This window comes from Amycolatopsis sp. NPDC049868 (assembly GCF_044461365.1).
In the GTDB taxonomy this organism is placed as follows: Bacteria; Actinomycetota; Actinomycetes; order Mycobacteriales; family Pseudonocardiaceae; genus Amycolatopsis.
Genome location: NZ_JBITKV010000007.1, coordinates 340,811 through 396,307, shown reverse-complemented (window position 1 = coordinate 396,307; position 55,497 = coordinate 340,811). Strand labels below are relative to the sequence as shown.

The window sequence follows — 55,497 nt, the reverse complement described above, 5'->3', positions numbered from 1 at the left end:
GTGCCGAACTCGGCACGGCTGGTGATCAGCTTGCCCAGCAGCATGACGAGGATGCGCTGTTCGGTCTCGGTCAACGCGTTGGTCCAGCCGAATTCGCGCTCGTTGTGCTCGCGGAAGACCGCGACCATCTCCTCGTGTCCCGCCTCGGTCAGCGACAACCGCACCGAACGACCGTCGCGCTCGTCCGGGGCACGGTCGAGCATCCCCTCGGCGACCAGCGTCTTGACCAGATTCGACACCGCGGCCCGGCTCATCCCGGTCAGCCGCGCCGCACTGGTCGGTTCGAGCGGTCCGGCGAGCCAGACCACGAACAGCAGCCGGAACGCCGACCAAGACCGCCCTCGCGGCCGGTGCACCGCGGCTTCGAGGTCGTAGGTCACCAGGTCGGAGGCACGATTGAGGGTCAGCAGGACCTCGGTCGCCAGCTGGTGACGGAAGCCGTACTCCTGAGCCAGCCGCCGGTTCGCCAGCGCCACGAACGACCAGAAGTCCAGTCCGGCCGCCTCTACGTCTTCCATCGGCGAACACTAACCCGGCGTCGCGAAAGTGGTCAAAGTCGAAACTACTTTTACCTGGAACCCGCCTGCTTGGAGGTTTATCCAACTGTCACGCTTGATCATGGAGGTTTCTCCATGGCGAGCCAGCGGTCCGTCCCTGTTTGCTGGGGGCATGAGCAGAACGGAAGTGCCCCCAGGCACCGCCAAGGCCGTCCGCGTGGCCGCCGGAGACCTGATCCGGGTGATCGACGTCGACGGCGGCCAGGTAGGTGACGTGTTCGCCTTCCGCGACAGCGGCGGGACCGAACTGACCGAGCACCACAGCGCGGCGCACACCCGCGCCGGCGTCGACAGGCTGTTCCCCGCCGTCGGCGAGGCCTTCCTGACCGACCTGCGCCGCCCGATCCTGACGCTGGTCGAAGACACCTCGCCCGGCGAGCACGACATGCTCATCCCGGCCTGCGACCCGGCCCGGTACACCGCGCTGGGGGCTCCGGGACACCGCTCCTGCGCCGCGAATCTGCGTGAGGCGCTGGGAGAAGCCGGGCTGAGCTTCACCGGCCCCACCCCGCAGCCGATCAACGTCTTCATGCGCGTCCCGGTCGGCGAGGGCGGACGCCTGAACTGGCTCACCGCGACCTCGCGGCCCGGCGACGCGGTGACCCTGCGGGCCGGCATGGACTGCGTCGTCGTGGTCTCCGCGTGCCCGCAGGACCTCGTCCGGATCAGCGACGCCGGACTTTCCCCGCTCGCCATCGAAATCGTCCACAATGGAGGAACCCGGTCATGACGACCACCGTCGAACACCCCGCGCTCGCCCCGATCGCCCTCGGCGGTCTCGCGTTGCGCAACCGCTACGCCGTCGCCCCGATGTCCCGTGTCTCCGCGCGGCCCGACGGTACCCCGACCGGCGAGATGGCCGACTACTACGCCGAATTCGCCCGCGGCGGCTTCGGGCTGGTGTTCAGCGAGGGCACCTACCCCGACAGCGCGGCCAGCCAGGGGTATCTCAACCAGCCCGGCCTCGCGCGGGACGAACACGTCGCGGGCTGGCGGGTGGTCACCGCCGGAGTCCGCGCGGCGGGCGGCCGGATGATCGCGCAGCTCATGCACGCCGGGGCGATCGCGCAGGGCAACCCGCACCAGGATCACACCGTCGCCCCTTCGGCCGTCCAGCCGCGTGGGGAGATGATGCGCGCGTACGGCGGTTCCGGGCCGTGGCCGGTCCCCCGTGCACTGACCACCGCCGAGATCGACGGCATCATCGACGGCTTCGCGGCCGCGGCCGTGCGTGCCCGTCAGGCCGGGTTCGACGGCGTCGAGGTGCACGCGGCCAACGGGTACCTGCTCGACCAGTTCCTCACCGGCTACACCAATCACCGCACCGATTCCTACGGCGGACCGGTCGCGAACCGGATCCGGCTGACCTCCCATGTCGTGACCGCCGTCGCCGAGGCCGTGCCGGAACTGGTCACCGGCGTGCGGTTGTCGCAGACGAAGGTCAACGACTTCACCTATCGCTGGCCCGGCGGCCGTGACGACGCCGAGGTGATCTTCGCCGCGGTCGCCGAGGCCGGCGCGCGGTACCTCCACATCGCCAGCGAGGGCCGGAACTGGCTGGAGACGGCGAAACTGCCCGACGGCGGCACGATCACCGCGCTCGCCCGGCAGGTCACCGGGCTGCCGGTGATCGCCAACGGCGGGATGCACGACCTCGCGCAGGCGCACGAGGTACTCACCGGCGGGCACGCCGACCTGCTGTCGCTCGGGCACGGCGCGCTGGCCAACCCCGATCTGCCCGCCCGGGTCGCCGCGGCGGAACCACTGGCCGAGTTCGACCGGGCGATGGTCTCCCCGACGGTCACGGTGGCGAACGCGCGCCGTTGGCGGGAGAGTCGGCAGGCGTGACGGAAGCAAGCTGGCACGGCGGCGCGGCCGCGATCGCGACCCTGACCTTCGACGTGGACGCGGAATCCCCGATCCTCGCCCGAGGCCGGGGCTACGCGGACCACCTGTCGACGATGTCCCATCAGGCGTACGGGCCACGGGTCGGGGTGCCGCGCATCCTCGACCTGCTCGACGAACTGGCCGTGCCCGCGACGTTCTTCGTGCCGGGCTGGGTCGCCGAACAGCGGCCCGGCCTCGCCGCCGCGATCGCGGAACGGGGGCACGAGGTCGCCCACCATTCCTACAGCCACCGGCCGCCGACCACGATGACCGCGGCCGAGCAGCGGGCCGATTTCGACCGGGGCATGGCGGTGTTCGCGAGCCAGGGCATCGAGATCAGCGGGCATCGTGCGGCGGGCTGGGAGTCCACTTGGGACACTCCGGCGCTGGTGGCCGAACACGGGCTGAGCTACGACTCGTCGCTGATGGCCGACGACCGGCCGTACCTGATCGAGACCGGGGCGGGCCGGATCGCCGAGCTGCCGGTGCACTGGTCGCTCGACGACTGGGAGCAGTACGCGTTCCTTCCCTCGCCGCAGATCGGTTCGGTGATCACCTCGCCGGTACAGGTGCTGGAGATGTGGCGCGCCGAGCTGGCCGCGATGCGCCGCTATCGGTGCCTGTTCAACCTGTGCCTGCACCCGTTCCTTTCGGGCAGGCCGGGCCGCTTGGAGGCCGTGCGCTCGCTCATCGAGTTCGGGCTCGGCCTCGGCGACGTCCGCTTCGCCCGGTGCCGCGACGTGGCGGCCGCGGCGCTGGCCGACCCCGCCTTGCCCGTGGAACCGTTGCGGCGCCTCGAAGTCGACCCCGCGGTCTATCCGGACTGAGCCGCCTCCAAGGCCAGGAACAAGTCGACCCGGTCCGCGGTCCGCCCGACGTCGCGGCCGGTCAGCTCGGTGACCTTGGCCAGCCGGTTGCGCAAGGTGTTGACGTGCACGTACAGCGCCGCTGCGGTGGCCGCCCACTGCCCGTCGTGGTCGAGGAACGCCCGCAGGGTCGTCTCCAGCTCGCCGTCGCGGACGCGGTCGTGCTCGCGCAGCGGACCGAGCAGGGCGTCGGCGAAGGTGTGCCGCCACTGCTCGTCGTGCGACTCCAGCAGCAGCCGGTAGCTGCCCAGCTCGGCGAAACTCGCCGCGACCGGCCCGCCGCGCCTGCCCCGCAGCACACGGCAGGCCTCGCGGCTGCGCGACAACGGCGTCCGCAGTTCGGCCGCGCCCGGCACCGGGTCGGCGAGCCCGACGACCACGCGCCCACCGGAGAGCCGGTGCGACACCGCCGCCGCCAGCCGCGGCGCGAAGGCGGCAGGCGACTGCCGTCCCGAACGGAACGGCAGCACCGCGACGACGTCCTGGCTGCCCGCCGCCACGACCGCGGGCAGCCCGTCCGCCAGCAGGAAGTCGGTCACGGCCTCCGCCATCCCCGGCGGGGTCGCGGCTTCGTCACCCGCGAACGCCAGCGCGATCACCGCCAGCGGCCCGTCCGGATCCACCCCGAAGGCACGCAGCCTGCCGGGCACCTCCGCGGCCCGCTGCGCGCCGGAGAGCACCATGTCCAGCAGCTCGACGGCGAACCGCATCTCGATCGCCTGCACCGCCTGGTGCCGGGCCACTTCCAGGCTGAGGTAGCGGGCGGTCTGCTCCAGCGCGTCCCGTTCCCCGCTCGTCAGCTCGGCCACGGGACGCAGGCACAGCAGCGCGGCGTCCGCGTCGCCGATCGCGCCCACCGGGAACAACGCCGCCCGCGTGCCCGCGCCGAGATCCGCTTCCAGCGGAGGCGGATGCCCGGCCAGCGCCTCCGCCGCGGCGCGCGTCTGCCCCGCGTCCAGTGCGGCACCGTCGGACGCCAGCTCCCGGCCCATCCGGTCCACGACCGCCAGCGGGAGTTCGTGTTCACGGCGGAGGACCGCGAGTACCCCGGACGCGCCCGCGCCCCTCGACAGCGCCGAAGTCAGCTCGTCGCCCCGCCGCACCAACGACATCAGCGCGTTCTGCCGGTCGGTGGCCTGGATCGCCGCGGCGGCGCGGGTGACCGCCGTGAACGGCACCGCCACCGAGATCTCCAGCAGCGGCAACCCGGCGTCCCGGCAGGCGTCGGCGAGCGCGGGAGGGGTGTCGCGTTGTTCCACGCGCAGGCCGAAGATGATCCCCGCCGCTCCGGCGCCGGCCACCCTCGCGACGAAGTCCGCCGGATCGACCCGGTCCAGCCACAGGCCGTTGGTCAGCACGACCTCGTGCTCGCGCACGTACGGCCCCGGGTCGGGGAGCTCGGTGTTGTGCACCCACAACACCTGCCCGGCCAGCGCTCCGTCACGGCCGGGGACGACCACCCGCAGTTCCAGAGCCGGGTCCTCGACCAGCGCCGCCAAGGTCAGCATGACTGTGAATATATCCAGCCGCGCCGGTCCTTTATGGATGAACGGCCATTTCATCGTTTTGTCATGAACCCTGGTTAGCGTGCCTCGAAGACCCTTCAGGATTCGAGGAGCCCCACTGTGACGGCAGTTTCAAGCACGATCGCCGAGCGCTACACCCTGCTCGAAAAGCTGGGTGGAGACGGGACGGCCGTGCTCTGGCGTGGCGAGGACGGGCCGGACGGGCCTCGGGTCGCGATCAAGGAACTGCCGCTTCCCACGCACGAGCCCGCCCGCGTGGAGCGGCTCCAGGTCGAAGCCCGCGTCGCGGTGGATCACCCGGCGGTGGTGCCCGTCCACGATGTCGTGGTCGCGGACGGAAGCGCGTTCATCGTGATGGACCCGGTGGAGGGACGGACCCTGGAGGACCTCGCGTCCGCCGGTCCGCTGCCGCCTCGGTTCGTGGCCGACATCGGCGGACAGGTGCTCGGCGCGCTCGCCGCCGCGCACACCGCGGGCGTCGTGCACGGCGACGTGCGGCCCGCGAACATCCTGGTGGGTCCCGACGGCGCCGTGAAGCTGACCGGCTTCGGGATCGCCAAGGCCCTGGACCCGGCGGGCACGCCGGCCTTCCTCGCCCCCGAAACGATCGCGGGGCACGACGGCACGCCCCATTCCGATCTCTGGTCGCTCGGCGTGACACTGCTCAGCGCGAGCGAGGGCGGGAACTTCTTCCAGCGGGCGAACGTCGCGGCCACGCTGTACGCCGTCGTCAACGAGCAGCCCGCCATCGACCGGACACCCGGCCCGCTCGCGGACGTCCTCCGCGGTCTGCTGGCGAAAGCGCCGCACGCGCGCATGCTGCCGGACCACGCGCTCCCGCTGCTGGCCCAGGCCGCGAGCGGGATCGAAACGCCGGTGCCGATCCTTCCCGCGCCGCCGCGTCCCGGCCTGACGCCGCCCTCCGTCTTCGCGGTACTGGCCGGGGTGGCGAGCATGCTCTTCGGTTTCTATGTGCTGGTGGACGCGATGATGTTCCACGACGCGTATCTGTTGGATCTCCACTGGCCGCCGATGCTGTTCGCCCGCGTCGGCATCGTGCTGGCGGGTGCGCTGTGGGTGGCCGGTGGCGGTCTCCTGTTCGCCAACGTCCGCCGTGGGCAGGTCATGACCACTGTCGGCGGCGGGCTGACGCTGCTCAGCCTGCTTCTGATGAAGACGCTGGGTGAACAGGAATACCTGGGCGTTCCCCTGCAACCGGGTCTCACCCTCGACATCGTCGCCCTCGTCTTCGCCGTGCTCTTGGCCATCACCGTGTGGTTCGTCCCGGCGAAACGCCCTGCTGTGGGCTGATCCGCTCACAGCAGAGAAACCGGCGGGCGGCCGGGCCCCGGCGGCATGGTCGGGGCATGACCGACTACGAGAAGCAGCCACTGTTCGACCAACGGCAACGGGAACGGTTCTTCAGCCAGCGTGTGCTGGTCCTCGACGGCGCGCTCGACGACGACAACGGGACGGTCCTCGCCACCCAGCTGCTGTCACTGGCGAGCGAGGATCCGCGCAAGGACATCGCGTTGTGGATCCACTCGCCGGGCGGTTCGGTCCCGTCGATGCTGGCGATCCGGGACGTGATGCGCCTCGTGCCGTGCGACGTCGCCACCCTCGCGCTGGGGCTGGCGTGCAGTGCCGGGCAGTTCCTGCTCTCCGCGGGCACCCCGGGCAAACGGTTCGCCCTGCCGCACGCACGGATCCTGATGCACCAGGGCTCGGCGGGTATCGGCGGCTCGGCCGTCGAGGTGGAGGTGCAGGCGGACGATCTGCGCTACACGCGGGACACGGTGCTCGGGCTCATCGCCGACGACACCGGGCAGCCCATCGACCGGATCTTCGCCGATTCCCTCCACGACCGCTGGTTCACCACCGAGCAGGCCCGCGAATACGGCTTCATCGACCACATCGTCGAAAGCCTCGACCAGGTCGTCCCCGTCCGCACCCACAAACTCGGCCTCGGCACGGAAAGGGGTGCGAACGCGTGAGCACCTACACCATCCCCAACGTCATTTCCCGCAGCCCCGGTGGCGAGCGGATCATGGACGTCTACTCGCATCTGTTGTCGGAGCGGATCATCTACCTCGGGACCGCGATCGACTCCGGGGTCGCGAACGCCCTGATCACGCAGCTGCTGTACCTGGAGGCGGACAACCCCGAGCAGGAGATCAACCTCTACATCAACACCGAGGGCGGCGACCCGTCGGCGATGCTCGCGCTGTACGACACCATGCGCTTCATCAAGGCGCCGGTGGCGACGACCTGTGTCGGCCAGGCCGTCGCGGCGGGCGCGATCCTGCTGGCCGCCGGCGAGGCGGGGCACCGGTTCGTACTGCCGCACACCCGGGTGGTGCTGCATCAGCCCGCGGCGCAGGGCCGCGGCACCATCCCGGACCTCATCCTGCAGGCCGACGAGGTCGTGCGGGTGCGGACGCAGCTGGAAGAGATCCTCTCGGCACACACCGGCCGCGCCGTCTCGGATCTTCGCCACGACACCGACCGGGACCGCGTGTTCGACGCGGCGGGCGCCGTCGCCTACGGGCTGGCGGACCGCGTCCTGGACGAGCGCGCTTAAGCTGTGTCTCCTAAAGCGCGCTTTCGGATATCCGTAGCCGGGCCGCGGCATCAGCTGGTCACTCACTCAGCCATGACAGCGGCCCGCCTCCGCAAATCCGAGGCCTCCGGCCGAAAAGAAACGCGCGCGCGTGCCCTCACCAACCAGCCGAACCTCGGTTTGAGAGACACCCTCTAGGCGGCCATCAGCACTGGCCCTCGCGGACGGCGGCCGACCGCGAGGCCCGTGCTGCCGCCCCGGCTGATCGTGCCCGCGATCCCGAAGAGCAGGTCCGCCAGATCGAGCCCGAGCGCGCCGGTGACCGCGGCGATCATCTCGCTCGACGGCTCCTTGCGGCCGCGCTCGATCTCGGAGAGGTACTGCGGCGAGATCCCGGCGCGTTCCGCGACGTCGACGAGGCGGCCGCCCTGTTCCTCCCTCGCGGCGCGCAGGCTCCGGCCCAGCACGTCACGCCACAGCGGCTCCGGCTCGGGACGCTTCTGCTGAAAAGGGAGGATGTCCGCCATACGGTCATCGTGACATCGGGCCAGGGTCCCGCGTGCGCCGTTCCGCTCAAGGCGAAACCGGGCCCCGGAACGCCCGCCGGTACGCGCCCGGCGTCGTGCCGACCTGATCGCGGAAGCGACGGCGGAGGTTCACGGCCGACGTCAGCCCGACGCGGGCCGCGATCACCTCCACCGGCAGGCCGGTCTCCTCCAGCAGGGTGCGCGCCTCGGTCACCCGGCGCGTCAGCAGCCATGCCCCGGGCGTGGTGCCGAGCTGATCGGCGAAGCGCCGGGCCAGCGTGCGCGGCGAGACGTTGAGGTGCGCGGCCAGATCGCCCACCGACAACGGCGTCCCGAGGCGAGTGCCCGCCCACGCGAGGAGACCGTCCAGCTCGTCGCCGGGCGGCGGAGCCGGGACGAACTGCGCCTGCCCGCCGTCGCGATGCGGCGGCATCACCATGTGCCGGGCGACGAGGGCGGCATGCGCGGCACCGTGGTCACGCCGGACGAGGTGCAGGCAGAGGTCGATCCCCGCGCCCGCCCCGGCGCTCGTGGCGACGTCGCCGTGGTCCACGTACAGCACGTCCGGCTCCACCCGCACCAGCGGGAATTCCTCCTGGAGCTGAGCGGCGCGCGCCCAGTGCGTGGTCGCCGACCTGCCGTCCAGCAACCCGGTGCGGGCCAGCGCGAAGACACCGGAACAGATCGTGACGAGGCGTGCTCCCCTGGCGTGCGCGCGCAAGAGCGCCCGGCGTACCGGGGCCGACAGCGGCGCCTCGACCGGGGACCAGCCGGGGATGAGCACGGTGTCGGCGTCCGCCAGCGCGGCAAGGCCCCGTGTCACGGACATCGCGTACCCGGCCGTGGTCGGCACCGGGCCGGGTTTCTCCGTGCAGACGTCGAATTCGTAGTACCGCGGCACCCCGGCGCGCTCCGTGCCGAAGACCTCGGCGGCGATCCCGAGCTCGAACGTCGACTGCACCGGCCGAACCAGTGCCCTCACGCGATGCATGGCAGGAAAGTACCCCATGGTGTCTTCCCTGACACTGTCCGGCGGCCCGGCGGGCGCGGCAGCATGGGGTCATGCACTCAGAGATCCTCGCCCAAGAGGGCTACACTTCCGTCTCAGCCAAGGAATCCCCCGCGCGCGAGCTCTTCCCCGGAATCCGCCTTCGTCCACTGTGGACAGGAGCGGACGGCGCGCACGCGAACCTGCTGGAGATGGATCCCGGCACCTCGTGGCCGCACCGCGACGTCCACGAACCCGGCCCCGAAGAGGTGTTCGTCGTCTCCGGCACCTTCAACGACGGAGCTCGCGACTATCCGGCGGGAACCTTCCTGCACGCTCCGGCCGGCTCATGGCACGTGCCCGCGTCGGCGACCGGGTGCACGCTCTTCGTCTTCTACCCCGAAGGCTGAACCGACAAGCCGCTCTCGGTCGCGAGGATCCCCGCGACCGAGACGGCCTGCTCGCCGGTGATCTTCGCGCCGCGCAGGGTCAGCAGACCGCGGACGCCGGACAGCCGCGAGCCGCGGAGGTCGCAGCCCGCCGCGGCGGTCGCCGCGAATTCGGTTTCGGTGAAATCGCAGTCCACGAAGATCAGCCGGGACAGGTCGCCGGAGAACACCGTCTCCCGGAACGAACATCCGGAGAACACGACGGCGCCCTTCACCCGCTCGACCGTCACCGAGGCGTAGTCGAACCGCGCGTTCTCGACGTACAGATCGGTGGCGGAGGTGACCGCCACGCCGAGCCCGATCGCCCGGCAGCGCAGGATTTCGACCCGGCGGGCCGACAGTTCGCGGATCGCCGCGTTGGACAGGTCGACGCCTTCGAGGACCACGTCCGAGAGCGTCAACCTGTCGAGCCGGGCGTTCGCCAAGCTCACGTTCGAGACGAGGGAATGCGCGATCTCGCCGCCTCCGCGGACTCCGTCCTGCTCACCACCATCGAGATGGACGGTGTCGAAATCGAAATCGCCGCGGAACACGGCGGGTTCGCTTTCGAGGCCGTCTTGCTCGACCGAAGGCCGCCGCACCTTGATGCCGTCGAACTCCCGGAACTCCATGCCCGGACCGTACCCGCCGCCCCAAGGTCCCCCGATCGTGGCTCTCCGTGTCCCTGAATGGCCGATGTTCCTTCACCGCGTCCGGTTCTATCGTTCGGACGCATGGCAAGCGACTTGCAACGGCGCAAGGTGTCGGGGGTCTTCGCCGCGATGGACGCCGACGGCGACGGTTTCCTGGAGGAGCAGGACTTCCAGGCCTTGGCCGAACGCTGGGCCCGGCGGCGCGGCCCGGGCGACGAACGGCGCCTGACCGGCATCATGCTGAGCTGGTGGACGACGTTGCTGGCCGCCTCGGATCTGAACCGCGACAACAAGGTCTCCCTCGACGAGGTGCTGCTGGTGGTCGACAAGCTCCCGGACACGCCCGAAGCCGTGACCGCCACGGCCGACGCGATGTTCGAAGCGGTCGACGAGAACCACGACGGCCTGATCTCCGCGGCGGAGTACCACCAGTTGATCGAGGCGTGGAACGGGTGCCCCACCGACACCGACACCACCTTCCCGCTGCTGGACTCCGACGGCGACGGAATGCTGTCCCGTGACGAGTTCGCCGCGCTGTGGCTGGAGTTCTGGGCGGGCGACGACGCGGAGGCGCCGGGCACCCTCGTCTTCGGCCCGCTGGCGGTTTGACGGCTTTCGGGCGGACCCCACGTCCATACGGGCCAGGCCCGGCCGCCCGGCGCGTCGCCACCGTGCTGGCCGCTCAGGATGGCACGCGTGGACGCCGCGCTGGAAGCCGACTCGATGGTCACGAGCGCGATCGCGCTGTGCCTGCGGGACCGCTGGACGGAAGCGGCCGAACTGTTGGCGCGGAACGATTCCTGGCGCTCCGAGTCGGCGGCTTCCGCCATGCTGGGCGAGCTCTTCGGCGGCCTGGCCGAGCTCTGGGACGGCCGTTCGGCGCGGTTCGGCGCGAATCTGACCGAACGCGAGCGATGGCCGTTGAGGACGGTACCGCGGCACCTGACCGACCAGATCGCCTCGTACGTCTCCGCGTTGCTGGTACTGGGCGAACGAGCACGTGCGGAAAAGCTGCTCTCCGACGAGGCCTTCCCCGAATCCGGCCTGCGGTACAGCGAACGTTCGATGCTCGCGGCCATGCGCGGCCGATCCGCCCGGGCGATCGGCTTCGCGCATCGAAGCCTGACCGACGGTTCCGGGCCAGGGCATGACATCGGCTCGTCCGCGATGCACCTGTCGACCGTGTCGGTCCTGCTGTCACAGGGACGGTCCACCGAGGCGCGGCAGCTGCTGACCGCCGCCCGGGCCGCGGCACCGACGCTGGCGCATCTGCTCGACATCGCGGAGGCCCGAGTCGACATCGCGGTGGGCGAAACCGACCGCGCCACCCGGCGCCTCCACGCGGCCACCCGCGGACTCGCCGTCGGCACGGACATCGCCTGGGCCGACCTCGCCGACCTCGCGTTGCGGAGGAACGACCGGGCAGGGGCGCGGCAGGCACTCGACGCGCTGGAGGGCCTCGCCTCCGCGATGCCGACGGGTCGGGTGCTGCTGCATCGCCATCTGGTGCGGGCCTGTCTCGGCGAAGAGCCCGCCGGCGAATGCCTCTGGCTCGCCCGCGAACGCGACCAGCCGCTCGAACTGGCCACCGTGGCCGAACGCCTCTCCCGGAACGGCGGCTAGATCACCCCGGCCCGTACGGCGTAGGCGACGGCGTGCGGCCGGTTCTTCAGCTTCAGCCGTCCGGTGATGCCCTGGATGATGTGCTTCACGCTGCGTTCCGAGTAGCTGAGCTCACCGGCGATCTCGACGGTGTCCTTGCCTTCGGCCATCAGCCGCAGCACGTCGATCTCCCGGGTGGTGAGCCCGGCGGTGTTGACGCCCATCGGGTCGAGCACCTCGCGTTGCAGCCGTTCGACGTGTTTGAGCAGTTCGCCGAGCAGGCTCGGCGGGAGCACTCCGCCGCCGGTGGCCGCCGCGCGGACCGCGTGCGCCAGCCGTTCGCCGGTCGTGGCCGACCGCGGCAGGACCGCCACCACCCGGCATTCGATGGCGGGCACGAGCTCCGCCTCGCTGATCTGGCTCACCACGAGCACCACCGGCTTGCCGTCCTCGGCGGCGAGCCGTCGCAGCCAGAGCACGATCTCCGGAGTCAGCCATTCGGCGGCGAACACCAGTACGTCGGTCTCGGCGCGCTGCTCCCAGTCCCGGATGTCGATCCCCTGCTGCGTGCCCAGCTGGCTGGCCAGGCCGGCCGTGGTGATCGGATCGGGCGCGTGCACCGCCACGGTGATCTGTCGGGTTTCCGTGTCCACTTCGTCCCCTCCGCTTGTACGCGGCCCCAGTCGGATGGATGGGACACAGTCTGCGAAGGAGCTCTTCACGAAGTCTCCACGAGTTCTCAACGAGGCGTGAAGGACTTCGTGGCCTGCTGAAACGCCTCGACGTACTTGGGCAGCTCGTCCAGAAGCTCGCGGAGCCTGCCCTCGGGGCCGGTGTAGTCCGGGTCGGCGAGGAGGGCGTAGCCGTAGGCCAGTGTCCGGCGAAGCTCCGCGACGCGGGCTTCGGCCTCATCGGCGTCGAGGACCAGCCTGCCGTTCTGGGCGAGACTGAGCAGGACATCACCGTCGAACAGCTCCTGATCCTGGCTCACCGGCACAGCATGCACAGCCCCGCATGCCCGCCACCAGGGCAGGACGGCACTTTGCCCCTGCGAACGCCAGGGTTTGCCCACTCGCCCGTCACCCGTCCGGGCCGGGGAAAACCACATGAACGGACATCCGATAGTCCATGGATCGGCAAAATCCGGATACAACGACCCAAACCCACACGGTGGGTGTCCGATTGATTGCGAAACCCACATCGGCGCCACTAGGATTTTCGCCGAGCGGGACACACTTTTCGGCGGTCGGACGCACAGGCGGCAGGTCATGGACGAGGTTTCCTCGCTGACGGTGCGGCTGCTGGGCGGTTCCCCCGCCCGCCACGACGACGGCGAGATCGCGCTGGGGCCTGCCCAGCGGCAGGCGGTGTTCGCCACGCTCGCGCTGCACGCCGGTCAGTTCGTCTCGCGCCGGGAGATCATCGACGCCGTCTGGGGCGAACGACCCCCGGACAGCGCCACCGGCATCGTGTACACCTACGTCTCGGCGTTGCGCCGCGCGCTGGAGCCGGTCGGCGAACCGCTCGTCGCCAGCCGCGCCGGCTATCGCCTCGACCTGCCGAAGCAGCAGGTCGACGTCCACGTCTTCGAAGCCGAGCTGGACCGTGCCCGCGCCTATCGGCTCGACGGCGCGCATCAGCGGGAGCTGGAGTCGCTGCGGTCCGCGCTCGGGCAGTGGCGGGGTTCCGCGCTCGACGGGATCCCCGGCCCGTTCGCCGAGACCGAGCGTGCGCGGCTGAACGAGCTGCGCCTGAGCGCGCTCGAACGGCAGGCCGAGGTCGCGCTGCGGCTCGGCGGCCACCACGATCTCGTGGACGAGCTCGCCGTGCTGGTCGAGCGCCATCCGCTGCGCGAAGGCCTGCACCGCACGCTGATCACCGCCCTGTTCCGGTCCGGGAGGCGGGCCGAGGCCCTGGCCGCGTTCGACCGCGCCCGCGAGACGATCATCGAGCGGTCCGGTCTCGAACCCGGCGCCGACCTGCTGGACCTGCGCCAACGGATCCTCGACGACGACCCGTCACTGCACCACCGAGACCTGCAGGAACGTTCCCACCGGACACAGGCCGTGCCCGGACGACCGCCGGTTTTCGTCGGCCGGGAGTTCGAGCTCGGCCGGCTGCGACGGTGCCTGTCCGCGCTGCTGGACGAAGGTCGCGGCGGGACGGTCTGGCTCGACGGCGAAGCGGGCAGCGGCAAGAGCGCGTTCCTGGCCGAGGCGCTGGCCACGGCGAGGAGCCGGACACGCTGGGTCGAGGCCGACGAGCTGAGCGGCGCGGTCCCGCTGAGCCTCATCGCCGACTGCCTCGGGGGTGAGGCGCTCGACGATCTCGGCAAAACGGTCACCGAACTGTGCGAAGACGGACCACAGGTGCTCGTCTTCGAAGATCTGCACTGGGCCGACGAGGAAAGCCTTCTCGCCTGGGAGCGGCTTCACCGGTTCACCGAGCACCTGCCGCTGCTGCTGGTCGGCTCGGCGCGCCCGCTCCCCCGGCGCCGCACGCTCGACGTCCTCCGCTCGCGGCTCGACGGCGAGATCATCCCGCTGCCGCCGTTCGACGGACTGGCCGTCGCCGCGCTCGCCGAAGAGACTCTGGCCAGGGATCCAGGTGAGGACTTCCTTCGGTTCGCCGCCGAGTACACCGCCGGGAACGCCGGCTATCTGCGCGAGCTGTTCGCCGAGTTCGCCGACGGCCACGAGCCGGACACCACGCCGCACAGCAGGCTCGCCGCCGTGGTGGAGGATCATCTCGCCACGCTTTCCGTGCCGGGCAAGCGAACGCTGAATTCCGCCGCGTTGCTCGGCTCGTCGTTCACCGTCGCGGACCTGACGGGGGTCACCGGCCGCGAACCGCGATCGCTCACCGAAGCGATCGAGGAGGCGCTCGCCGCGCACGTGCTGGAAGCCGACGGGGAACGTCTGCGGTTCCGCGTCCCGCTCGTTCGAGCGGTGTTCGCCGCGAACACCCCGCCCGCCATCCGTGCCGTGCTGCACCAGGAGATCGCCACAACCATGGCGGACTCCGGCGCGCCCGCGGATCGTGTCGCCGAGCAGCTGCTCCAGGCAGGCGACGAGCTGACCGCGTCCTGGATCCCCCGCTGGGTGCTCGACAACGTCCGCGCGCTGTCCGCCGGGCAGGCCGTCGAACTGCTCCATTTGCTTTCCCGCCAACGGAATCTCACCGAGGAGCAGCACCAGGAGCTGACCGGCGAGCTCGCCGCGCTGCTGCTTCCCGAAGCCGACGCCGTGCCCTCCTGGCCCACCCAGCCCTGGTGCACGCCGCTGCACGCCCTCGCCCGGGTGCGCAACCCGACCGCGCCGAGGACGTCCTAAACTGCGGGGACACACACCAGTGATCCGGCCACTTTCGATGTATGACGAGAAATGGAGCCGGCGTGACGAACGGGCTGCGCGTCGAGCTGCTCGGGCCGCCTCGTGCCTGGCTCGGCGACGTCGAGCTGAAGCTCGGGCCCGCCCGCCAGCGCGCGGTCTTCGCCACCCTGGCGACGCGGCGCGGCCAGGCGATCTCCCTCGGCGAACTGATCTCGGACGTCTGGGGCGGGTCGGCGCCCGCCAGCGCCACCGGCAGTGTCCACACCTATGTCTCCGGGCTGCGCGGGGCGATCCGCAAGGCGGGCGGCGACGCGCACGAGATCCTGCGTTCGTCCGGATCGAGTTACGCGCTGCGGCTGGACGGTGAAGCGCTCGACGTCCACCGGTTCGAAAAGGACTTCGCGGCCGCCAGAGCAGCACATTCCGATCAGCGGGGCGCGGCCGCGCTGCTCACCTCCGCGCTCGGACTCTGGCGCGGCGAGGCCTACTCCGGCGTGCCCGGCCCGTTCGCCGAAGCGGAACGCGTCCGGCTCGCCGAACTCCAGCTGACCGCCACCGAACTGCGCGCCACGGCCCTGCTCGGCACCGGCGACCACCGTGAAGTGGTGGCCGAGCTGACCGCGCTGGTGCAGCGGCACCCGTTGCGTGAGTCGCTGCACGAGACGCTGATGCGCGCCCTGCACGCCAGCGGGCGCCAGATCGAAGCGCTCGGCGCGTACCGCGAAGCCAGGCGGATCCTCCGCGACGAACTCGGCGTCGAACCCGGTGCCCCGCTGCGGGATCTGCACCAGCGCATCCTCGACGGCAGTGAAAAACCCGTCACCGCGCCGAAACCGGTTCCGGTCCGCGTCGTGCCGCCGCCGGTGGCCAAGGCGATCGACCGGGGCGGCCACGGCCGCCTGCCCGGTCGCGCCCGGCAGGTCGAGCGGCTCGACGGCTTCGTCACCGACGTCCTCGCCGGCCGCGGCCGCCCGGTCTGGCTCGAAGGCGAACCGGGCATCGGCAAATCCGAGCTGCTGATCGCCGGGCTGGCTGGTGCCGCGGCGCGCGGCTGCCAGCTCGCCTGGACCGCGGCCGACGAGCTGCAGCAACGGTTCCCGCTCCAGGTGATCATGGAATGCCTCGGCGTGCACCACGGCGCGGCGGATCCGGCCAAGGCCAAGCTGGCCGGCGAGCTGCACGCCGAGCCCGCGCACGGGAACTGGGGACCCGCCGACCCGATCCTGTCCACTGTGGACAAACTGCTCACGCTGGTCGACGAGACCTGCGCGGCGGGCCCGCTGGTGCTGGTGATCGACGACCTCCACTGGGCCGACGAGGCCAGTGTGCTGCTGTGGCAGCGGCTGGCCGCCGCCACCCGCCAGCTGCCGTTGCTGCTGGTCGCCGCCACGCGCACCGGGCACGGCCGCCGGGATCTGGCCCAGCTGCGTCGCGGGATCGAAGCGAGGGACGGCGAGATCATGCCAGTCGAGGTGCTGACCGACGACGACATCGCCGCCGTGTTCGAGGTGATCCTCGCGGCGAAGCTGGGGCCGAGCCTGCGCCCGCTGGTCCGGCGCGCGGCCGGGAATCCGCTCTACGCCAGGGAAGTCGCGCACGACCTGGTCCGGACGGGCTCGGTGCGGATCACGGCGGGCGTGGCCGAGGTGACGCTGGACGGCACCGAGAACGCGCCGCGGTCGCTGCTGGCGGCGGTGGCCAGGACGCTGGAGACCCTCGACCCGGCCACGACCGAGATCCTGCGCACCGCCTCCCTGCTGGGGGCGGAGTTCGCCGTCGAGGACATCGCCACGCTGGCCGGGAAGAGCCCGCTCGAAGTACTGCAGGAGCTGGAGCCCGCCACCACCGCGGGCGTCATCGAATACGCCGGCGACAAACTCGCCTTCCACCATCCGTTCCAGCGGCAGGCGCTCTACGGCGCCATCGCCGAACCGGTCCGTGCCGCGCTGCACCGGCGCGCCGCCGAATCGCTCGCGCGGGCGGGCGCGCCGGTCAAACGGGTCGCCGAGCAGCTGGCGGCCGGGCCGGTGCCGTTCGACCCGTGGCTGGCGGGCTGGCTCACCGCCAACCACGTCGCGGTGTCCAACCGCGCCCCGCATATCGCGGCCGACCTGCTCCGCGGCGCGCTCGACAGCACGGTGCCCACCCGTGCGCAACGGGAGACGCTGATCGCCGCGCTGGTACGCGTGCTGTTCCGGCTCGAACTGGCTCCCGAGACCGAAGCCGAGGAGGCGGTGAAGACCGTCGTGGACAAGGCGGATCTGGCGCAGATGCGGCATTTCCTGGCCGCGTTGCGCTACCGCCGGGGCGACACACCCGGTGCGATCGAGGCACTCGGCGACACCGCGGACGACCCGTCGATGCCGGAACTGTGGCGCACCAGCACCCGGACGCTGCTCGCCAACTTCCGACGCGGCACCCTCGACGACCTCGACGAGACCGAACGGATCGCGCGGGGCCTGCACGCCGAGGCGGCCGCAGCGGGCGAGCGCTACCCCGCCGCGCACGCGCAGCAGACGTTGTGGCTCGTGCACTCGATCCGCCGCGAGCACGACCGGGCGCTGACCGCGATCGATGCCGCGCTGGAGACCGCGGGCCACGAGGCCGACCTGGCGACGCTGCGGTTCGATCTGCTCGACAACCGGCTCTTCACCCTGCAGAACCTCGACCGGCTCGGCGAGGCCGACGCCACGCTGCACGCCGGGTACGAGACCGCCGCACGGCATGGCCTGCCGACCGGCCCGCAGGTCTCGGCGGCCGTGCACTACTACTGGACCGGGCGCTGGGACGAGGCACTGGCCGAACTGGACTCGGTCACCGAGGACGGTCCGGCGATCACCTTCTACGGCGTGCGCGAACCGGGCGCCGCCGCCCTGTTGCTGCACGGGGTCGCCGCCCTCATCGCGGGCCATCGCGACGAACGCGTCGCCGTCCGCGCCCATCTGGAAGCGGCCGAGGCGCACTCGCCGTCGAACTCGTCCGAACGCGAGAGCTGCGACTTCTACCTGGCGGCACAGGCGATGGCCGCCGAACAACGCGGCGAACTCGACGACGCGCTGCGGTTGTTCGCGCCGGTACTGCGCCCCGACTACGCCCGGATGATGCTGCGTCACCAATGGCTCCCCGACGTCGTCCGGGTCGCGATCGCCGCCGGGAACGACGCCGTCGCACAGGAAGCGCTCGCCGTCTGCGCCGAGGAGGCGAGCCAGGAGACCGTGCCGGCCAGGGCCACCGCCGCCGCCCTGCGATGCCGGGCGTTGATCGACGGCGACCCCGAAGGCATGCTGGCCGCGGCCGATCACTATCGCGAGGTCCGCCGTCCCATCGAACTCGCGGCGGCACTGGAAGACGCCGCCGAACTGCTCGGCCGCGCCGGGTACCTCGAAGCGGCCACCCGTTCGCTCACCGAGGCGTGCGAAGTCCTCGGGCCGGTCGGTGCCACCTGGAGCATCCGCCGCGCGGAAAACAGGCTGCGCCGCTACGGCGTTTTGAGCCGCGCGGAACGAGGCCCCCGGCACAGCGGGTCGCTGTCACCGTTGGAGCTGCGGGTCGCGCGGCTGGTGGCGGCGAAACTGTCCAATCCGGAGATCGCCACGGAACTGAGCCTCCCGAGGAGGACGGTGCAGTCGCTGGTGTCCAGGGTGCTGACCAAACTGCACGCCGATTCCCGGCTGACCGTCGGCGACCAGCTGCCGAGACGACTCGCCTGAGGCGCGTTCACACGACCGAGGAGAACCATGACCCGCATGCTGGCCGGAATGACGGCCCTCGTGCTGCTGCTCACCGGCTGTTCCGGCACACCGGAAGCCGGCGGTCCGATCAAACTCACCGTCGCCACCTTCGGCGAGTTCGGATACGAAAAACTCTTCGACGACTACGAAAAGGCCCATCCGGGAATCACCGTCGAGGGCCGGGTCGCCGACTTCGAGACGCATCACCGCCAGCTCGCCACCGGGCTCGGCGCCGGGCGCGGCAGCGCGGACGTGGTGGCGATCGAAGAGCAGTACCTCCCCAAATTCCGCCAGTCGACGGACAAGTTCAGCGACCTGTCCGAGTTCGGCGCGCAGGGTCTCCGCGAGCACTGGCCCGCCTGGAAATGGGACCAGGGCACCGCCGAGGGCGGGAGGTTCGTGATGGGCCTCGGCACCGACATGGGCAGCCTCGCCCTCTGCTACCGCCGTGATCTGTTCGCGAACGCCGGGCTGCCGACCGACCGCGAGCAGGTGGCCGCGCTGTGGCCGACCTGGGAGAAGTTCGCGGAAACCGGGGAACGGTTCAGCGCCAAGGCACCGGACGACGTCAAATTCGCCGACTCGGCGGGCACCGTCTACACGGCGATGCTCAACCAGGCGCAGGAGAACTACTTCTCCAAGGACGACCGGTTCATCGCCGACACGAACCCCAACGTGCGCAAGGCCTTCGAGCTCGCGGGCGGGATGGCGCTGAAGAAGGAGACGGCGGCGGTCACCACCTTCACGCAGCCGTGGACGGTGGCGATCAAGCAGAGCCGGTTCGCGGCCATCACCTGCCCCGCCTGGATGCTCACCCAGATCGAAGAGGCGGGCGGCCCGGAGCTCGCGGGTAAATGGGACGTCACCTCGGTTCCGGGCAAGGCGGGCAACTGGGGCGGTTCGTTCCTGACCGTCCCGAAGCAGGGCGCGCACCGCAAGGAGGCGTACGACCTCGCCGCCTGGCTCACCGCGCCCGAACAGCAGAAACGGATCTTCCTGGAGAGCGGGCTGCTGCCGAGTGCGCTGGGCGCCTACCAGGACAGTGCGGTGCTTTCCCACACCAGCCCGTATTTCAGCGGTGCGCCGATCGGGAAGATCTTCGCCGCGTCCGCCGAGGCCTTGCGGCCGAACTACCGCGGGCTGCGCGACGGCGAGGTGCGCCCGGTGTACGGGCACGCGCTCGGCCGTGTCGAAGAGGGAAAACAATCGCTCGACCAGGCATGGAACCAGGCCGCGACCGAAGGCCGCGCCGCGGCCGCCAAATGAGCGGGGACGGCGTGACACGCGGGTTTCCGGCCGGGTTCCGGTGGGGTACGGCCACGGCGGCGTACCAGATCGAGGGCTCGACGACGGCGGACGGCCGAGGACCGTCCATTTGGGACACCTTCACCGCGAGATCCGGCCTGGCCACCGGTGATCCGGCTTGCGATCACTATCGGCGTTACCGCGAGGACGTCCGCCTGCTGAGCGAACTCGGGGTGCCGTACTACCGGTTCTCCGTCGCGTGGTCGCGGGTCATGCCGGACGGACGCACGGTCGAGCCACGTGGTCTCGCCTTCTACGACCGTCTTGTCGACACGTTGCTGGCACACGGGATCACCCCGATGGTGACGCTCTACCACTGGGATCTCCCGGAAGCGTTGCAAGCGGAAGGCGGCTGGCCGAATCGCGAGCTCGCGGACCTTTTCGCCGAGTACGCGCTGACCGTCCACAAAGCACTCGGTGATCGCGTGCGACAGTGGACCACGATCAACGAGCCGTTCTGCGCCGCCTTCATCGGCTACGGCAACGGAGATCATGCACCGGGCATCCGGGACGAAGGCGCGGCGCTGGTCGCCGGGCACAACCTCCTATTGGCACATGGCAAGGCGACACAGGCGTTGCGGTCTGGTGGCGGCGAGCGGGAAGTGTCCATCGTGCTCAACTTCGCCCCGGTGCTGACCGATGTGGACGACGCCGCGCACCGCGAGGCCGCGCGCAAATTCGACTTCCTGCACAACAGATTCTTCCTCGATCCACTGCTGGGCCGCGGCTACCCGCCCGAACTGATGGCGGATCTGGCACATCTCGGCACACTGGAACCGGCGATCGCCGACGGTGATCTGGAGATCATCGCGCAGCCGCTGGACGTCCTGGGCGTCAACTACTACGCGCCCGCCCGCGCGGTCCCGCTCGAAGACCCGGAGACCGACAGCAACTGCCCGCTGCCGGGCCTGCGCGGGATGGACGTCCAGCCACCCCGCGGCGAGCTGACCTCGCTCGGCTGGGAGCAACGGCCGGAATGCTTCACCGAACTTCTGCTGTGGCTGCACGAACACTGCGCCGGCCTGCCACTCGTGATCGCCGAGAACGGTGCGGCCTTCGAGGACGAGGTCGTCGAAGGCCGCGTACACGACGAAAAGCGCGTGCGATACTTCGCCGAACACCTCGCCGCCGTCCACGACGCGATCGAGCGCGGCGCCGACGTCCGCGGCTACATGGCCTGGTCGCTGCTGGACAATTTCGAGTGGGCCATGGGATATACGCAGCGGTTCGGCCTCGTGCACGTCGACTTCGAAACCCAGGAACGAGTGCTCAAGGACAGCGCCCGGTTCTATGCGGACGTGGTGGCGCGCAACGGTCTTTAGCGGTTGGTCTTGGCTGTTGCCGGAAATCGACGACGGTCTTGGGTCCGGGAATTTTCGGTGGTCGGTTGTTGCCGGAAATCGGCTACACTCCTGGGGCCGAAACTGTCGGCGGTCGGTTGTTGCCGGAAACCGGCGACAATCCTGAGTCCAGAAATTGTCGGTGGTCGGTTGTACGTTCTGGGTGTGGACACTCTTAACGCCAGTGTGGCGCTGCTGAAGGAAATCACCGAGTCGGATGCGTTCAGGGAGGTCAATGCTTCGCTGGATTCGTTGGGAGACAAGGACGCCATCGCCGCGGCAGTGGCGGCGTCGGAGGGGATCGCACGACTGGAGGCGGTCCGGTTTCGTGCCTTGAGACAGCTGGGCCGTCATCGTGACGATGCCGCCAGTGTGGTGCAGGAGGTCGCGTTCGAACTGTCCGTTGTGGATGGTCATGCGGCCAGGTTGGTGTCGACGGCTCAGGCGTTGGTGTCTCGCCTGCCCCGCACACTGGGGCTGCTGGATCAGGGGAAGGTGGGTGGCTATGGGGCGATGAAGGTCGCCGCGGCGACGGCGTGGCTCTCCGACGAGGATGCCCGCGCGGTCGACGCCGTCTTGGAAGACCGGCTACCGGACCGGAACTCCGACCAGATCCGCAAAGCGGCCAACCACGCCGCGATGATGGCCGACCGCGACGGAGCGGCCCGGCGGACCGAACACAATCGCACCGGACGTCGGCTCTCTGTCCGCCAGGGCGACACCGGAGTGGCCTCCATCGAAGTCGAGGATGGCCCCGTCGAGAAAGTCGCCGCCGCCTACACCCGCATCGACCGCGAAGCACGAGCGCTGCGGGCCGGTGGGGAGACCCGCACCCTGGATCAGCTGCGCGCCGACGTCGCCCTCGACCTTCTACTCGGCGGCCAAGGCGGGACCAGTGAACGGTCCGAAGTGTTCCTCTACATGGACCTCAACACCTACCTCGGCCTGAACGACGATCCCGCCGAACTGGCCGGACACGGCCACATCCCGGCCTCGCTCGCCCGCCACATCGCCAGCGGACCGAACACCGTGCTGCGGCGGATCATCACCGATCCGCTCTCCGGGCAAGTCCTCGACCTCGGCCGCGACCGGTACCGGCCGACAGCGGGGCTGGACGAGTTCGTGCGGGTACGGGACCGGGAATGCCGAAGACCCGGCTGCCACCGCGTCGCCCAAGCCTGCGACCTCGATCATTCCCTGCCCTGGCAGCACGGTGGCCATACCGCCGACACCGAGCTGGTCGATCTCTGCCGCCGCGACCACCGGCTGAAGGACGAACCCGGCTGGAACTACCAGTTGGCATCCGATGGGACCCTCACCATCACCACACCCACCGGGCGGAGCTACGACAGCACACCACCGCCACTGCACGAACCCCGCACCGAGCAACCACCACCGTTCTGACCCATCGCCGAAAAACGACCACGGCTCGATCGGCGCTGGCCAAGGAGCCACTACCGTCTTCAGCGTCACCAAAACGACCACAGCACCGCGGCACCGGGCGAACCTGACCGTCGCCGAAAAACGGCAACAGCCCGGCAGAGCTCAACGCCACTCAGGCCCGCGGCGCGCCCCGCATCACCCCGTCGACCACCTTCCTGGCCAGCACGATGAACAGCACGATCACGGGCAGCACCCCGATCGTCGCCGCGGTGAGCATCAGCGAGTAGTCGGTGAAGTAGCCGCTGGCCAGCCGCGACAACGCCACCTGGACGGTCGGATGCGCGTTGGGGTCGAGCACGATCAAGGGCCAGAAGAAGTCGTTCCACGCGGTCATGAAGGTCAGCATCGCGAGCACCGCGGCCTGCGGGCGGATGGCGGGCATGGCGACGTTCCAGAACAGCCGCGCCGTGGAGCAGCCGTCCACGCGTCCGGCGTCCAGCAGTTCGCCCGGGATCGCCTCCTCGCACGCCTGCCGCATCCAGAACACGCTGAACGCGCCGACCAGCCCTGGCACGATCACCGCCTCCAGCCGTCCGTACCAGCCGAGTTCGCCGACCACCAGGTACAGCGGGATGACACCGAGCTGGGCGGGCACCATGGCGGTGCCGATGACGACCAGGAAGAGCGAGTCGCGACCGGGAAACCGCAGCCGGGCGAAGGCGAATCCGGCCATACTGGAGAGCAGCACGTTCGACACGGTCACCGTGCCGGCGACGATCAGCGAGTTCTGCATCGCCAGCCAGAAGTCGACGGTCCCGAACACCCGCTCGACGTTCTCGATCAGGTTGCCGCCGGGCAGCAGCGGCGGGGTAGTCTCCCCGAGCGCGGAATTGTCCTTCGAGGACACCACGAACGACCAGTACAACGGGAAGATCGACGCGACGACGACGGCGAGCAGCAGCCCGTAGACGACGAAACCGGTCCGTTCTCTCGCCGCCACGATCACTCACCGCCCCGCATCCGGCGCACGAGCGAGAAATTGACCAGCGCGAACACGGCCGAGAACAGGAACAGCAGCCACGCGATGGCCGCCGCGTATCCGGCGTCGAACTCGCCGAACCCCTTCTCGTACAAGTACATGGCCAGTGTCTGGAACTGCCGGTCGGCGCCACCGGTGCCGTTGACGCCGGTTTCGTCGAGCAGCTGCGGCTCGGCGAACAGCTGCAACCCGCCGACGGTCGAGACGACGACGGTGAAGGCGATGGTGGGGCGGATCGCGGGCACCGTGATCGACCAGAAGCTCCGCCAGCGCGAGGCACCGTCGAGCATCGCCGCGTCGTAACGCTCCTGCGGCACGGACTGCATGGCCGCGAGGTAGAGCAGCGCGTTGTAGCCGGTCCAGCGCCACATCACCATCGCGCTCACCGCGACGTGCGACGCGAACCGGTCCGACCGCCAGTCCACCGGGTCGAGCCCCACCAGGCCCAGCGCCCAGTTGACGACGCCGTAGTCCTCGGCGAACAGCTGGCTGAACACCAGCGCCACCGCGACCACCGAGACGACGTTGGGCAGCAGCACACTGGCCCGCCACAGGGTCCGCGCCCGCAGGGGACGGTCGAGCAGGGCGGCGAGCCCGAGGGCGGCGAACAGTTGCGGGACGGTCGAAAGGACGAAGATGCTGACCGTGTTGAAGAGCGCGTTGTAGAAATGCGGATCCTGGAGCAGGACGGCGAAGTTGCCGAGCCCGGCGAATCCGGTGTCACCGTTGACCAGATGCCAGTGGTGCAGCGCCACCCAGGCGGTGTAGAGCAGCGGGAAAAGACCGAACACGCCGAAGAGGACGTAGAACGGCGCTGTCATCAGGTATCCGGCGAGCCGCTCGCCCGTACGCTTCAAACGATGATCACCTTGACGCCTGCCCGGCCGATCTCGTCGAGTTCCCGCGGTTCGGCCCCGCGGTCGGTGATCAGGGTGTCGACATCGCAGAGGCCCCCGAACCGGGCGAAGTGGTCGTCACCGATCTTGGTGTGATCGGCCAGCAGCACCGTCCGCCGCGCGGACGCGATGGCCGCGCGCTTCACCATCGCCTCGGCGGTGTCCGGGGTGGTGAGCCCCCGCTCGACGGAAAGACCGCTGGTACTGAGGAAAGCGACATCGACGAAGGTGTCCTTGAGGGCGTCGAGCGCCCAGCCGTCGACCGACGCCATGGTGTGGCCGCGCAGCCTTCCGCCGACCAGCATCAGCGTGACGCCGGGCCGGTTGGCGAGCGCGAACGCGTTCGGCAGCGAAGGGGTGACCACGGTCAGTTCACGGTCGGCGGGCACGAGGTTCGCCAGCCGGGCGACGGTGGTGCCCGCGTCCAGCAGGATCGCGCCCCCGTCGGGGATCTGCTCCAGCGCCGCGGCGGCGATACGGTCCTTCTCCGCGGTCATCACCGCGTCACGGGTATCGAGCCCGGGCTCGATGCCCTGCCGTTCGACGGGGATCGCGCCGCCGTGCACCCGTCGCACCACTCCGCTGCGTTCCAGCGCCGTCAGATCACGACGGACGGTCTCGCTGGTGATCTCGAAAGCGGCCGCGAGCGTCGCCACGTCGACACGGCCGTTCCGCCTGGCCTGCTTGAGGATGGCGCGCTGCCGCTCTTCGGCGTACAACGGTCACCTCCTGCCGTGGCGGACGAGCGGTCATGGCGACAATAGTTGGTTTCCCGCCGGTCCGACAACGGAACCCCCTCCGTCCATTGAGGACAGAACCTCTGCCCGAAACTACGACAGGACTGCCCGTTTGGCCCGCAAGAAGGCCCGCTCGGTGTCGTTGGTGGCCAAGGCGATCGCCTCGTCGTAGGCGGCGACGGCTTCCTCGGTCCGGCCGAGACGGGACAGCAGATTCGCCCGTGTGGCGGGCAGATGGTGATACCCCGGCAGGTCCAGCTCCTCGATACCAGCCAGCGCGGCCGCCGGACCGTGCACCTCGGCGACGGCGACCGCGCGGTTGAGCGCGACGACCGGCGTCGGGGCGAGCCGCCACAGCTGGTCGTAGAGCGCCAGCACCTGCGCCCAGTCGGTCGACTCGCCGTCCGTGTGCACCGCGTTGATCGCGGCCTGCACCTGATACGGGCCAGGCCGGTCGAGACGCAGACATCGCCGCACCAGCTCGTGGCCTTCGGCGATCAGTTCCCGGTTCCACAACGACCGGTCCTGCTCCGCGAGCACCACCAGCTCACCGGAGGGCCCCACTCGCGCCGGCCGTCGTGCTTCGGTGAGCAGGAGCAGCGCCAGCAGCCCGGTCACCTCCGGCTCGCCGGGCATCAGCTCGGCGAGCGCCCTCGCGAGGCGGATCGCCTCCAGGCAGAGGTCCGTCCGCAGCAGCTCACCCGACGTGGACGTGTACCCCTCGTTGAACACCAGATAGAGCACGGTGAGGACGGAGTCCAGCCGCTCGGGAAGTTCGCCGTCCCCCGGCACCCGGTACGGGATGCCCGCGTCGCGGATCTTCTTCTTCGCGCGGACGATCCGCTGGGAGACGGTCGTTTCCGGGACCAGGTACGCCCGCGCGATCTCCCCCACCTCCAGCCCGCCGAGCAGGCGCAGGGTGAGCGCCGCCCGCGCGGGCGGCGAAAGCGCCGGATGGCAGCAGGTGAAGATCATGCGGAGCTGGTCGTCGCGTACCGGCCCGGTCTCCCGGGGCTCGTCCGGTGCGTGCAGGAGCAACGCCTGCGCGTGCCGTGCCTCGCGGGTGGATTCCCGGCGCAGACGGTCGATCGCCCGGTTGCGGGCGGTGGTCACGATCCACGCGCCCGGGTTGGGCGGCGTCTTCTCCCATTTCTCGACCGCCGTCGCGAACGCGTCCTGAACGGCCTCCTCGGCGAGCGAGATGTCGCCGAGGAGGCGGGTCAGGGTGGCCACGCACCGGCCGTACTCCGCCCGGTAGATCCCGTCGAAATCCATCAGGGCCGAAGCGGTGGGTCGCCGAACGGCCGCACCTCGATCGGCTGCCCGCAGGCCAGCGCGCATTTCTCGGCCCAGGCCAGCGCCTCGTCGAGGTCCTCGACCTGGATCACCCAGAACCCGCCGAGCTGCTCCTTCGTCTCGGCGAACGGGCCGTCGGTGATCGTGATCGTCCCGCCGGCGGGCCGGACGACCGTGGAGACGTCCGAATGCTCGAGCCCACCGACGAAGACCCACGACCCGGCGGCCTTCATCTCGTCGGTGACCTTGCCCGTCCTGGCCAGCATCGCCCGGACCTCGTCCTCGGGCGCGTCCCGCTCGCTTTCGTCGAGCTGGACGGCGAGCAGGTACTGCCTCATCGCGGACTCCCTCGATCGCTGAGGCCGGAAATCATTCCACGGTGACGGACTTCGCGAGGTTCCGGGGCTTGTCGATGTCGTGGCCGAGGATCAGCGCGGCGTGGTAGGCCAGCAGCTGCAGCGGGATCGTGAGCAGGATCGGGTCGAGTTCCGGCTCCGAACGCGGCACCACGAACCGCGGCACGTCGAGATCGCCGAAGTCCACGTCGTCGTGGGTGATCGCCAGCACCTGACCCTTGCGCGCCTTGATCTGCTGCATCGCGGCCAGGTTGCGGTCGGCGAGATCGTCGGACGGCACGATCGCGACCGTCGGCAGCTCCTCGTCGATCAGCGCGAGCGGACCGTGTTTGAGTTCCGAGGTCTGGTAGGCCTCCGCGTGCCGGTACGAGATCTCCTTGAACTTCTGCGCGCCCTCCCGCGCCACCGGGAAGCCCCGGACCCGGCCGATGAAGAACAGGCTGCGCGCGTCCGCGCAGATCTTGGCGTGCTCGGCGATCTGGGACTCGGCTTCGACGATGGCCGCGACCTGCTTCGGCAGCGCCCGCAGCGCCGCGACGATACGCTGCCCGTCCGCGTTGGACAGGTCGCGGACGCGGCCCAGAGCCAGTGCGATCATCGCGAAGCCGACGGCCATGTTGGTGAGCGCCTTGGTCGACGCGACCGCGATCTCCGGACCGGCGTGCAGGTACAGGCCGCCATCGCAGGCCCGCGCGATCGTCGAGCCCACGACGTTCACGAGGCCGACCACCCGGCCGCCCTTGCGTTTGACCTCTTCGACGGCGAACGCGGTGTCCGCGGTCTCGCCGGACTGGCTGACCGCGATGTAGAGGGTGTCCGCTTCGATGATGGGGTTGCGGTAGCGGAACTCGGACGCGGCCTCCGCGTCGGCCGGGACCCGCGCCAGGTCCTCGATCATGGTGGCGCCGATCTGGCCCGCGTAGTACGCCGAGCCGCAGCCGAGGATCTTCACCCGCGCGAAACCGCGCAGATCACGGGGAGTCAGGTTCAGACCGTCCAAACGGGACACTCCGAACCGGTCGTCGAGACGGCCCCGGATCATCCGCTCCAGGCATTCCGGCTGTTCCTGGATCTCCTTGTACATGTAGTGCTGGTGGCCGCCGAGATCGAGGTCGTCGGCCTGGATGTCGATCGCGGTCGCGGCCTTGCCGGTGTCGCTCTCGTCGACGGTGAAGGTGCGGTAGCCGGTGGCCGAGACGCTGGCGAACTCGCCGTCGTCGAGGTGCACCACCTGCGAGGTGTGCCGGACCAGCGCGGACAGGTCGCTGGCGACGAACATCTCCCGGTCGCCGACGCCGATGATCAGCGGCGAGCCGTTCCGCGCGACCACGACGCGATCGGGGTGCTCGGTGTCGGTCACGGCGATCGCGTAGGTGCCGGTGACCCGGGAGACCGCCTCGACGACCGCTTCTTCCAACGTCTTCGCACCCGACCGCGCGATCAGGTGGGCGAGCACCTCGGTGTCGGTCTCCGACGACAGCGTCACTCCCGCCTGGGTGAGCTGCTCGCGCAGTGCGTCGGCGTTGTCGATGATCCCGTTGTGCACCACGGAGATCCGGTCGTCTTCGGAGACGTGCGGATGGGCGTTCGCCTCGGTCGCGGGACCGTGCGTCGCCCACCTCGTGTGCCCGATGCCGACCTTGCCCGCGAGCCGCTTGGGCAGCGCCGCCGTCAGATTCCGCACCCGCCCCACGATCCGGTGCACCTGGGCACCCTTACCGCCGAGGACGGAGATCCCGGCCGAGTCGTAGCCGCGGTATTCCAGCCGCGTCAGCCCCTCGATCAGGATCGGAGCGGCGTTCTGGCCGCCGATGTAGCCGACGATTCCGCACATGACGAGTCAACCTCACAAAAGAAAACGGACAGGCACGCGAAGACCGGACGTGCTCCGTCAGCCGTAGACGATGCGGCGCAGTTGCCGCTCGGACAGGTCGGGAGGCGCGACGAGACGGCGGCTCAGTTCGCCGGCGATCAGGGGGAAGATCTCGGGGTTCTTCCTTCCCTCCGCCTGCAACTGGGCATGCCTCGACCGGACGTACTGCTCGGCGGGCTGCCGGTAGAACGCCAGGACGTCCTCGACGACACGGGCGGCGATGGCCGTCGACAAACCTGTCGACAAGGCCACCTGCTCGACGATGTCCGCGTCCTCCACGGAGCTCATCATGCACATCCGGCTTCCGAAACGCCAGTTCTTGCCCGAAATCGGGCAAGAACTGAGCTCGCGGACCCAGTCAGAAGCCTCGGATCGCCTTCACCAGCCCGGTGGCCAGTCCTGCCCGCTCCACCATCGACTCCACCAGCAGGTATTCGTGATCGGCGTGGGCGCCGCCGCCGACGGCGCCGAGCCCGTCGAGGGTCGGGATGCCGACCGCGGCTGTGAGGTTGCCGTCACTCCCGCCGCCGACGGCCACCCCGGCGACCCCGGGCAGTAGCCGCTCCGCGACGGCGAACAGGTCCGCGGCGGCCGACTCGGGCATCGGCGGCCGGTGGATCCCGCCCCGCACTTCGACTTTCGCCCCGTCGAGACGCGGGGTGAGCGCGGCGAACCCGGCTTCGACCCGCGCCTTCTCCTCGGCGGACTCGACGCGGACGTCGACCACGACGGTCGCGGACGCGGGCACCACGTTGCCGGCCGTTCCCGCCGAAGCGACCGTCGGGGTGACGCTGGTCCCGGCCACCGGCCGATCGAGCGCGGCGATCGCCAGCACCTGATGCGCGGCTTCGGTCAGCGCGTTCACGCCCGACTCGGGTTCGAGGCCGGCGTGCGACGCCCGGCCGGTGATGACGACCTCGAACGTCCCGCAGCCCTTGCGGCCGATCTTGAGACCGCCGCCATCGGCCGCACCTTCGAAGACGAGCACCGCGCCGCACGCGCGGGCGCGGTCCTCGATGAGCGCCCGGGATTCGTGCGAACCCGTTTCCTCGTCGGCCGTCACGAGGATCTCGACCCCGGACAGATCGCCGAGTGCGGCCAGGCCATGGATCGCCTGCACCAGTCCGCCGAGCATGTCGAACACCCCCGGCCCGGTCACCCGCCCGTCGGCGACCGCGAACGGGCGGCGCGCCAGGGTGCCGACCGGGAACACGGTGTCGTGGTGCCCCAGGATCAGCACGCTGGGTTCACCGCCGCCGGACCATCGGACATGCGGTCCCGCCGCGCTCTCGATCAGGGTCGCCGTCCCGCCGAGGCGGGCCTCGACGAGTGCGGCGACCGCCCCGGCCGACGCCGTCAAAGCCTCGATGTCCCCCGAAGGCGACTCGATCTCGACGAGGGTCCGCAAGTCTTCGATCATCGCGTCGACAGTCATGCGAACACTTTCGCCTATGCGCCGGCGCGGCCGCGCATAGGATCGGGTGATGCTCGAAAACCTGCTCACGCCGGAGACCAGGACCGATCCGTACCCGTTCTACCGCCAGGTCTTCGACCGCGGTCCGGTCTTCGCGGCCGCCGACGGGTTCTTCGTGGTCAGCGGGTTCGAAGAGGCGTCCGCCCTGCTCAAGAACCCCGCGTTCGGCCACGGGGAACCGGAGGTGCTGCCGGATCCGCACGAGAACGAGCCGGTGGACGAGCAGGGCCGGGTGATCCGGTCGTTCCTGGCTCTCGACCCGCCCGATCACACACGGCTGCGGCGGCTGGTCTCCAAGGCGTTCACCCCGAGGATGATCGAGCAGCTCGCCCCGAGGATCGAGGAACTGGCGAAGGAACTCGTGGCGAAAGCGCTCGAAATGGGCGAATTCGACCTGATGACCGAGATCGCGAAGCCGTTGCCGGTCGTCGTCATCAGCGAGATGCTCGGGGTGCCTCTGGCCGACCGCGAGCGTTTCGAAGGATGGTCGCACGCCATGGGGCGCGCGCTCGACCCGTCCTTCCTGATCGCGAAAGAGACCGTCGTGGCGGCCGTCGCGGCCCGGCGCGAGTTCGTCTCCTACTTCCGTGAGCTGGCGAAGGAACGGCGGAAGCGGCCGACCGGCGACCTGTTCTCCGATCTGGTGTCGGTCTCCGACGAGGGTGACAGGCTCAGCGAGGGCGAGCTGGTGATCACCGCGATGCTCCTCCTGGTCGCCGGGCACGAGACGACGACCAACCTGATCGGCAACGGAATCCTCGCGCTGCTGAACCATCCGGCACAGCACCGGAAACTGGCCGAGGACCGGTCGAAGATCCCGAACGCGGTCGAGGAGATGCTCCGGTACGACTCCCCCGTCCAGCTGACGACACGGCTCGCCCTGCGGGACACGACGATCGGTGACGAGCTCGTCGGCGAAGGCGCCCAGGCGGTCGTGCTGCTGGGAGCGGCCAACCGCGACCCGCGCACGCACGAGAACCCGGACCGCTTCGACGTGGATCGCCCCTCGCCGAGGCATCTCGCACTGGGACAGGGCATCCACTTCTGTCTCGGCGCCCCGCTCGCACGGATGGAAGGCCGGACAGTCTTCGAGGCGCTGCTCGGTGCCGGGCGCGCCTTCCAACGGACCGCCGATCCGGTCTGGGTCAAGCAGGTGACGCTGCGCGGCCTCGAAAGCCTGCGGCTCGAATTCGCCTGAAAGTCCGGTTTTCGACCTTAGGCGGTTGTCCACCGGCGCCCGACTGCGCATGCTTTGCGCCAACCCGGTGTCGGTGGGGGTGTGCCCATGTACCAGGAACGTGAGAGCAGATCCGGCCCGTTCCATCGCGCGCTTTCCGAGGCGGTGGAGCATCGCGGCCTTTCCCTGTCCCGTATCCGCGCGCATCTGGCGGCACGCGGCGTTTCCGTGGCCGAATCGACCTTGAGCTATTGGCAGCGCGGGCTCCGGCATCCGTCGACACCGCGTTCGCTCGACGTCGTCCGCGCGCTCGAAGCGGTGCTGGGCCTGACGCCGGACAGCCTCATCGTCCTGATCGGCCCGCAGCGGCGGTCACCGGGCGACGACCGCAGGCCCTCGGTCGCCGAACTGCGGCAGAGCTGGGCCGAGACCTGTTCACTGCTGGACGAACTGAGCACGTCGCCCGGCACGGAGGGCAACGCGAAGCTCGACGTCGTGACCGTCGTCGACGTGCTGACCATGACCGGCGAAGGACGGATCTCGGAGATCACCTCGACGATGGTGGTGCGGGCGAGGGAGGCCGGCGCAGACGGTTTCGTGGTGACCCATCAGGATGAGCCCGGCACGGACATGGAGGCCACGACGGTCTTCGCCACCGACGGCTGCCGAAGAGGCAGAGTGCGCCGAAGCGCCACGTCGCCGGGGATGGTGTTCGAGCTTCTCTTCGACCGGGGCCTGGCCGAAGGGGAAACGCACACCTTCGCGTTCACTTTGCGGCTGGCCGCGTCCGTCCGCTCGACCTGCTTCCACCGGACGGTGCGGTCGCGCATGTCGGCGTACCTGCTCCGCATGCGTTTCGACGGCAGCGCGCTTCCCGCGCGCTGCGTCAAAACCGTACGGGAGCGCGAAGATCTCGCACCAGTGGTCAGCGAGCCGCTGCATCCCGGACCGGGTGCGACGGTCAGTGCCTACTTCGAGGAACTCGACGTCGGCATCGCGGGGATCGACCTCATCTGGGAGTGAGACGGCGCCGCCGCCACACCACGACCAGCACGACGCCCACCGCGGCGGTGGTCAAGCCCGCCACGATCGCGATCGGAATCCCGGTGCCGTCAGGCGGGGGAACCGGTTGTGTGAAGCCGATCCCGCCACCGCGCTGATAGTCCGATCCCGGCAGCTTGTCGGCGTAGCGGCCGTGTACTTCCCGCTGGTAGTCGGAAAGCGGGACGAGTTTCCCCACCGGCGACTGCGGCAGGCTCGCCTGCAGCAGCACCACGCCGTCGGGCCCCAGTTCGTACCAGCCGTTGATCTGGGGTTCGTTGAGCAGGACCGAACCGGGCTTCAGCCGCGCGCTCAGGGTCTCTTCGTCGTTTCCGGAGAACACGCTCGCCGCGACCCACTTCCCCGGCCCCTCCGGCATCGCCTGCAGCGTGGCCTTCTGACCGGAATCCGCGGTCGCCGTCACGGCGACGGATCTGAGCACGCCCACCGGTGCCCCCTCGACACCCCTGACGAAGTCGGGATTGAGGGTGTAGACCGGGATTCCCTTCTGCCCCATGGTGATCCGTCGCGGTTCGACGTGGTCGACCTGCCGGAAGTTCGATCTCGCGAGACCGATCGCGTCCGGCTGCCCGGCGACACGCACGGCCGCCGCGAGATCGCCGTCCGAGGGCGGGACGACTCCTTCGCTCGCCGAGGCGGGCAGCGTGGCGGGCAGCAGCGTCGCGACGGCCACGGCGAGACAGCCGGCGAACTTCCGGCAGATCGTGTTCATGGCCGCGCCTCAGCCCTTCCGGATGTTGACGATGGTGTCGTTCCAGCGGAACTGGCCGTTGCTGCGGTACTGGTTGTAGTTCCAGGTCTGGTAGCGCTGGTAGGTCGGCCACGGGTCGCCGACCATGATCGACTGGTTCGCCGAGTCGTAGCCGTAGATCACCTCGGCGTGGCCACCGCCGGAGGTCCAGTAGATGCCCGTCAGGTTCAGGATCCCGGCGTCGATCTGGCTGACGACCGAGCTGAAGCCGATCGGACCGCCCGCGTCCTGCGCGGAGAAGCCGGTGCCGCGGAAACCGCGGACGATTTCGTAGATCTGGGCGGGCTGGTTCGGGCAGTATCCGGCCGACGTGCCCTTGCCCGCGGCGCAGAACTGGGCCTGGGTGGCGGTGCCGCCCATCGACCGCTCGATACTCGAACCGTCCGCGGCCCAGCACCATTGGTTGTACTGCTGCACCTGCTGGGTGTAGTTCAGCTGCTTGGACGCGGACGTCGCGGCGACCGTCATCGCGGTCCCGGCCACCGGCGCGATCTCCCGCACCTGGGTGTGGGTCTGGGTCGTGATCAGGCCGCTGGGCCGGTCCCCGTCGCCGGACTGCGCCAACGCGGTGGCGGGCACCATGCTCAGCGCGAAGACGGCGGCTCCGGTCGCCAGCGCGGCCCTCGAAAGGCTCTTCACAGATGTCTCCTTCGACACGGGGATGGGGAGATCACCGTGCGCCGCCCTGGCTTCGGGAACAACGCCCTCACCAGGCGCGAAGGAACCGCTGTGATCGTTCACGGTCCGCCACCGGCGGAGCGCGAGCCGCCGCGCAAGATTCACGGCGCCTTCACAAAGGCTGTGAATCCACCACCGGCGTCGCGAGCGTGGTGGGCCGGGACCGGCCCCGCAAGGTGACGTCCTCCGTCGCCTTCCACTGCGCGGCTTCGGCTTCGGCGGCCGACTCGATCGCCGTCCACGAAGCGAGCAGCCGGGCTTCGACGTTCTTCGCCAGCTCGGTGAGCCGGGCCGCTTCGTTGACCGGATCGCCGATCACCGTGTATTCGAACCGCCGCGGGTCGCCGACGTTCCCGGCGACCACCTCACCCGTCGCCACGCCGATCCCGGCCGGGCATTCCGGTACCTCCGCGGCCAGCCTGCGCGCGATCGCCCGTCCCGCGGAAAGCGCCAGGGTGGCGTGGTCCTCCAGCCGCACCGGCGCGCCGAAGATCGCGAGCGCGGCGTCACCGACGAACTTGTTGACCAGCCCGTGATTACGGTCGACCTCGTCGACCACCACCGCGAAGAACCGGTTGAGCAGGCCGACGACCTCCTCGGGCGGACGGCTCGCGGCCAGCGCGGTCGAGCCGATCAGATCGACGAACAACACCGACACCGTCCGCACCGTGCCACCGAGTTCGGCCGACGTACGCATCGCCTCGCTCGCGACGTCCTCGCCGACGTGTCTGCCGAACAGGTCCCGCAAACGTTCGCGTTCGGCGAGGCCGGCGGCCATCCCGTTGAAACCCGCTTGCAGCAGACCGAGTTCGGTGCCGTCGTAGACCGGGATCTCCACGGCGAAGTCACCGGCCCGGACCCGGCCCAGCGCGTGCTGCACCGACCGGATCGGGTTCACCACGGCGCGCGCGGTGAACACCGTCACCAGCAGCCCGAAGACCAGTACCACCAGCCCGAGGGCGATCACCGAGATGGCGAGTTTCGTCGTCGACACGTCGCCGCGCGCCCACGCCAGCACCGCCGTGACCACCAGCCCCGCCACCGGCACCCCGGTGCCGAGGCACCAGAACAGCAGCATCCGCAGGTTCACGCCGCCGCTGAGCGGCCGCGCCGGCAAGGTGCCGGACAACGCCAGCGCCGCGTACGGCCGCAGGATGAACTCGCCCGCGAGGTAGGCGATCGCGCAGACGACGACTCCCGCGAACGCGACGACGAGCAGTTCGGTGAGCACGACCCGGGGCTGTACCAGCGCGGCCAGCACGCCGAACACCACGGTCGCGATACCCCACAACACCGCCTGGACCAGTGTCAGGCGCAACGGGACCCGAAGGCTCGACACGCGTTCCCTGTCGGTCGGCGTCCGGCCCTCGGCCGCCCACCGCAAGGTCCGCAGCGCGCCGCGGGTGCCCCACAGCGCGCCGACCACCACGGCGGAGACCACGTAGACCGGTACCGCGACCGCGGTCACCCGGATGAGGTCACCGGACATCCCGGGAGCGGGCATGAGCAGCGCCGCCAGCCCGACCACGACCAGCGCGCCGATGACGTTGGTCGCGATCAGCGTCCCGGTGAGCAGCCCCTGGACGCGACGGCGCAACACGGGCGCGTCCTGAGCGAGCGGGCCGAGCAGCCAGGAGCCGAACGGCCCTTGCCCTCGGCCCCGAACAGAGGAGTCGTTGTCTGGTCGCACCCGTGTCCCGCCGTTCACCCCGGTTTGAGTGAACGACTGTACACCGAAAGGGCTGTGACCGTCAGCGGACGGTGCCGGAGCCGATCAGCGTGGTGGCGTCGAGTTCGGCCAGCCCTTCGGCGCGCAAGGATTCGAGATAGCGCTCGCGCACCTGCTCGACGACGTAGGGCTCGAGGTCCGCGAGGAGTCCCCGGAACCCGGAGCCGATGACGACCAGCCAGGCGATCTCCGGCGTCATGGTCAGCCGCAGTTCGTTGACCACGACGTCCACATCGGACAGATTCCGCTCGGAAAGCCAATCGGCGTAAGTGCCCGCCTGGTCGATGCGATCGATCAGGCCCGGTGCGCGCTCCGGCGGCGGCGCGGAATCGGTCACCGCGGCCACCGCACGGCCGAGCTGACGACCCGCGGCCACCATGGCCCCGCCGCGCCAGATCGTGAACACCGCCCGGCCGCCGGAGCGGGCCCTGGCGATCAGCCGCTCGGTTCCGTCCGTCATGTCGGGAAAGAAGAAGATGCCGAGCGCGGACTGCACGACGTCGTACCCGCCGGTGTCCCACGCCGTCGCGTCGGCCTCGTGCGCCCGCAACTGCGGCAAATCGGCCGAAAGACGGCGCAACTCGCCGATCATCGGACCGGAGAGGTCGAGCGCGTCCACCACACCCCCGGCACCGACCGCGTGCGCCGCCGGAATCGCCGAAGCCCCGGTGCCGCAGCAGGCGTCGAGGACACGGTCTCCTTCGCCGAGTCCGGCGACCGCCACCGTGGCCGCGCCGATCGGCCCCCACAGATGCCGCCCGAGCGCGGCGAAATCGGCGGCCGCCGCGTCGAAGGCGCGCTGGGTTCCCACTTTGCGAGAAGACATGCCGCGACGATATCCGTTTCGCACCTCGGCCACGGATCGAGCGACTTCGGCCGGACCGATCCGGCGCGCCCGCGGCTCCGAATACCGGACATGGACCAAGGAGACCTCGCCCCGGACTTCACCCTGCCCGACGACACCGGCCGGAACCGCACGCTCGCGGAGTTCCTGGCCACCGGCCCGGTCGTGCTGTTCTTCTACCCCGCCGCGATGACCGGCGGTTGCACCGCCGAGAGCTGCCACTTCCGCGATCTGGCCGCGGAGTTCCACGAGGTCGGCGCCCACCGCGTCGGGATCAGCCCGGACGGGATCACCAAGCAGCGGGAATTCTCCACCCGGCACGGCTTCGACTACCCACTTCTGTCCGATGTGGACGGAGAAGTCGCCAAACTGTTCGGTGTCTGGCGCCGGTTCAGCCCGCTGCACGCCAAGCGGCGCACCTTCGTGATCGACACCGACCGCCGGATCCTCGCGGTGATCAAGAGCGAGCTGAAGTTCGATGTCCACGCCGACAAGGCACTCGCGACTCTGCGGGAACGGACGCCCACCACTTGACTCCGGCCCTCTTGAGTGGCGACGACGGTTCTAACCGTCCTCACCACTCAAGAGCCGGGAAAGCGCGGCGGTGCCGTCGAAGAGCGCCCGCGAGCGGGCCGTGATCCCGGCGTCCCTGGCGGCGAGCGCGGAAGCGACGTCCTCCAGCCGCCGGGATCGCCGCAGTTCCGGCATCAGCGCGCGCAGGGGCGCGACGCGGTAACCCGCCAGCCGCAGCTGATGCACGATCCGCGCGTCCCGCACCTGGGATGGCGTGTACCGCCGCGTCCCGCGCTGATCGCGGCCGGGCACGACGAGCCGTTCGGTATCCCAATGCCGCAGGGTCGACGGACGCACGCCGAGCGCCGAAGCGAGTTCGGAGACGGTCATCGAGTCCGAGCCGCGCACGTCTTCGATCGGTTCCCCGGAGATCACCCGGACGGCTTCCCTGGCGTCCCGGAGGTCCGCGCGTTCGGCGTCGAGCCCGGCGTGGGCCGCGTCGAGGAGCGCGAGTACCTCGGGGAGCGGATCCCGGTGCAGGGCGCGGACGATCTTCTTGGCCTCGACCGGCCCCACCGCGGCGGCGAGCGCGCGATAGGCCAGCGCCGACCGGAGGTGGATCTCGCCGTAGCTCCGGTAGCCCGAAGCCGTCCGCGACGCCGCCGGGAGCACGCCGTCGCGTTCGAGGTTGCGCACCTGCTGGACGGAGTACCCCGCCCGGCGCGCGACCTCGGCCGTACGCATCGATTTGAGACTTGGCACCTTCACTCCCTCGACAACGTACTCAAACCCTCCACAAGCACTTTAATGCCACGCTTGAGCACATGACCATCGAAGAGATCATCGGCCTCGTCTCGGGCCTCGACGGCGTCCTGACCCTCACCCCGGGGCCGGGTGACGAATGGCCCGAGCTCAGCTGGGGCGACGCGTTCTTCTACTACTCCCCCGACGGCGTCGTCCCGACGAACGTCCAGCCCTTCGCGACGATCGTGACCAAGAACTACCCCGGCGACGAGACCTCGCGGCTGGACCGCCCGGACACGTTCCGCGTGAACATCCACGCCGGTAAGAAGGAGTTCGCCCGCCAGCTCGGCCACGACCCCTCCGACGCCGACACCCTGATCGCCCACCCCGTGTACGGCACCGCTGGCTGGCTGGCGGTGGTGAACCCGGCGTCGAACACCGAAACGGCCACCCGCGAACTGCTCGAAACGGCCTATCGGCTGGCTCGCGCCCGTTACGAGCGGCGGGCGGATTCCTCGCGCGGCCGGTAGACCGAATATCGTGGGGTGGTGGGCCGGAACCTTCGAACCCGTGAGCGGCTCAGGCCGGTCGACCTCGCGCGCGAGCACGGCCTGTCCGCACAGGCGGTCCGCAATTACGAGGCGGACGGCATCCTCCCCGCCGCCGAACGCGGCCCGCAAGGCTATCGCACCTATACGCCACTACACGCGCAAGCCCTGCGCGCGTTCCTCGCCCTCGTACCGGGGCACGGCCACGCGAGGGCGGCGTCGATCATGCGGGCGGTCAATCGGGACGCGGTCGAGGAGGCTCTCCGGCTCGTCGACGAAAGCCACGCGCAGCTGCTCGACGACCGCCGCACCCTCCAGGCCGTCGCGGCCGCGCTCCGCGATCTCGAACCCGTGCCGCAGGAGCGGGGTGACCTGTTCGTCGGCCCGCTGTCCAGGAAACTCGGCGTCCGGCCCGCCACCCTGCGCGAATGGGAACGGGCGGGCCTTCTCCATCCCGAACGCGACCCGAGGACGGGCTACCGCGTCTACAACGCGGCCGACGTGCGCGACGCGAAGCTGACCCATCAGCTCAGGCGGGGCGGCTACCTCCTGGAGCGGATCGCGCCCGTGCTCGACCAGGTCCGCTCCGCGGGCGGAGTCGTTCCGCTCGAGTCGACGCTGCGCGACTGGCACACCCGGCTCGCGGCCAGGGGACGCGCCCTGCTCTCGGGCGCCGCCGCGCTGGACACCTACCTCGACGGCACCCGGGCGCGCTGACACTTTTGTGACAATGACACTTCCGCGCAATTGAATACGCAGGCAATTCGCATTTTCCGCATACGAAAGTAGGTCCGTGATCACGGATCCTACTTTCGGCGCTACGACGGGCCGTGCGGGCGCTCGTACTGTGCGTCACGTCGAGATGAACCGCCCGGTCCCCTGCGCTTTCCGAACATATTCCGGCGGTTCGTCGTTCCCTCCTTATCGAAGGAAATTCGCATGCGAATTCGCGGACCCGTCATGCTCACCTTGTTCAGTGTCTGTGCCGGGATCGGCGCGCTCGCCGTCCCGGCGACCGCCGCGCCGGTCACCGCCTACGACCAGACGATGCTCGAGACGCTCGCCGCCCAGCTCAAGGTCAGCCCGCTTCAGGCCGCTCAGAAGCTGGACCACGAGAAGAACCTGATCGCGTCGCTGGACAACGTCAGAAATCGTGGTCTCCACACCGACGGCGCGTACTTCGACAACGCCGGTGCCCTCGTGGTGAACGCCGACGCCGGCTCCGCGAAGGAGCTTCGCTCCGCCGGGCTGACCCCGCGTACCGGTGCCCGTGGCGAGAACGCGCTGAACGCCCTGTCCGCCAAGGTCGGCACGGTGATCGGCAAGGACGTCGCCCAGGTGCAGTCGTGGGGCCCGGAACTCGCGGCCGACCAGGTCGTCGTCACCGTGCAGCCGGGTGCCGACAGCGCCCTCGTCCGCAAGCTCACGGCGATGCCGGGCGTGTCGGTCCAGACCGGTGTCGCCAACGGGAACACCACGCAGGCCGACGTCATCCCCGGCCAGATCATGGACCTCGACCCGGGCACCAACTGCTCGCTCGGCTTCCCCGGCACCACCAGCAGCGGCAACAACGTGCTGCTCACCGCCGGGCACTGCGTCGAAGGCAACCCGGACATCCTCAACCGCAACGGCGTCCACATCGGCAAGGGCGTGGCCACCCAGTTCCCGTCGACCGACATGGGCCTGATGGACATCGACACCGAGGACACCGGCCGCGGCTACGTGGACACCCGGATGGGCACCACGGTCCGGATCACCGGCAGCTCGAAGGCGCCGGTCGGCACCACGCTGTGCAAGGCGGGCAACACCACCGGCTGGACCTGCGGCAAGATCACCGCGTACAACCAGACCGTGCGCTACAGCGGCGAAAGCGTCGCCACCACCGGGCTGGCGAAGTCGACCGTCTGCACCGAGGGCGGTGACAGCGGCGGCGCCTACATCGCGGGCAACACCGCGCAGGGCATGACCTCCGGCGGCCCCGCCGACGGCCACGACTGCGGCTACAACGAAGGTGCCAACGCCACCGGCTCGTACTCCTACTACCAGCCCGTCGTGGACGCGGCGAACAAGTACGGGGTCACGCTGACCCGTTCCTGACGAACGACGCGCGATGCCGGGGAGCCACCCGCTCCCCGGCATCGTCGTTTCCTATGAGCTCAGGATCTGCTCGCGCAGGATGTCCGCGTGGCCGCCGTGCTGGGCGAGCTCCCGCAGCATGTGCAGGTACACCCAGCGCAGCGGAAGCGGGCCGCGGCGGTTCCCGTGGAGCAGGTCGTCCAGATCGAGGGCGGCCGCGGCCTTGCGGGACACCTCGCAGGCTTCGCGGTACGCCTGCCGCACGGAGTCGATCGTGTCCTCCTCGGCGAGGATGAACGACTCGTCGGGCGTCTCGGGGAGGCCGATCTCGGTCCGCGGGCGGCAGGTGATGCCCTCGACGAACCACACCTTCTCCACGAAGGTCGCGTGCTTCACCAGACCGAGCAGGGTCGTCCGGGAGGGGACGAGCGACCGGCGGGCCTGTTCCTCGGTCAGCCCTTCCAGTGACCGGTCGAGGACACGACGGTGCTCGTCGAGGAAGGCCTCGAACTGCTCGCGGAACGGGTGGTTGAGGACTTCCAGCGTCGACATGGGGGCAGCATCGCAAAGATCGTCATTCCCGGGCAACCAGGTTGTGCTACTTCAGGAACCCGATCAGTTCGGCGCTCACGAACGCCGGATTCTCCTCGGCGAGCCAGTGCCCGGCCCTCGGCACTTCGACCGCGCGGGCCAGGTTCGCGACGCGGGGCGCCAGCGTGGCCTTCTGCGGTTCGAGGAGTCCCTCGGCGGTCATCAGCAAGGTCGGGGTGGTGATCGGTTTCGCGCCGATGTTCGCCGTCGCGTCCTGCCCGAGCGTCCGGTAGAGCTCGAAGCCTCCGTGCAGGACCTCCGGCCTGGTGTAGGTGCGCGCGTACTCGTCGATCTCCGCGTCGTCGAAGGGTGACGGCGCGCCGGGACCACCGAAGGCCGTCCCCGAGTAGGCGACCTGGGGATAGAACAGGGACAGGTACTCGCGCACGTCGTCGCCGACGACGGCTTCGGGAACCGTCTTCTGCGAGTGGAACGCGATGTGCCAGCTCAGGTTCCGGTAGGCCGTCGCGTCGAGCGCGGGCCCCGGCAGCGGCAGATCGAGGTAGGCGAGTTTGGTGAGGTCGCCGGGGAATTGCGCGGCGTACTGGAAGGCGACGGCGGCGCCGAGGTCGTGACCGGCGATCCGGGCGTCGCGCAGGCCCAGCCGTCCGGCGACGAGTCCGTGCACGTAGCGGGCGAGGGTCGCCTTGTCGTAGCTCGGCGGCGAACCGGTGCTGTCGCCGAGACCGGGCAGGTCGAGGGCGTACACCGTGAAGTGTTCGGCCAGCGCGGGCATGACCCGGTGCCAGCCGTACCAGGTCTGCGGCCAGCCGTGCAGCAGGACGAGCGGGGCTCCCTTGCCGCCGGTGACGTAATGCATCTTCACCCCGTCGACGTCGGCGAACTCGTGCCGGAACCCGTCGGGCGGGGTGGCTGCGGCCGGGGGTGAACCGCAGGCCGTCAGCAGGACGAGGGCCGCGACGAACGCGGCTGCTCGGTGGAACATGGGGATCTCCGTTTCAGCGCCCGGTGGCGCCATCGATCAGTTCGCGCAGGATGTCGGCGTGTCCCGCGTGCCGCGCGGTTTCCTCGATCAGGTGGGTCAGGGTCCAGCGCCGTGATCCCCGGCGAGGCCCCGCCGCGGCGAGGTCGTCCCAGGACGCGATCTCGGCGTTCGCCTCGGCGATGGTTTCCCGGTAGGCGGCCAGAATCGACGCCGTCGTGTCGTCCGGACCCGGGTGGAACGTCGCCTGCCAGTCGGTGACGCGGCGGCCGAGCAGCCAATGCCGCTCCACCTGGGTCAGATGTCCGACCAGGCCCAGCAGATTCGTGCCGGACGGCACGCCGGGCGTGCGAGCCCGGTCCTCCGGCACACCTTCGGCCTTGGCCAGGACGGCGGCGCGGAGATAGTCGAGGAACCCGGCGAGCACGTCCTTTTCCCCGGCTCCGGTCGACGGCGGTCCGTTGTCGCGTTTACGGTTCATCGCCCGGCCCGCCGGAGGATCAGGATGTGGTCGACGACCGTCGCGGTGCGGCCGCCCGGGCCGGTGGCCAGGCGTTCGGCGGCCTCCGCGCGTTCGATCGACCAGTCCGCCGGGTCGAGGTCCAGTTCGGCCGCCACTTCGCCGGGAGTGGCGAACTCGGCGTCCTGATCCCAAGACCACGGCGCGGCGGAGCCGTGGTCGACGACGACCAGCCGCCCGCCGGGATTCACCGAGCCCGCGGCGGTGCGCAGTACCCGCGCCCGGTCCAGTTCGAACGGCGTGTGGAAGTACTGCGCGGACACCAGGTCGAAGGTGCCCTCGGGGAAATCTTCGGCGAGGTCGACGCGGAGCGCCGTGATCGGCTCACCGCGTGCCTGAAGCGAGCGCACGGCCGCTCCGGAGATATCGGCCGCGGTCACCCGCCAGCCTCGGGCGGCCAGCCAGAGCGCGTCTCCCCCGCCACCGCAGCCGAGGTCCAGCGCGGTGCCAGGGGTCAGCGGGCCCGCGATCTCGGCCAGTCTCGCGTTCACCTTCGGCGTTCCGCCGGCCCGCCGTTCATGGAGTTCGTCCCAGAATTTCGTAGCGCTCATGATCGCCACCTTCGCCTCGGGACCGCCGGTTTGGCACGAAAACTTGCCGACCTGGCAAGATCGAGGGCATGGACGAGACGGACGAGGTGCTCGACGCGGTCGGCCCCCGGTTGCGCGCGCTGCGCAAACACCGCGGCCTGACCCTCGCCGAACTGTCGGCGGCGACCGGGATCTCGGAAAGCACGTTGTCACGCCTGGAAAGCGGCGGTCGGCGGCCGACGCTCGAACTGCTGCTCCCGCTCGCCCGGGTGCACGGAGTGCCGCTCGACGACCTCGTCGGCGCTCCCCGGACCGGTGATCCGCGGATCCACCTCCAGCCGATTCACCGCCATGGCATGACATTCCTGCCGCTCACCAAGCGGGCAGGCGGGGTGCAGGCGTTCAAGATGCTCATCCCGAGCCGGGACGCACCGGCGGAGCCCACGCCGCAGACCCACGGCGGCTACGAGTGGGTTTATGTCCTCAATGGACGGTTACGGCTGGTGGTCGGCGACCGCGACATGGTGCTCCCGCCGGGTGAGGCCGCCGAATTCGACACCGCGCTACCGCATTGGCTCGGCTCGGCCGACGGGCACGCCGTCGAAACCCTCGTCCTGTTCGGACCGCAGGGCGAACGCGCGCACGTCCGGGCGCGTTAGCCCAGCGGGTCGCGTCACGAGCGGCAGGTCCGGTCGGCCGGGAGCCGTCCGCTCAGCAGGTAGTCCCGCACCGCCGTGTCGACACACGCGTCACCCTTCAAGAACACCGAGTGGCGATATGCGCCTTCCACCGTCACCAGGCTCGATCCGGTGAGTGCCCGGCGCATGGCGAGCTGTCCCGCGTAGGGCGTCGCCGGGTCGCCGGTCGAGCCGAGGAGCAGCGCCGGCGCGGTGGTGCGGATCCGGGTGGCGGGTTCGGCGGGAGCCACGGGCCAGAACGCGCACGGGGTGATGTTGCGGGCCAGCGGGCCGAACAGGGGCTCGGCGGCGCGATGCTCCTCGATGTCCCGGTAGTAGGACATCGGGTCGCGGTCGGCGGCGCGATCGGCGCAGACGACCGGCGTCCCGGCCCGATCGGTCGCCGAGCCGGAGCCCGTCGTCAGGCCGTCGAGAAGCGCGCTCAACGCGGGCGAAGGCGTGGCGGGCTGACTGGCCGCGGCGGACCGGAGGGTCCGCACGGTGGCGGTGAACTCGGCCTGCAAGGCGGGCCTGTCGTCATAGAGGTTCGCGAAGAACACATACGGCACCGTGTGACCGTCCACTGTGTACTTTCCGACCGAGAACGGCCGCCGCTCGGCCGAACGCGCGACGTCCCGCGCGGTCGCCAGGACCTGGTCCGCGGTCTCCCCCAGCCCCTGCCCCACCGCGGTCCGTGCCCAGTTCCGCAGCGCGGCGTCGAGCGACGGCGCGGTCGGGCGGAGCAGCCCGGGCCCGTACGCCTCGGGATCCACCGCCGAGTCGAGCACGAACCGGTCGGCCCGCGAGCCGAACATCTGGAGATACACCGCGCCGAGGTACGTCCCGTAGGAGGCGCCGATGTAGGAGATCTTCCGCTCGCCGAGCGCCGAACGCACGAGGTCCATGTCCCGTGCCGTGTTGCGGGTCGATGCCTCCCGCAACAACGCGTGATCGTTGCCCGCACAGCCGCGCGCCAGCTCCTTCGCGAGGGCCACACTTTCGCCGAACGTCTTCAGGCTGGGCCCGGCCGAGCGCGTGAACGTGTCGGTCTTCCAGTCGCACCGCAGCGGCGAGCTGCGCCCGACGAACCGGGGATCCATGCCGACGAGGTCGTACCGTGCGGCGATCTCCGGCATGAGCGCCCCCGCCAGGACCAGTTCCCTCGCCGGGCCGCCCGGCCCGCCCGGATTGAGCAGCACCACGCCGCGGCGGCGCGCGGGATCGGTGGCCTTCATCCGTGCCAGCGCGACGGTGATCCGGCGCCCTTGCGGACGGCTGTAGTCGACCGGCACGGCGACGTCGGCGCACTGCGCGCCCGCCTTGTCCAGCTCCACGCCCACGCTGTCGCCGGGACCGGTCGCGCAACCGTGCCAGGTGATCGACGGGACCGCGGCAGCGGGGGTAGCCGGCGCCAACGCACCGGCGACGAGCAGTGCCACCACGACGACTGTTCTCCTTGGCAACGCGAACTCCCTGATGTCGAAGGAAAATTCCTGAGACCAGGTTAGGAGCGGAGCTTGTGCGATGGCGTCCGTCTGCGGTCGGAAGTGTCTAGCCCGCTGGGGGGGGTTAAGACGAGCGAACTGATCGTGATCGGTCAGTTGGCGATGGACCGTGTGGATTTTGGGACGTCAGATGTCCCAAAATCCACACAGTTCCACCGCCGGGCATGACGAGGCGCCCGTCGCCGACGGGCTCCTCGAGGCTCAGACGTGATGCAGGGTGTTACGCCGAGGTTGTCGGAGCGGATCCCGATACTGGGGTGGAATGAACTCCGGTAAGCCATCGGCCGCCATCCGTACTTCCCAATCACCGTGATGAATCAGCCGGTGATGGAAGCTACAGAGCAACACCAGGTTCCGGAGATCCGTCGGCCCCCCGTCCGCCCAGTGATGAATGTGGTGGGCGTGGCAGTTCTTGGGTTTCCGATGACAGCCGGGAAACGCGCAACCCCCGTCGCGGATGTTCAACGCCCGGCGTTGGCCTGGGGTGACGAACCGTCTCAGGCGTCCCAAATCCAGGGGTTCACCCGAGGCGCTCATCACGACCGGCAACATGAGGCAGTCGCAGGCCGCCAGTCGGGCTTCCCGCGAGGTCATCGTGCCCACGAAATCGAGACACGCGGTCCCAAGACCGGACTTCAGCTCCTCGAGTCCGATGGTGACGTGGACCAAGGTGCGGTAGCCGCTGGTGCCGGGCTGGTCCGGGCAGGCGATCGCCAAATCGAGGAGTTCGGCCCAGGCGTCGCCCATGCGCTCGCACTTCATCCGCAGGTCGGCTTGTCCGAATTCGTCGACTGGGCGCGGCTGGGCATAGGCCTCCAGCGCGGCGGCGGTGCGGGCACCGGTTTCGTCATCGAGGAGGCCGGTCAGTTTCCAGAACCCGTCTTTCCGTCGTTCCAGGGTGATCTCGCGGCGCGGTTCCTTCGGCTCTGGCTCCTTCGGTTCCTTGCCATCCGGATCCAGCAAGCCCAGTAGATTCGCCTCGGCCTCGGCGAGCTGCCGCGGACCGGCGCTCGGGGCAAGGTTCGCGAGGATCTGCTCCGCACCTGCCCGCTCCTCAGCCGAAACCTCGGCCGGAAGGTTCTTCAAAATCTCCAGGATCTGATCGATCCGCTCATCCCCGACCAACCCCTGAGCCGCCACCGCCGCGGTCGCGGGAGCAACAGGCGGAACCTCCGTGCCATCCAACGCGCGCGTCGGGTTCAACGCGAGGGCCCGGTTCACCACCGCCCGCGCCTCACTCACCGATAATCCCGCCATATCGGCGAACCATTTATCCGTACGGCCATACCCGTACAAGTCTTTGGCACCCCGAGCCTCGATCTCCGCCAAAAACCGCCCCAAACAAGCGGTCGCCACCCTGATCACCTGCAACGACTGCTCCACGCCATGCGCAAGCTCCAGCTTGCCGGCACGCCACAGCTCCTGCGGCAACTCGGGAAGGAAGGTCTCGGACACCCCTCCATAATACCGCAATCCAGTCGAACACGTGTTCGTAATTTTAAGCGACAATCAAACCGCGCGAACAACACTGAAGAGTGATGCCACTCCGCACGGAGATCACACAATGAGACCGTGTCGCAGTTAGTCGACTAAATGCGGCGCGACCACAAAACCAAGCGCCCCGGACCGGAGAACCCGGCCCGGGGCGACCCCCAGTTCAACCCTCGGTGTCAGCGGTCGCGTTCCTTGGCGAACAAGGACTTCGACCACAGATACCCGACAACCGAGAGCAGGACGCACCAGCCGATCGCGAGCCAGCCGCTGCCGCCGATCGGAGTACCGAGCAGCAGCCCGCGAATGGTCTCGATGACCGGTGTGAACGGCTGATAGTCGGCGAACCAGCGCAGCCACGCCGGCATGGAATCGGTGGGCACGAACCCGCTGCCGAGGAACGGCAGCAGCATGAAGATCATGGGTGTGTTGCTGGCCGTTTCCACACTCTTGGCCGCCAGGCCCATCGCCACCGAAAGCCACGTGAGCGCGATGGTCAGCAGCAACAGCATGCCGACGACGGCGAACCATTCGCCGACACCCGCCGTCGGGGAGAACCCGATGAGCAGCGTGACCCCGAAGACCACGGCGAGCGCGAATGCCGTTTGGATGAGCGCGCCGACGACGTGCCCGGTCAGTACCGAGGCCTTGCTGATCGCCATCGTGCGGAATCGCGCGATGATGCCCTCGGTCATGTCCGTCGCCACCGAGATCGCGGTGCCGAGAGCGGCGCTGCACACGGTGACGAGCAGGATGGCGGGCGTGACATAGCCGACGTACTCGGCTCTGCCGCCTCCTCCGCCGCCGAGACCGTTCCCGAGTGTGCCACCGAAAACGTAGACGAACAGCAGCAGGAACACGATCGGCTGCCCGATCAGCATGATGGTGAGCGACGGATACCGTTGCATATGCCGGATGTTGCGGCGCAGCATGGTCGTCGAGTCGCGCATCGAGAGGGACAGGGTGCTCATCGGGCCATCTCCTTGGTCGCTTCGGTCCGGTGACCGGTGAGGCTGAGGAACACGTCGTCGAGGTCCGGCGTGTGCACGGTGAGGGTGTCGACGGCGACGGCCTCGTCGTCGAGCCGGTCCAGGACGGCGCGCAGGGCGGCGACGGTGCCATCGGTCGGCACACGGAGCGCCAAGGCTTCTTCGTCCGAAGTGGACACTCGAAGCACGCGGGTCGCGTCACGCAACGAGGCCGCGTCGGGGAACTTCAGTTGCATGTGCCCGCCGGGCACGCGCCGTTTCAGTTCGTCGGGCGTACCGAGCGCGACGATCCGGCCGCCGTCGAGTACGGCGACCCGGTCGGCGAGCTGATCCGCCTCCTCCAGGTACTGCGTGGTGAGGAAGATCGTCACACCGCCGTCGACGAGGTCACGGATGATCTGCCACATCGTGCGGCGGCTGCGCGGGTCGAGGCCGGTGGTCGGTTCGTCGAGGAAGATGACCTTCGGGTCGCCGATCAGCGTCATCGCCAGGTCGAGTTTGCGGCGCATGCCACCCGAGAAGGTGGACGGCGTCTTCTTCGCGGCGTCGGTCAGCTCGAAGCGTTCCAGGAGTTCGGCGGCGCGCCTGCGGCCCTCGCGGCGCGGAAGGTGGTGCAGATCCGCCATGAGGAACAGGTTCTCCTCGCCGGTGAGCAGATTGTCGACCGCGGAGAACTGGCCGGTGAGGCCGATCGCGGCGCGGACACCGTCCGGGTCGGTCGCCAGGTCGGCTCCGGCGATGATCGCGGCACCGGCGTCCGGAGTGACCAAAGTGGACAGGATGTTGACCGTGGTGGTCTTGCCCGCGCCGTTGGGGCCGAGCAACGAGAAGACGGTGCCGGCCGGGACGTGCAGGTCGATACCGTCCAAGACGACCTTGTCGCCGTAGGACTTACGCAGTCCGGTCGCGGAAATGGCCAGGTTTCGCATGGGGATTCCCTTCAGGAACGGTGGACCACGATGTCGCCGACGGAGGTGCCGGCGTGGACTTCGACCTTGTCGGTCGTTTCGCCGGGTGCGGTGGCGGCGGTCATGTCGTTGACGACGCGGCCGAAGCCGGTGTTCACGTCGAGCCAGGCGGCGCTGCCCTCGCGGATGCCGATCTCGACGTCCCCCAGCGAGGTTTCGAGGGTGAGCGTGCCCCTGGCCGCGTCGAGCACGCGGACGGATCCGTTGGCGGTCTTGGCTTCGACGCCGCTTTCGGCCTTGTCGACGGTGATGTCGCCGTTGGCCGAGCGGAGGCGGATCGAGTCGGCGACGGTCCCCACGCTGGTGGGCCCGTTGGAGTTCTTCACCACCGCGGTGCCCTCGATCGCGCCGATGTGCACGTGGCCGGAACTCGTGCTGATGTCGGCATTGCCGTCGACATGCTCGACGACGATGTTCCCGGACGCGGTGTGCAGTTTCAGCTCACCGGTCCGGTCGAGCCGGATGTGCCCGGTGCCGGATTTGTAGCGGCAGCCGCCGATCCGCCCGGTCGCGGTCAGGTCGCCGAGGCCGGTGCTCCCCTGCACCCGGGAGCCGGCGGGCAGTTCGATGGTCACGTCGATCGACCGCGTCCGCTTGGAGAAGTCGAGCAGCCGCATCTTCGGCGCGCGGACGGTCAAGGTGCCGCCGGAGAACTCGACGATGGTGCGCTTCGCGGCGTCGATGTCGGAGTCGTTGTTCTCGTCGAGCGGGGCGACTTCGACGACCGTGTCGGCGCGGTCTCCGGCGACGATCCGGACGTTGCCGACGACCGGGTCGAGGTCCGCGAGAATGGGTTCCGGGGTGGCGAAAGTAGGCATGGTTGTCCCCTCAGAGGTGGTGTGATCGGTGTTTGTGCTGGTCTGTGCCGGTAGAGCTAGCTGACCCAGCCGGTGTAGCGCTGAACGCCGCGATGGCCGCTCGCCGGAGCGGGCGGCGCGGCCCGCTCCGCCGGATGCAACGCCGCGGACGCGGCTCGCACGAGCCACGCGTTGACCGAACGGCCTTGTGCGGCCGCCGCTTCCTCGACGCGCGTCTTGAGATGCTCCGGAAGCCGGAAGTTGATCCGGGCCGTGGCCCCTTCTTCGTCCGGCACCGGTGGCGGCTCCGGCGCGGCGGGTGCGGCAGGCGCGGCAGGCGCGGCGGCCTGTTCGACCGCGGGAAGCGTGACGGCGAAGCTGGCCTCCCCGGCACGCAGCCGGACCTCGACCGAACCCGGCGCGAGGTCACGGGTGATCTCGTCCGACGCGGCGGACAAAGCGTCCAGCAGCGCGAGACGAATGGCCGACGCGAGCGGCGCGGTCAGGCGTTCGGCGAGCGCGCTCGCCTCGGCTCCCCCCGCCTCGGCGGCGACGGCGAGTTCCCGGCGAACGTTGTCCACAAAGGGCGTCAGGTCCATGACGCCATCATGGCACCATGATGGCGCCAACGCAAGTACAAGATGGTGCCAAATGGCGCCAAGGTGGCGTCTGCGCAGGTCAGGGTCACTTTTGCCCCTTCGGCCAGTCTCGGCTGGCGGGGGAAGCAGGACACGGCCGAACGCGTTGCCGGGGTCGTTCACGGCGGGCGAGAATCGCCACGAGCCGCGCGAAAAGGAAGCGACCCGCCGTCGAGTGTGGGGGTCACCCGAGGCGGGCCGCTACCCGGTCCCACCGTACAAGAGGTCCGCTCGCGTATGCGGGCAACGCTTTTTGCCCTTGCGGCTCTTGACAAATCGAAGATCCACAGTGGACGGAAGACGGACACATGCGAGCAGTTCGGGTGAGCGTCTGCGCCCTGGACCCCATCACGAAGGCCGGTCTGATCGACCTCCTCGGGACACGCGCGTCCGTGGTGGTGGTCGAAGGCCGGGCACGGGCCGAAACCGATGTCGTCGTCGCGGCTTTCGACCGGCTTTCGGCCGACGCGATCACCGCGTTGCGTGCGGTCGCCGCCGAACTCGGCAAGCCGATCGTGCTGGTGACCGACCGGATCGAAGAGGGCGGCCTCACCGCGGCCGTGGCGTGCAAAGTGGTCGCCATCCTGCCGAGATCGGCGATGACCGACTCCCGCGTGGCCGACGGCGTCCGCGCCGCCGCGTCGGCCACCGTGGGCCCACCGCGGGATCTCCTCGGCAGGCTGGCCGACCACACCGAGCGGCTCCACCGGGAGATGCTCGCGCCGAACGGTCCGGCCGGAGCCGCACTCTCCTCGCGGGAGATCGACGTCCTCCGCCTGATGGCCGACGGGTTCGACACCCAGGAGATCGCGGCCGAACTCGCCTATTCGGAACGCACGGTGAAGAACGTCATCTACGCGGTCACCGACCGGCTGAGGCTGCGAAACCGGTCGCACGCGGTGGCCTACGCGATCCGGGAAGGGGTCATCTGAAAACGCTCAGATGAGACCTTCGCGGAGCGCGTACGCCACGACATGGGTGCGGTTCCGCAGATTGAACCGGCTGAGCAGGCCGTGCAGGATGTTCTTCACCGTCCGGTCGGAGTAGGCCACCCGCCGGGCGATCTCACCGGTGTCGAATCCCTCCGCGAGCAACCGGAGCACTTCGGTCTCGCGGGGCGACAGACCGCTGAGCGTGAGTTCGCGCGGTTCGAGGACTTCCTTGTGCAGCCGCGAAATCCCGCGCAGCAGGCTGCCGAGCTGATCGGCGGGCAGATCGCCCCGGCCGGCGTGGGCGTCGGCGACCGCCCGCAGCAACCGCGCCGGCGTCGCCTCGGAACGCGCGACGACGACGGCGAGCCCGCGCTCCACCGCGGCCCACAGTTCGGCTTGGTCGGGGTCATCGGTCACCAGCACCAGCCGGGCGGACCCGGCCGGGATGCGCCGTGGGTCGTCGCCCGCGACCGCGACGAGGACGTCGGCCTTCGCCGGGTCGTCGCGCAAGGTGATGCCGGGGCCGTCGCCGAGCGCGCTGCGCAACCCCGCCAGGACGAGCGGATCACCGGCGTGCACGGCGACCCGGATCTCCCGGCGCTCCCCGGTCCGGACGACCGGGCGGACGGGCGTCGTCATGATCGTCGACATGCCTTCCAGGTAACCGGCCGCGGAGAAGGCGGGACAAGCGGAAGCAGGGGGCAGCTTTTCGTCATCGGAAGCCTGCCGGTTGAATGGGCCGCGGTGGAGGCGAACGAGACGCGGTCGGTGTTCGGCAAGCTCCTGCTCGAACACCGGCGGGCCGCGGGATGGACACAGGGGCGGCTGGCCGAGGCCTCCGGTATCAGTGTCCGCGCCCTGCGCGAGCTGGAGCGCGGCCGCGCGCGGGCCGCCCAGCGACGCTCCGCCGAGGTGCTGGCCGACGCGCTCGGCCTGACCGGCGGTGACCGGGAGTTCTTCCTGACCGTCGCCAAACAGGGACGGCGCCGCAATCCGGCGCTGGCCGCCCAGGTCGCGGCGACCTGCGCGCTGCCCGCGCCCACCGCGGATCTGTCCGGCCGCGAAAGCGAGCTGGAACAGCTTTCCGCGAAGGTCGCCGAGGGCGGTGGCGTGGTCGCGATCGTCGGACAGGCCGGGGTCGGGAAGACCGCGCTCGCGGTGACCGCGGCGGATCTGTGGCGCGCGGAGTTCCCGGACGGGAGCTACGCGGTGGATCTGCGCGGGATGGACGCGGAACCGCTGAGCGCCCGGGCCGCGCTCGACCGGCTGCTGCGCGCGCTGGACGTCGCGCCGGGACAGGTACCCGCCTCCGAGGCCGAACGGTCGGCGCTGCTGCGGATGCTGCTCGAAGGACGGAAGGTCCTGCTGCTGCTCGACAACGCCGCCGACGAAGCGCAGATCCGCCCGCTGCTCGTCGCCGGGCAGGGCTCCCTCACCCTGATCACCTGCCGCCGCACGCTCGCCGGGCTCGAAGGCGCCCGTTGGCTGGGGCTCGAACCGCTGTCGGACGACGGCGCGACCGGCCTGCTCGCCAAGATCATCGGTGCCGGCCGGGTCCGCGCGGAGCCCGCCGCGGCCCGCGAGCTCGTCGAACTGTGCGGATACCTGCCGCTCGCGGTCCGGATCGCGGGCAACCGGCTCGCCACCCGTCCACAGTGGTCCCTCGCCCAGCTCGCCGACCGGCTGCGCGACGAAGGCACCCGGCTGCGCGCGCTCGCGGCGGGTGATCTGCAACTGCGCTCGGCCTTCGACCTGTCCTATCGCGCCGTCTCGGCCGAGGCACGGCGGCTGTTCCGCCGGCTGGCGACCGTACCCGGCGCCGACTTCGGCCTGGAGCTCGCGATCGTCGTCTCCGGCGCGGCCCCCGCCGACGTCCGCGATCAGCTCGACGAACTCGTCGACGCCAGCCTCCTGCAGATCACGGCGGAACCGGAACGGCACCAGTTCCACGACCTGATCCGCCTGTTCGCCGAGGAACGGTTCGAGGCGGAAGAGGACCCCGCCGCACGCGACATCGTGCTCGCCCACCTGCTCGGCAAGGCGGCCGAAGCGGCCAGGTTGTTTTATCCCAAGGCATCCGAGACCGGCCGGTTCGGCTCGCGGGACGAGGGCGGCCGCTGGCTGGAGGTCGAAGGCGAGAACTGGGTCGCCGCGCACCGGCTGGGCGCACGGTTGGGACGGCACAAGGAGGTCCGCGACCTCGCCATCGCGCTGCACTGGTACTCCGACGGGCGGAGTGCCCAGCGGCCGTGGTGGGAGATCTTCTCGCTCGGCGCGGCCGCGGCGCGCGAGCTCGGCGACGCCGGGGCCGAGGCGAAGCTGCTCAACTTCGTCGGCTGGGCCGCGAGCATCTGTCTCGGTGACGACAAGGGTGCCGTGGCGGAGCATCGTCGCGCGCTGGACATCGCCGTCCGGATCGGCGACCACGTCGAGCAGACCTGGGCAGCCATCTACCTCGGCCAGGTGCTGCGGTTGACCGGGCAGGGCGACGAAGCGTTCGAGTTCGCGAAGCGCGGATACGACCTGGCGCACGAACTGCCGTTCTGGGACGGGCAGACCACGGCGCGGAACATGTACGGGCGCGCGCTGCTCAACGCCGGACGGCATACCGAGGCGCTCGCCGTGCACCGGGCCGTGCTGTCCGACGCCGAACGGCTGGCCGGTGACACGTATCCCGATTTCCACCGGCTGCTGAAGGCCCTGACCCTGCGCGCCATCGGTGACGTGCTCGGCGATCTCGCCGAATGGCGGGAAGCGGCGAGCCGGTACCGCACCAGCCGGTGGCTCGCGTGGGAAGGCGGTTTCGGCGGGCTGGAAGTGATCAGCGCGATCCGCGAAGGACGAGCCTGGCGGGAGGCAGGTGCCTTCGAGGAGGCCAGGGAGTGCCTCGCCCTGGCCGTGGAACTCTCCCCCGGACCGCCGTTCGCCGCATCGCGGGAACAGGCTTTGGCCGAATTGGCGCTGCTACCCGAGTGACCCCTTCGATTCCTCGACGACTCGAGCGCCAACTAAGCTTCGGGCCGACGGAGCGGGAGGGCCGATGACCAACGCGGACGGGCAGAGCCCGCGGGAGCGCTATCGCGACCAGGTGCGCGCGGAGATCAAGCAGCACGCGTGGGAGCAGATCGCCACCGCCGGGGTGCCCGCGCTGTCGCTCAACGCGATCGCCAAACAGGTGGGGATGAGCGGTCCCGCCCTGTACCGGTACTTCGCCAGCCGCGACGACCTCGTCACCGCGCTCATCCGCGACGCGTACCGGAGCCTCGCCGACACCGTCCGGGCGGCGTTCGACGGCGGTGCCGACCTGGCCGGGCTCGCCGTCACCATCCGGGACTGGGCCCGGAGCGACCCGCAGCGCTATTTCCTCATCTACGGCACGCCCGTCCCCGGCTACCACGCGCCCGACGACACCACCGCCATTTCGCGCGAGGTCATGGCGGTGCTGCTCGAAGCGTGCCGCGCGATCACCGTGGACGGCCAGGAAACCCCGTTCGACAGGCATCTGGACGACCACCGCGACTGGGCGGGTGACGATCCGGCCCCGTCCGCGACCCTGCACCGCGCGCTCGCCTTCTGGACCCGCCTGCACGGCGTGCTCTCGCTGGAACTCGCCGGCCATTTCACCGGAATGAAATTCGACCCCGATCTGTTGATCGCGGACGAACTGGACGACCTCACGACCCGGTGACCGGCCGATCGCCCGCGCAGTGAACCTTTACCGCCTGTCGGGCGTCTTGCCCTGTGACGTTGCCGCGGTTGACATGCAACGTTGAAACGTTATAGCTTCTAAGTACCGTAAGAGCTATTAACATCGCTGCCGGGCGCTTCGGGGGGACTTCGATCATGACTCACGGGGAGAAGATCAACAGGAGGACCGAGCGCGTCAGAGTCGCCGTGCACGCCCCGGATCTGCTGGCCGGGCTGGGCACGACGAGCATTCTCGGCGCCGACGAGCGACTGGACGTGCTGCCCGACACCGACCTCGGGTCCGCCGAGGTCGTCGTGACCGTCGGCGACTCGATCGGCGACGGGGTTTTCGCCTTCCTGCGCCAGGTTCGCGCCGCGTCGTCCCTCCCGGCACCACCGAGATGCGTGATCGTCACCGACCACTTCCCGGTCCAGGTCCTGATGACGGCCATCGAATGCGGTATGGCCGCGCTGCTGCCGCGACGCGACCTCGACGGCGAGCATCTCGTGCGGACGATCCTCGCGGTCAGCCAGGGCGCGGGCGCGTTGCCGCCGCGGCTGCAGGGCAGCCTGCTCTCCCAGCTCGAACGGATCCAGGAGGACCTGCTGGTCCCCAACGGTCTCGCGTTGTCCGGACTGTCCGACCGGGAACGTGAGGTGCTCCGTCTGCTGGCCGACGGCCATGGCACGGAAGAGATCGCGACCAAACTCGCCTATTCGGAGAGCACGGTGAAGAACGTCCTCCACCGGG

56 protein-coding genes (2 of these 56 only partly in view) are annotated in these 55,497 nt (G+C 69.9%); 25 read left to right on the top strand and 31 right to left on the bottom strand.

Going from position 1 to position 55,497, the window contains the following annotated elements; genetic code table 11:
• Positions 1 to 518, bottom strand: partial view of a MarR family winged helix-turn-helix transcriptional regulator gene (locus ACIBTM_RS28875; RefSeq protein ID WP_395880289.1) — the 5' portion only. It extends 16 nt beyond the left edge of the window; only the first 518 of its 534 coding nucleotides appear in the window; it begins with the start codon at positions 516 to 518; the stop codon falls past the left edge of the window.
• A gap of 151 nt (positions 519 to 669) precedes the next feature.
• Between ACIBTM_RS28875 and ACIBTM_RS28870 the strand changes: the two genes are divergently transcribed.
• Genes ACIBTM_RS28870 through ACIBTM_RS28860 form a run of 3 tightly spaced genes read left to right on the top strand, consistent with a single transcriptional unit; the run spans position 670 to position 3,271 of the window.
• Complete coding sequence (locus ACIBTM_RS28870; protein ID WP_395880288.1) at positions 670 to 1,287, top strand: DUF1989 domain-containing protein; 618 nt, start codon at positions 670 to 672, stop codon at positions 1,285 to 1,287.
• The gene (locus tag ACIBTM_RS28865; protein ID WP_395880287.1) at positions 1,284 to 2,405 is read left to right on the top strand and encodes a tRNA-dihydrouridine synthase; all 1,122 of its coding nucleotides are present in this window, start codon (positions 1,284 to 1,286) and stop codon (positions 2,403 to 2,405) included. Before ACIBTM_RS28870 ends, ACIBTM_RS28865 begins: the two co-directional genes overlap by 4 nt.
• The gene (locus ACIBTM_RS28860) at positions 2,402 to 3,271 is read left to right on the top strand and encodes a polysaccharide deacetylase (protein WP_395880286.1); all 870 of its coding nucleotides are present in this window, start codon (positions 2,402 to 2,404) and stop codon (positions 3,269 to 3,271) included. The genes ACIBTM_RS28865 and ACIBTM_RS28860 overlap by 4 nt, the downstream gene beginning before the upstream one ends.
• Here ACIBTM_RS28860 and ACIBTM_RS28855 read toward each other — a convergent pair.
• Positions 3,259 to 4,818 (bottom strand): helix-turn-helix domain-containing protein, encoded by a 1,560-nt coding sequence (locus ACIBTM_RS28855; protein WP_395880285.1) that lies wholly within the window; start codon positions 4,816 to 4,818, stop codon positions 3,259 to 3,261. The two genes, ACIBTM_RS28860 and ACIBTM_RS28855, sit on opposite strands and share 13 nt — an antisense overlap.
• A 117-nt stretch (positions 4,819 to 4,935) precedes the next feature.
• Between ACIBTM_RS28855 and ACIBTM_RS28850 the strand changes: the two genes are divergently transcribed.
• From ACIBTM_RS28850 to ACIBTM_RS28840, 3 genes are read left to right on the top strand one after another with little or no spacing between them, the layout of a single operon-like run.
• On the top strand, positions 4,936 to 6,147 hold the full coding sequence (locus ACIBTM_RS28850; protein WP_395880284.1) for a serine/threonine-protein kinase: 1,212 nt from the start codon (positions 4,936 to 4,938) through the stop codon (positions 6,145 to 6,147).
• Positions 6,148 to 6,203: 56 nt separating this feature from the next.
• The gene (locus ACIBTM_RS28845; protein ID WP_395880283.1) at positions 6,204 to 6,830 is read left to right on the top strand and encodes a ClpP family protease; all 627 of its coding nucleotides are present in this window, start codon (positions 6,204 to 6,206) and stop codon (positions 6,828 to 6,830) included.
• A complete protein-coding gene (locus ACIBTM_RS28840; protein ID WP_395880282.1) occupies positions 6,827 to 7,417 on the top strand; it encodes a ClpP family protease in 591 nt (196 codons plus the stop codon). Before ACIBTM_RS28845 ends, ACIBTM_RS28840 begins: the two co-directional genes overlap by 4 nt.
• Before the next feature lie 173 nt (positions 7,418 to 7,590).
• Here ACIBTM_RS28840 and ACIBTM_RS28835 read toward each other — a convergent pair whose 3' ends face one another.
• Both ACIBTM_RS28835 and ACIBTM_RS28830 read right to left on the bottom strand, forming a co-directional pair.
• On the bottom strand, positions 7,591 to 7,923 hold the full coding sequence (locus tag ACIBTM_RS28835; protein WP_037345333.1) for a helix-turn-helix domain-containing protein: 333 nt from the start codon (positions 7,921 to 7,923) through the stop codon (positions 7,591 to 7,593).
• Positions 7,924 to 7,969: 46 nt separating this feature from the next.
• On the bottom strand, positions 7,970 to 8,914 hold the full coding sequence (locus ACIBTM_RS28830) for a GlxA family transcriptional regulator (RefSeq protein ID WP_395880281.1): 945 nt from the start codon (positions 8,912 to 8,914) through the stop codon (positions 7,970 to 7,972).
• A gap of 71 nt (positions 8,915 to 8,985) precedes the next feature.
• Between ACIBTM_RS28830 and ACIBTM_RS28825 the strand changes: the two genes are divergently transcribed.
• Positions 8,986 to 9,321 (top strand): cupin domain-containing protein, encoded by a 336-nt coding sequence (locus tag ACIBTM_RS28825; protein ID WP_395880280.1) that lies wholly within the window; start codon positions 8,986 to 8,988, stop codon positions 9,319 to 9,321.
• Here the strand turns inward: ACIBTM_RS28825 and ACIBTM_RS28820 are convergent.
• Positions 9,306 to 9,971, bottom strand: a complete 666-nt coding sequence (locus ACIBTM_RS28820; protein ID WP_395880279.1) for a pentapeptide repeat-containing protein — start codon at positions 9,969 to 9,971, stop codon at positions 9,306 to 9,308. The two genes, ACIBTM_RS28825 and ACIBTM_RS28820, sit on opposite strands and share 16 nt — an antisense overlap.
• Before the next feature lie 102 nt (positions 9,972 to 10,073).
• On the opposite strand from ACIBTM_RS28820, the gene ACIBTM_RS28815 reads away from it, so the two are divergent.
• Positions 10,074 to 10,601, top strand: coding sequence for an EF-hand domain-containing protein (locus ACIBTM_RS28815; RefSeq protein ID WP_395880278.1), 528 nt, complete (start codon positions 10,074 to 10,076; stop codon positions 10,599 to 10,601).
• An 87-nt stretch (positions 10,602 to 10,688) separates the two neighbouring features.
• Positions 10,689 to 11,615: a hypothetical protein gene (locus ACIBTM_RS28810; protein ID WP_395880277.1), complete on the top strand. Its 927-nt coding sequence runs from the start codon at positions 10,689 to 10,691 to the stop codon at positions 11,613 to 11,615.
• On the opposite strand, the gene ACIBTM_RS28805 is transcribed toward ACIBTM_RS28810, so the two are convergent.
• The gene (locus ACIBTM_RS28805) at positions 11,612 to 12,247 is read right to left on the bottom strand and encodes a response regulator transcription factor (protein WP_395880276.1); all 636 of its coding nucleotides are present in this window, start codon (positions 12,245 to 12,247) and stop codon (positions 11,612 to 11,614) included. The genes ACIBTM_RS28810 and ACIBTM_RS28805 overlap by 4 nt on opposite strands.
• Positions 12,248 to 12,333: 86 nt before the next feature.
• On the bottom strand, positions 12,334 to 12,585 hold the full coding sequence (locus tag ACIBTM_RS28800; protein ID WP_395880275.1) for a hypothetical protein: 252 nt from the start codon (positions 12,583 to 12,585) through the stop codon (positions 12,334 to 12,336).
• Positions 12,586 to 12,862: 277 nt separating this feature from the next.
• On the opposite strand from ACIBTM_RS28800, the gene ACIBTM_RS28795 reads away from it, so the two are divergent.
• From ACIBTM_RS28795 to ACIBTM_RS28775, 5 genes are all read left to right on the top strand, one after another.
• Positions 12,863 to 14,926, top strand: a complete 2,064-nt coding sequence (locus ACIBTM_RS28795; protein WP_395880274.1) for a BTAD domain-containing putative transcriptional regulator — start codon at positions 12,863 to 12,865, stop codon at positions 14,924 to 14,926.
• A gap of 62 nt (positions 14,927 to 14,988) precedes the next feature.
• The gene (locus tag ACIBTM_RS28790) at positions 14,989 to 18,636 is read left to right on the top strand and encodes a BTAD domain-containing putative transcriptional regulator (RefSeq protein WP_395880273.1); all 3,648 of its coding nucleotides are present in this window, start codon (positions 14,989 to 14,991) and stop codon (positions 18,634 to 18,636) included.
• Between the two features lie 27 nt (positions 18,637 to 18,663).
• Entirely contained in the window at positions 18,664 to 19,923 is a 1,260-nt protein-coding gene (locus ACIBTM_RS28785; RefSeq protein WP_395880272.1) for an ABC transporter substrate-binding protein, read from the top strand.
• A gap of 11 nt (positions 19,924 to 19,934) precedes the next feature.
• Positions 19,935 to 21,284: a GH1 family beta-glucosidase gene (locus ACIBTM_RS28780; RefSeq protein WP_395880271.1), complete on the top strand. Its 1,350-nt coding sequence runs from the start codon at positions 19,935 to 19,937 to the stop codon at positions 21,282 to 21,284.
• Between the two features lie 204 nt (positions 21,285 to 21,488).
• Complete coding sequence (locus tag ACIBTM_RS28775) at positions 21,489 to 22,706, top strand: DUF222 domain-containing protein (protein WP_395880331.1); 1,218 nt, start codon at positions 21,489 to 21,491, stop codon at positions 22,704 to 22,706.
• A gap of 151 nt (positions 22,707 to 22,857) precedes the next feature.
• Here ACIBTM_RS28775 and ACIBTM_RS28770 read toward each other — a convergent pair whose 3' ends face one another.
• From ACIBTM_RS28770 to ACIBTM_RS28735, 8 genes are all read right to left on the bottom strand, one after another.
• A complete protein-coding gene (locus tag ACIBTM_RS28770) occupies positions 22,858 to 23,685 on the bottom strand; it encodes a carbohydrate ABC transporter permease (protein WP_395880270.1) in 828 nt (275 codons plus the stop codon).
• Positions 23,686 to 23,687: 2 nt separating this feature from the next.
• The gene (locus ACIBTM_RS28765; protein ID WP_395880269.1) at positions 23,688 to 24,581 is read right to left on the bottom strand and encodes a carbohydrate ABC transporter permease; all 894 of its coding nucleotides are present in this window, start codon (positions 24,579 to 24,581) and stop codon (positions 23,688 to 23,690) included.
• Positions 24,578 to 25,339: a DeoR/GlpR family DNA-binding transcription regulator gene (locus ACIBTM_RS28760; protein WP_395880268.1), complete on the bottom strand. Its 762-nt coding sequence runs from the start codon at positions 25,337 to 25,339 to the stop codon at positions 24,578 to 24,580. The genes ACIBTM_RS28765 and ACIBTM_RS28760 overlap by 4 nt, the downstream gene beginning before the upstream one ends.
• A gap of 111 nt (positions 25,340 to 25,450) precedes the next feature.
• Positions 25,451 to 26,632, bottom strand: coding sequence for an RNA polymerase sigma factor (locus ACIBTM_RS28755; protein ID WP_395880267.1), 1,182 nt, complete (start codon positions 26,630 to 26,632; stop codon positions 25,451 to 25,453).
• On the bottom strand, positions 26,632 to 26,991 hold the full coding sequence (locus tag ACIBTM_RS28750) for a YciI family protein (protein WP_395880266.1): 360 nt from the start codon (positions 26,989 to 26,991) through the stop codon (positions 26,632 to 26,634). The genes ACIBTM_RS28755 and ACIBTM_RS28750 overlap by 1 nt, the downstream gene beginning before the upstream one ends.
• 31 nt (positions 26,992 to 27,022) lie before the next feature.
• Positions 27,023 to 28,843 (bottom strand): glutamine--fructose-6-phosphate transaminase (isomerizing), encoded by a 1,821-nt coding sequence (gene glmS / locus ACIBTM_RS28745; protein ID WP_395880265.1) that lies wholly within the window; start codon positions 28,841 to 28,843, stop codon positions 27,023 to 27,025.
• A 57-nt stretch (positions 28,844 to 28,900) separates the two neighbouring features.
• Entirely contained in the window at positions 28,901 to 29,173 is a 273-nt protein-coding gene (locus ACIBTM_RS28740) for a hypothetical protein (protein ID WP_038522954.1), read from the bottom strand.
• 67 nt (positions 29,174 to 29,240) lie between these two features.
• A complete protein-coding gene (locus ACIBTM_RS28735; RefSeq protein ID WP_395880264.1) occupies positions 29,241 to 30,317 on the bottom strand; it encodes a M20 family metallopeptidase in 1,077 nt (358 codons plus the stop codon).
• Positions 30,318 to 30,366: 49 nt separating this feature from the next.
• Between ACIBTM_RS28735 and ACIBTM_RS28730 the strand changes: the two genes are divergently transcribed.
• Together ACIBTM_RS28730 and ACIBTM_RS28725 are read left to right on the top strand one after the other, a co-directional pair.
• Positions 30,367 to 31,554, top strand: a complete 1,188-nt coding sequence (locus ACIBTM_RS28730) for a cytochrome P450 (protein ID WP_395880263.1) — start codon at positions 30,367 to 30,369, stop codon at positions 31,552 to 31,554.
• Between the two features lie 87 nt (positions 31,555 to 31,641).
• Positions 31,642 to 32,556, top strand: a complete 915-nt coding sequence (locus ACIBTM_RS28725; protein WP_395880262.1) for an XRE family transcriptional regulator — start codon at positions 31,642 to 31,644, stop codon at positions 32,554 to 32,556.
• Here ACIBTM_RS28725 and ACIBTM_RS28720 read toward each other — a convergent pair.
• The 4 genes from ACIBTM_RS28720 to ACIBTM_RS28705 form a co-directional block, all read right to left on the bottom strand.
• On the bottom strand, positions 32,543 to 33,307 hold the full coding sequence (locus ACIBTM_RS28720) for a hypothetical protein (RefSeq protein ID WP_395880261.1): 765 nt from the start codon (positions 33,305 to 33,307) through the stop codon (positions 32,543 to 32,545). The genes ACIBTM_RS28725 and ACIBTM_RS28720 overlap by 14 nt on opposite strands.
• 9 nt (positions 33,308 to 33,316) lie before the next feature.
• Positions 33,317 to 33,985, bottom strand: coding sequence for a papain-like cysteine protease family protein (locus tag ACIBTM_RS28715; RefSeq protein WP_395880260.1), 669 nt, complete (start codon positions 33,983 to 33,985; stop codon positions 33,317 to 33,319).
• A gap of 151 nt (positions 33,986 to 34,136) precedes the next feature.
• On the bottom strand, positions 34,137 to 35,714 hold the full coding sequence (locus ACIBTM_RS28710) for an adenylate/guanylate cyclase domain-containing protein (protein ID WP_395880259.1): 1,578 nt from the start codon (positions 35,712 to 35,714) through the stop codon (positions 34,137 to 34,139).
• A gap of 61 nt (positions 35,715 to 35,775) precedes the next feature.
• Entirely contained in the window at positions 35,776 to 36,579 is an 804-nt protein-coding gene (locus ACIBTM_RS28705) for a class I SAM-dependent methyltransferase (RefSeq protein WP_395880258.1), read from the bottom strand.
• A gap of 90 nt (positions 36,580 to 36,669) precedes the next feature.
• On the opposite strand from ACIBTM_RS28705, the gene ACIBTM_RS28700 reads away from it, so the two are divergent.
• Positions 36,670 to 37,131 (top strand): peroxiredoxin, encoded by a 462-nt coding sequence (locus ACIBTM_RS28700; RefSeq protein WP_395880257.1) that lies wholly within the window; start codon positions 36,670 to 36,672, stop codon positions 37,129 to 37,131.
• A gap of 30 nt (positions 37,132 to 37,161) precedes the next feature.
• Here ACIBTM_RS28700 and ACIBTM_RS28695 read toward each other — a convergent pair whose 3' ends face one another.
• Positions 37,162 to 37,872, bottom strand: coding sequence for a MerR family transcriptional regulator (locus tag ACIBTM_RS28695; RefSeq protein ID WP_395880256.1), 711 nt, complete (start codon positions 37,870 to 37,872; stop codon positions 37,162 to 37,164).
• 62 nt (positions 37,873 to 37,934) lie between these two features.
• Here ACIBTM_RS28695 and ACIBTM_RS28690 point away from each other — a divergent pair, with 62 nt between their 5' ends.
• From ACIBTM_RS28690 to ACIBTM_RS28680, 3 genes are all read left to right on the top strand, one after another.
• Positions 37,935 to 38,384, top strand: a complete 450-nt coding sequence (locus ACIBTM_RS28690; RefSeq protein WP_395880255.1) for a DUF6194 family protein — start codon at positions 37,935 to 37,937, stop codon at positions 38,382 to 38,384.
• Positions 38,385 to 38,402: 18 nt separating this feature from the next.
• Positions 38,403 to 39,119: a TioE family transcriptional regulator gene (locus tag ACIBTM_RS28685; protein ID WP_395880254.1), complete on the top strand. Its 717-nt coding sequence runs from the start codon at positions 38,403 to 38,405 to the stop codon at positions 39,117 to 39,119.
• Positions 39,120 to 39,341: 222 nt separating this feature from the next.
• Positions 39,342 to 40,499, top strand: coding sequence for a S1 family peptidase (locus ACIBTM_RS28680; protein ID WP_395880253.1), 1,158 nt, complete (start codon positions 39,342 to 39,344; stop codon positions 40,497 to 40,499).
• A 51-nt stretch (positions 40,500 to 40,550) separates the two neighbouring features.
• On the opposite strand, the gene ACIBTM_RS28675 is transcribed toward ACIBTM_RS28680, so the two are convergent.
• Genes ACIBTM_RS28675 through ACIBTM_RS28660 form a run of 4 tightly spaced genes read right to left on the bottom strand, consistent with a single transcriptional unit; the run spans position 40,551 to position 43,083 of the window.
• Positions 40,551 to 41,030 carry a DinB family protein gene (locus ACIBTM_RS28675; RefSeq protein WP_395880252.1) on the bottom strand — a complete coding sequence of 160 codons (480 nt, stop codon included), beginning with the start codon at positions 41,028 to 41,030 and terminating at the stop codon, positions 40,551 to 40,553.
• Positions 41,031 to 41,076: 46 nt separating this feature from the next.
• Positions 41,077 to 42,015 carry an alpha/beta fold hydrolase gene (locus ACIBTM_RS28670; protein WP_395880251.1) on the bottom strand — a complete coding sequence of 313 codons (939 nt, stop codon included), beginning with the start codon at positions 42,013 to 42,015 and terminating at the stop codon, positions 41,077 to 41,079.
• A 13-nt stretch (positions 42,016 to 42,028) separates the two neighbouring features.
• Positions 42,029 to 42,493 carry a DinB family protein gene (locus tag ACIBTM_RS28665; RefSeq protein WP_395880250.1) on the bottom strand — a complete coding sequence of 155 codons (465 nt, stop codon included), beginning with the start codon at positions 42,491 to 42,493 and terminating at the stop codon, positions 42,029 to 42,031.
• The gene (locus ACIBTM_RS28660; RefSeq protein WP_395880249.1) at positions 42,490 to 43,083 is read right to left on the bottom strand and encodes a class I SAM-dependent methyltransferase; all 594 of its coding nucleotides are present in this window, start codon (positions 43,081 to 43,083) and stop codon (positions 42,490 to 42,492) included. Before ACIBTM_RS28660 ends, ACIBTM_RS28665 begins: the two co-directional genes overlap by 4 nt.
• 68 nt (positions 43,084 to 43,151) lie before the next feature.
• On the opposite strand from ACIBTM_RS28660, the gene ACIBTM_RS28655 reads away from it, so the two are divergent.
• Positions 43,152 to 43,721, top strand: coding sequence for a helix-turn-helix domain-containing protein (locus ACIBTM_RS28655; RefSeq protein ID WP_395880248.1), 570 nt, complete (start codon positions 43,152 to 43,154; stop codon positions 43,719 to 43,721).
• Between the two features lie 14 nt (positions 43,722 to 43,735).
• On the opposite strand, the gene ACIBTM_RS28650 is transcribed toward ACIBTM_RS28655, so the two are convergent.
• The 6 genes from ACIBTM_RS28650 to ACIBTM_RS28625 all read right to left on the bottom strand — a co-directional run bounded on the left by ACIBTM_RS28650 (position 43,736) and on the right by ACIBTM_RS28625 (position 50,088).
• Positions 43,736 to 45,202 (bottom strand): alpha/beta hydrolase, encoded by a 1,467-nt coding sequence (locus ACIBTM_RS28650; protein ID WP_395880247.1) that lies wholly within the window; start codon positions 45,200 to 45,202, stop codon positions 43,736 to 43,738.
• Between the two features lie 243 nt (positions 45,203 to 45,445).
• Positions 45,446 to 46,699: a DUF222 domain-containing protein gene (locus ACIBTM_RS28645; protein WP_395880246.1), complete on the bottom strand. Its 1,254-nt coding sequence runs from the start codon at positions 46,697 to 46,699 to the stop codon at positions 45,446 to 45,448.
• 215 nt (positions 46,700 to 46,914) lie between these two features.
• Positions 46,915 to 47,706 carry an ABC transporter permease gene (locus tag ACIBTM_RS28640; protein ID WP_395880245.1) on the bottom strand — a complete coding sequence of 264 codons (792 nt, stop codon included), beginning with the start codon at positions 47,704 to 47,706 and terminating at the stop codon, positions 46,915 to 46,917.
• Complete coding sequence (locus ACIBTM_RS28635; RefSeq protein ID WP_395880244.1) at positions 47,703 to 48,653, bottom strand: ATP-binding cassette domain-containing protein; 951 nt, start codon at positions 48,651 to 48,653, stop codon at positions 47,703 to 47,705. The genes ACIBTM_RS28640 and ACIBTM_RS28635 overlap by 4 nt, the downstream gene beginning before the upstream one ends.
• A gap of 11 nt (positions 48,654 to 48,664) precedes the next feature.
• Complete coding sequence (locus ACIBTM_RS28630; protein ID WP_395880243.1) at positions 48,665 to 49,510, bottom strand: DUF4097 family beta strand repeat-containing protein; 846 nt, start codon at positions 49,508 to 49,510, stop codon at positions 48,665 to 48,667.
• Between the two features lie 56 nt (positions 49,511 to 49,566).
• Entirely contained in the window at positions 49,567 to 50,088 is a 522-nt protein-coding gene (locus ACIBTM_RS28625) for a toxin-antitoxin system HicB family antitoxin (protein WP_395880242.1), read from the bottom strand.
• A gap of 401 nt (positions 50,089 to 50,489) precedes the next feature.
• Here ACIBTM_RS28625 and ACIBTM_RS28620 point away from each other — a divergent pair, with 401 nt between their 5' ends.
• The gene (locus ACIBTM_RS28620; protein WP_395880330.1) at positions 50,490 to 51,059 is read left to right on the top strand and encodes a response regulator transcription factor; all 570 of its coding nucleotides are present in this window, start codon (positions 50,490 to 50,492) and stop codon (positions 51,057 to 51,059) included.
• Between the two features lie 6 nt (positions 51,060 to 51,065).
• Here ACIBTM_RS28620 and ACIBTM_RS28615 read toward each other — a convergent pair whose 3' ends face one another.
• Positions 51,066 to 51,710 (bottom strand): LuxR C-terminal-related transcriptional regulator, encoded by a 645-nt coding sequence (locus ACIBTM_RS28615; RefSeq protein ID WP_395880241.1) that lies wholly within the window; start codon positions 51,708 to 51,710, stop codon positions 51,066 to 51,068.
• A gap of 93 nt (positions 51,711 to 51,803) precedes the next feature.
• Between ACIBTM_RS28615 and ACIBTM_RS28610 the strand changes: the two genes are divergently transcribed.
• The 3 genes from ACIBTM_RS28610 to ACIBTM_RS28600 all read left to right on the top strand — a co-directional run.
• Positions 51,804 to 54,035, top strand: a complete 2,232-nt coding sequence (locus tag ACIBTM_RS28610) for an ATP-binding protein (RefSeq protein ID WP_395880240.1) — start codon at positions 51,804 to 51,806, stop codon at positions 54,033 to 54,035.
• A 64-nt stretch (positions 54,036 to 54,099) separates the two neighbouring features.
• The gene (locus tag ACIBTM_RS28605; RefSeq protein ID WP_395880239.1) at positions 54,100 to 54,747 is read left to right on the top strand and encodes a TetR/AcrR family transcriptional regulator; all 648 of its coding nucleotides are present in this window, start codon (positions 54,100 to 54,102) and stop codon (positions 54,745 to 54,747) included.
• Positions 54,748 to 54,902: 155 nt separating this feature from the next.
• Positions 54,903 to 55,497: the 5' portion of a LuxR C-terminal-related transcriptional regulator gene (locus ACIBTM_RS28600; protein ID WP_395880238.1), read on the top strand. Its footprint extends 71 nt past the window's final position; 595 of the gene's 666 nt are visible here — the first part of the coding sequence; it begins with the start codon at positions 54,903 to 54,905; its stop codon lies beyond the right edge, outside the window.

Bases quoted from the DNA above. Each gene is read 5' to 3' on its own strand.
- ACIBTM_RS28870 (WP_395880288.1), top strand. From the start codon at position 670: ATGAGCAGAACGGAAGTGCCCCCAGGCACCGCCAAGGCCGTCCGCGTG.
- ACIBTM_RS28865 (WP_395880287.1), top strand. From the start codon at position 1,284: ATGACGACCACCGTCGAACACCCCGCGCTCGCCCCGATCGCCCTCGGC.
- ACIBTM_RS28855 (WP_395880285.1), bottom strand. From the start codon at position 4,818: ATGCTGACCTTGGCGGCGCTGGTCGAGGACCCGGCTCTGGAACTGCGG.
- ACIBTM_RS28845 (WP_395880283.1), top strand. From the start codon at position 6,204: ATGACCGACTACGAGAAGCAGCCACTGTTCGACCAACGGCAACGGGAA.
- ACIBTM_RS28835 (WP_037345333.1), bottom strand. From the start codon at position 7,923: ATGGCGGACATCCTCCCTTTTCAGCAGAAGCGTCCCGAGCCGGAGCCG.
- ACIBTM_RS28830 (WP_395880281.1), bottom strand. From the start codon at position 8,914: ATGCATCGCGTGAGGGCACTGGTTCGGCCGGTGCAGTCGACGTTCGAG.
- ACIBTM_RS28825 (WP_395880280.1), top strand. From the start codon at position 8,986: ATGCACTCAGAGATCCTCGCCCAAGAGGGCTACACTTCCGTCTCAGCC.
- ACIBTM_RS28820 (WP_395880279.1), bottom strand. From the start codon at position 9,971: ATGGAGTTCCGGGAGTTCGACGGCATCAAGGTGCGGCGGCCTTCGGTC.
- ACIBTM_RS28815 (WP_395880278.1), top strand. From the start codon at position 10,074: ATGGCAAGCGACTTGCAACGGCGCAAGGTGTCGGGGGTCTTCGCCGCG.
- ACIBTM_RS28795 (WP_395880274.1), top strand. From the start codon at position 12,863: ATGGACGAGGTTTCCTCGCTGACGGTGCGGCTGCTGGGCGGTTCCCCC.
- ACIBTM_RS28785 (WP_395880272.1), top strand. From the start codon at position 18,664: ATGACCCGCATGCTGGCCGGAATGACGGCCCTCGTGCTGCTGCTCACC.
- ACIBTM_RS28755 (WP_395880267.1), bottom strand. From the start codon at position 26,632: ATGGATTTCGACGGGATCTACCGGGCGGAGTACGGCCGGTGCGTGGCC.
- ACIBTM_RS28750 (WP_395880266.1), bottom strand. From the start codon at position 26,991: ATGAGGCAGTACCTGCTCGCCGTCCAGCTCGACGAAAGCGAGCGGGAC.
- glmS (WP_395880265.1), bottom strand. From the start codon at position 28,843: ATGTGCGGAATCGTCGGCTACATCGGCGGCCAGAACGCCGCTCCGATC.
- ACIBTM_RS28740 (WP_038522954.1), bottom strand. From the start codon at position 29,173: ATGATGAGCTCCGTGGAGGACGCGGACATCGTCGAGCAGGTGGCCTTG.
- ACIBTM_RS28735 (WP_395880264.1), bottom strand. From the start codon at position 30,317: ATGACTGTCGACGCGATGATCGAAGACTTGCGGACCCTCGTCGAGATC.
- ACIBTM_RS28730 (WP_395880263.1), top strand. From the start codon at position 30,367: ATGCTCGAAAACCTGCTCACGCCGGAGACCAGGACCGATCCGTACCCG.
- ACIBTM_RS28725 (WP_395880262.1), top strand. From the start codon at position 31,642: ATGTACCAGGAACGTGAGAGCAGATCCGGCCCGTTCCATCGCGCGCTT.
- ACIBTM_RS28720 (WP_395880261.1), bottom strand. From the start codon at position 33,307: ATGAACACGATCTGCCGGAAGTTCGCCGGCTGTCTCGCCGTGGCCGTC.
- ACIBTM_RS28705 (WP_395880258.1), bottom strand. From the start codon at position 36,579: ATGTCTTCTCGCAAAGTGGGAACCCAGCGCGCCTTCGACGCGGCGGCC.
- ACIBTM_RS28700 (WP_395880257.1), top strand. From the start codon at position 36,670: ATGGACCAAGGAGACCTCGCCCCGGACTTCACCCTGCCCGACGACACC.
- ACIBTM_RS28690 (WP_395880255.1), top strand. From the start codon at position 37,935: ATGACCATCGAAGAGATCATCGGCCTCGTCTCGGGCCTCGACGGCGTC.
- ACIBTM_RS28680 (WP_395880253.1), top strand. From the start codon at position 39,342: ATGCGAATTCGCGGACCCGTCATGCTCACCTTGTTCAGTGTCTGTGCC.
- ACIBTM_RS28675 (WP_395880252.1), bottom strand. From the start codon at position 41,030: ATGTCGACGCTGGAAGTCCTCAACCACCCGTTCCGCGAGCAGTTCGAG.
- ACIBTM_RS28670 (WP_395880251.1), bottom strand. From the start codon at position 42,015: ATGTTCCACCGAGCAGCCGCGTTCGTCGCGGCCCTCGTCCTGCTGACG.
- ACIBTM_RS28665 (WP_395880250.1), bottom strand. From the start codon at position 42,493: ATGAACCGTAAACGCGACAACGGACCGCCGTCGACCGGAGCCGGGGAA.
- ACIBTM_RS28660 (WP_395880249.1), bottom strand. From the start codon at position 43,083: ATGAGCGCTACGAAATTCTGGGACGAACTCCATGAACGGCGGGCCGGC.
- ACIBTM_RS28655 (WP_395880248.1), top strand. From the start codon at position 43,152: ATGGACGAGACGGACGAGGTGCTCGACGCGGTCGGCCCCCGGTTGCGC.
- ACIBTM_RS28640 (WP_395880245.1), bottom strand. From the start codon at position 47,706: ATGAGCACCCTGTCCCTCTCGATGCGCGACTCGACGACCATGCTGCGC.
- ACIBTM_RS28635 (WP_395880244.1), bottom strand. From the start codon at position 48,653: ATGCGAAACCTGGCCATTTCCGCGACCGGACTGCGTAAGTCCTACGGC.
- ACIBTM_RS28630 (WP_395880243.1), bottom strand. From the start codon at position 49,510: ATGCCTACTTTCGCCACCCCGGAACCCATTCTCGCGGACCTCGACCCG.
- ACIBTM_RS28625 (WP_395880242.1), bottom strand. From the start codon at position 50,088: ATGGACCTGACGCCCTTTGTGGACAACGTTCGCCGGGAACTCGCCGTC.
- ACIBTM_RS28615 (WP_395880241.1), bottom strand. From the start codon at position 51,710: ATGTCGACGATCATGACGACGCCCGTCCGCCCGGTCGTCCGGACCGGG.
- ACIBTM_RS28605 (WP_395880239.1), top strand. From the start codon at position 54,100: ATGACCAACGCGGACGGGCAGAGCCCGCGGGAGCGCTATCGCGACCAG.